Consider the following 56,014-nt stretch of genomic DNA (forward strand, 5'->3'; position numbering starts at 1 on the left):
GGCCTCGGCCAGGTGCCCGTAGCGGGGTGCCCCCCCCACCCCGGGGGGGGGGCGCCGGGCCGCGCCGTGTGCGGGACACCCCTGCGGGGCACCGGGGAAGGGGCACCCGGCGGTTCGGGGCGCCCGGCCGGGTGCGGCACAATGGAAGGCTGCAAGCCGAATTACTCCCGACGACGCCGGAGCGATCTCACGTGGCGGAATACATCTACACGATGCGCAAGGTGCGCAAGGCGCACGGAGACAAGGTCATCCTTGACGACGTGACGCTCAGCTTCCTCCCCGGAGCGAAGATCGGCGTCGTGGGCCCCAACGGTGCCGGTAAGTCCACGGTGCTCAAGATGATGGCCGGCCTGGAGCAGCCCTCCAACGGCGACGCCTTCCTCTCGCCCGGCTTCACCGTCGGCATGCTCCTCCAGGAGCCGCCGCTCGACGAGTCCAAGACGGTTCTGGAGAACGTCCAGGACGGCGTCAAGGAGATCAAGGGCAAGCTCGACCGCTTCAACGAGATCGCCGAGCTGATGGCGACCGACTACTCGGACGCGCTGCTCGACGAGATGGGCAAGCTCCAGGAGGAGCTGGACCACGCCGAGGCCTGGGACCTGGACGCCCAGCTGGAGCAGGCCATGGACGCCCTGGGCTGCCCGCCCGGCGACTGGCCGGTCACCAAGCTCTCCGGTGGCGAGAAGCGCCGCGTGGCGCTCTGCAAGCTGCTGCTGGAGGCCCCCGACCTGCTGCTGCTCGACGAGCCCACCAACCACCTGGACGCCGAGTCGGTGAACTGGCTGGAGCAGCACCTGGAGAAGTACAAGGGCACCGTCGTCGCCGTCACCCACGACCGGTACTTCCTGGACAACGTCGCCCAGTGGATCCTGGAGCTCGACCGCGGCCGCGCCTACCCGTACGAGGGCAACTACTCCACCTACCTGGAGACCAAGCAGTCCCGTCTCAAGGTCGAGGGCCAGAAGGACGCCAAGCGCGCCAAGCGGCTCAAGGAAGAGCTGGAGTGGGTCCGCTCCAACGCCAAGGGCCGCCAGGCCAAGTCCAAGGCGCGTCTGGCCCGCTACGAGGAGATGGCCGCCGAGGCCGACAAGATGCGGAAGCTGGACTTCGAGGAGATCCAGATTCCGCCGGGCCCGCGCCTGGGCAGCGTCGTCATCGAGGTCGAGAACCTCAACAAGGCCTTCGGCGAGAAGATCCTGATCGACGACCTCAGCTTCACCCTGCCGCGCAACGGCATCGTCGGCATCATCGGCCCGAACGGCGCCGGCAAGACCACCCTGTTCAAGATGCTCCAGGACCTGGAGACCCCGGACAGCGGCACGGTCAAGGTCGGCGAGACCGTCAAGATCAGCTACGTCGACCAGACCCGCTCCAACATCGACCCGAAGAAGACCCTCTGGGAGGTCGTCTCCGACGGTCTGGACTGGATCAACGTCGGCCAGGTCGAGATGCCGTCCCGCGCCTACGTCTCGGCGTTCGGCTTCAAGGGCCCGGACCAGCAGAAGCCGGCCGGCGTGCTCTCCGGCGGTGAGCGCAACCGCCTGAACCTGGCGCTCACCCTGAAGCAGGGCGGCAACCTGCTGCTCCTCGACGAGCCCACCAACGACCTCGACGTCGAGACCCTCTCCTCGCTGGAGAACGCGCTGCTGGAGTTCCCCGGCTGCGCCGTGGTCATCTCGCACGACCGCTGGTTCCTGGACCGGGTCGCCACCCACATCCTCGCCTACGAGGGCGACAGCAAGTGGTTCTGGTTCGAGGGCAACTTCGAGTCGTACGAGAAGAACAAGGTCGAGCGGCTGGGCGCGGACGCGGCCCGTCCGCACCGGGCCACCTACAAGAAGCTCACCCGCGGCTGACACCCAGTCGTGACGACGGCCCGGCAGGCCGCCCGCCCCGTGGGGGCCGGCCTGCCGGGCCGCGGCCCGACCGGCACGCACCGCCGGCGGGCACCGGACGTCGAGGAGAACCCGTGGCACGCCACATCTACGCCTGCCCGCTGCGCTGGTCCGACATGGACGCCTTCGGGCACGTCAACAACGTGGTCTTCCTGCGCTACCTGGAGGAGGCCCGGATCGACTTCATGTTCACCCAGGCCGCCGAGGCCGGCGCGGGCGAGTTCGCGGGCGGCTCGGTGGTGGCCCGCCACGAGATCGACTACAAGCGCCCGCTGGTGCACCGGCCCGAGCCGGTCACCGTCGAGACCTGGGTGACCAGGATCGGCGGTGCCTCGCTCACCGTCTCGTACGAGATCAAGGACACCGCCGCGGACGGCACCGAGACCGTCTACGTCCGGGCGTCCACCGTGGTGGTGCCCTACGACCTCGCCGAGGGCCGGCCACGCCGGATCAGCGCGGTGGAGCGGGAGTTCCTCACGCGCTTCATGGACGAGGAGCCGGCCGTCGCGGTCTGACCGCGCCCGTCCCCGTCCCCGCCCCCGTACGCCCGATGCCCGGATGTGAGCCGAAGCGTTGAACAGCACCGCCGCCCTTCCCCTCGCCGACCCCGGGGAGGCCGCCGACCTGGCCGCCTTCCTGGTCCGCCTGCTGCGCTTCGACAAGGCGGCGGCGGTCCGGCTGCAGGGCGTGCCGCGGCCGGACGGAGGCGTGCTGGCCGTCTTCGGGCGGCTGCCGCTGGGCGGTTCGGGCGCGCTGGCGGTGCGCACCGCGCGCCTGGCCCGCCTCGACGGTCCGCTCGACCTGACCGTCTCCGCCGGGCAGCTGCTGGACGGCGTGGACACGGGGGCGGACACCGTCGCGCTGCCCGCCCCGGTCACCGGCCCGGCCTGGGCCGGGCTGCTGCCGCCGCGCACCGGCTGGCGGCCGGTGGGCACCCCGCCCGCCGCCCAGGTGCGCCACGAAGTGGCGGAGGCGGTGCGGGAGTTCCGCGAGCGCAGCGAGGCCGTCCCGGCGCACCACCGGACCCGTGCGGTGCTCGACGCGCTGGCCGACGAGATCTGGTCCCGTCCGGTGGCCGTGCTGCCGGAGATGCCGCTGCGGGCCGCCCACGCGGCCCAGGTGATCGGCTTCCTGGCCCCGCAGGCCCCGCTGACCGTGCACCGGGCCGGCGGCTGGCTGCGGCTGTCGGCCCCGGCCGGGTCGGTCGCGGTCCGGACGGCGGCCGCCCCCGGCGCGGGGCTCGGTCTCAGCCCGATCGGGTAGCTCCCGCGGGCTGCGGGCAACGCCCCGGTCAGCCCTCGGTGTTGATCATCGAGGCGGCGGCGTAGGTGAGGTACTCCCAGAGCTGGCGCTCGGCGTCCTGCGGCAGGCCCAGTTCGTCGAGCGCCACCCGCATGTGCTTCAGCCAGGCGTCGTGCGCCGCCCGGTCCACCTTGAACGGCACGTGCCGCATCCGCAGCCGCGGGTGGCCGCGCTGCTCGCTGTAGGTGCGCGGGCCGCCCCAGTACTGCATCAGGAAGAGCGCGAACCGCTCCTCGGCCGGCCCGAGGTCCTCCTCCGGGTACATCGGCCGGAGCAACTCGTCCTCCGCGACGCCCTGGTAGAACCGGTGGACCAGTCGCCGGAAGGTCGGTTCGCCGCCGACCTGCTCGAAGAAGGTCTCCTCGCTGGGCGTGCCACGCCGGATCTCGTTCACCCGACCATGGTCGCAGACGGCGGCGGGGCCGTACACCGGGACCTATGGACCAGGTCCGTGGGCGTACGACCCCGAGCGGGCACCGGGTGCTCAGTCCTCCCAGCGGAACAGCTTCCAGGAGATGCCGGTCAGCACGGCCGCGAAGAGCAGCAGCACGCCCATCGCAGGCAGCGCGTCCATCACCCCGCCGCCCCGGGAGAGCACCGACTGGGCCGCGGTGACCAGGTGCCTCAGCGGCAGGGCCTCGGAGATCGCCTTGAGCCAGCCCGGCATGTCGTCGGTCGGGAAGAACGAGCCGGACAGGAAGGACATCGGCAGCACGATGATCTGCGAGAGGCCGTTGGCGGCCTCCTCGGTCTTGGCGATCGAGCCGACCAGCAGGCCGATCGACATGAACGCGATGGTCGCGCAGACCACCAGCGGGACCACCAGCCACCAGTCGCCGGTGAGCTTCAGCCCGAAGAACGGCAGGGTGGCGAGGACCAGGAAGATCGTGGTCTGGGCGAGCGCGGTCAGCACCGAGACGGTGACCCGGGAGGCGATGATCGCCCCGGCGCTCACCGGGGCGAGCCGCAGCCGCCGCAGCACCTTCTTCTGCCGCCAGCCGACCAGGGTCAGCGCGGCGCTGAACACCGCGCCGGTGGCCACCGCCCAGCCGAGCAGGCCGGGGGTGAGGAACTGGATCGGCTTGAGCGAGCCGTCCTCGACCCGGCTGCTCTCCAGGGTGAAGGTGGGCGCCTTGCCGCTGGCGGCCTGGTTGGCCTGCTGGACCACGGAGTTGACGATGCCCTGGACGGTGCCGGCGCGGACCTGGTCGGCGGCGCTGTAGCGGACGACCACGGTGCCGCCCGGGCCCTCCTTGATCATGGCGTCCAGGTCGCCCTTGCGGACCTTCTCCAGGGCGGCGGCCTCGTCGTCGCCCCGGGTGATGGTCAGCACCTCCTCCAGGCCGGTCCGGGCCTCGCCCTGGACCGAGTCCAGCAGCCGCACCGCGCCGACCTGCTCGACCTTGGCGTGCTGCGTGGTGGCCCCCTTGAGCAGGGTGCCGAACAGCATCAGGAACATCAGCGGGAAGAGCAGCACGAAGAACAGCGCGCTGCGGTCGCGGACGAACGCGACCAGCATCACCCGGGAGAGGCTGACGAAGGCGGAGACCCGCTCGCGTTCGACGGGGGCCGGGGGCGTGCCGCCCGGCGCGGGGGCGGCCGCGGGCGCGGCCGTGGTGGGCTCGGCGCTCATGCGCGGTACTCCCGTCCGGTGAGCTGGAGGAAGACGTCCTCCAGGGTGGCGCCGCGGACCTCCAGGCCGCGCAGTGCGCCCCGCTCGGCGAGCACGGAGAGCACCGGTGCGGGCAGGCGGGTGGAGAGCGACAGCGAGACGCCGTCGTCCTCCAGCGAGCTGATCTCCGCCCCGGCGGCGGTGAACAGTTCGCGCGCGGCGTCGAGGGCCAGCAGGCCGGACTCCACGCTGATCCGGACGGTGTCGTCGATCTCGCGGACCAGCGCGGCGGGCGCCCCGGTCCGCAGGATCCGGCCGCGGTCCATCACCGAGACGCGGTCGCAGAGCACCTCGGCCTCGTCCAGGTAGTGGGTGGTGAGCACGACGGTGCGGCCCTCGGCGTTGATGTCGCGCAGCAGGTCCCAGAGGTTGCGGCGGGCCTGCGGGTCGAGGCCGGTGGTGGGCTCGTCCAGGAAGACCAGCTCCGGGCCGTGGACCAGGGCGCAGGCGATCGACAGGCGCTGGGCCTGGCCGCCGGACATCTTGTCGGTCATCACCCCCGCCGACTCGGCCAGGCCGACCCGTTCCAGCATCGCGTCGGCCCGCTTGGGCCCGACGCCGTAGAAGGAGCCGAAGGTGCGGATGGTCTCCCGCGCCGTGAGCTTGTTGAAGAAGGCGGAGGCCTGGAACTGGACGCCGATGCGCGGCAGCAGTTTCGGGTTGCGCGGCCAGGGCGCCAGGCCCAGCAGCTCGATCCGGCCCTCGTCGGGCCTGCGGATCCCCTCCAGGATCTCCAGCGTGGTGGTCTTCCCGGCACCGTTCGGTCCGAGGAGTCCGTAGAATTCGCCGGCCTCGACGGTGAGTGACACCCCGTCGACGGCCTGCACGTCCCCGTACCGCTGACGGATTCCGTCGGCGGATATTGCAGCAGTCATAACGACTGAGACTAGGGGTGGCAGGCCGTCACGGGGAGGCGCCGAAGCATCATTTGATGATCAGTTTTACAACGGTGTCGAACGGCGGGCCCGATCCGGGGTCAGGCGCGGTGGACGGTGATCGTGGTCCAGGCGCCGATGTGGATCCGGTCGCCGTCGTTCAGCGGGATCGCGGTGTGCGGGGCGACCGGCTCCCCGCCGCCGTTCATCGTGGTGCCGTTGGTGGAGTCCTGGTCGACCAGCACCCAGCCGCCGTCCGGTTGCTCCGCCAGCAGGGCGTGCTGGTGCGAGGCGCCCGGGTCCTCCGGCGCGACCGAGAGGTCGATCTCCGGCACCGTGCCGCGGTGCTGGCTGCGCCGGCCGATCCGCAGCTGGCCGCGCCCGGTCAGCGGGATCCGCCGCTCGGGGCAGTACGGCGGGAAGAACAGGCCGGCCGCCTCCGGGCCGCTGCGGGCCATCATGTCGGTGAAGTAGTCGCGGTCGGCCGCGATCACCGCGAACCAGGTGGTCCGCACCGGCTCGGCGGGCGGGCCCTGCGGGGGCGCCGGCGGGGCCAGGTGGAACGAGGTGCCGAACTCGTCGCCGCGCCGGGCCGGGCCGGGCTGGGCGTAGACCGGTCCGGAGTCCTCGCGCGGCTGCGGCGCCCCGTAGGGCCCGTCGGGCCGCGGGTCCGGGTGGCCGGGGGCCGGCTGCTCCACCGGGGCAGGCGCCGGCTGGGCGTGGGGCGGCTGGGCGTGGACCGGCGGCGGGTAGCCGTAGCCGGCCGGCGCGGCGGGCTGCGGCGGCAGCGGCGGCAGCGGCGGGGCCTCACCGGGGTGGTGGCCGAGGGGCGGGCCCGGGTGCGGGCCCTGGTGCGGCGCGGGGTACGGGGCGGCCGGAGCCTCCGGCGCACCGCCGTACGCCGCCGGGATGTTCAGCGGGGCGGGCGCGGGCGGCGGCACGGGGGCGGCCTGGAACGGCTGCGGGGCGCGCTGCGGCGCCGAGAGGTCGTAGTCGTACCCGCACTCCTCGCAGAACCGCCCGGTCTGCGGGCTGCGGCAGATCGGGCAGACCGCCAGGCCCTCGGTGAGGTCGGGGAAGCCCTGCGGGGACGGCGGCGGGGGCGGGGGCACCGACCCCGGGGGCGGCGGGACGGCCCCGGGCTGCGGCAGCGCGCCCGGAGGGAGCGTGGGGTCGTACGGCGCGCCGGGAGCGCCGGGTGCGCCGTACGCCCCCGGGTTCCCGGGCGCGCCGGGGAACCCGCCGGGCGGTGGCGGCAGCGGCTGCGGCGGTGTCATCGGAAATCCGCAGAAGTCGCACCAGTCCTCGGCCTGCGACTCATGGCCCCTCGGGCAGATCGGCATCAGGTCCCCCCTCAATTCCAGCGCGGCCGGGGCTGGGCCCGGCCGGTTCGCGGCCCGGTCGGCGCTTCGGCGGTCACTTCTTCACACGGACGGTCTTGGTCGACCGGGTCTCGACGATCATCGAGTCGGCCTCGCTCACGTTCTTACGGAACCGAACGGTACCCTCCTTCGGGTCCACCACGTCCACCACCTTCTGCAGCAGCCGGAAGGTGCCCTCGTTCCCGGTGGCGTGGGCGATCCGCACCGCGGCCCCGAGCCTGGCGGTGGCCCGGTGGACGTCCCCGGCGCGGTGCGCCTCCATGCCCTCCCGGACGGCCGCGGCGAGCTCCGCCTGGCCGGTGTAGTGGGCGACCTGCGGGCTGATCCGGGTGGACGAGGCCAGGTCGTCCGTCCAGACCGCCTTGACCAGGCCCTGCGACAGCACCTCGGGCGTCCCCCCGGCGACCGACGGCGGCAGGACCAGGCTCACCCGGGCGGCCAGCATCTCGTTGCCGACGGCCGCGGACGGGACCTCCACGCAGACGTGGTAGTCGCGGCTCTCGTCGCCCCACGAGCCGGTCGGGTAGTCGCCGGCCCGCGGCCCGGCCTCGGAGCGGCGGTCGGTGAGGTCCTCCAGCGCGGGGGCGACCTGCTTGACGAACCTGACCACGGCGTTGGCCGGCGTCCAGATCCGCAGCGCGACGTCGGCGACCTGCTTGCTCATCGCGCCGGCCATCATCGAGCGGAAGTCCTCGGCCAGGCCGGACGGCTCGGGGACGATGTCGACGGTGCCGAGCAGCGCGGAGGATATCCGGCGCAGTTCGTCGACCCGCCAGTCGGTGCCCACGCCGCGGCAGTCGGCCGTGAAGTGGCCGGAGACCCGTTCGATCGCCTGCTCCAGCTCGGCGGCCGTCTGGTGTTCGTTGTTGCCGTCGGTCAGCAGGATCGCGTGCCGGATCGGGATGTCGCGACGGGTGAGGAAGAGCTGGTCGGCCTTGGTGAGCCAGGTGCCCATGGAGGTGCCGCCGGCCGCGGTGAGCCGGCGCAGCGACTCCTTGGCCCGGGCGCGGGTCTCCGCCGAGGCGACCGCGAGGGTGCCGTCGCCGGGGAAGACCTCGCGGGCCTCGTGGGTGCCGGCGACCACGGCGAAGGCGACGCCGTCGCGGACGGTGTCGATGGCCGCGGCGGTGGCCTCGCGGGCGCCGCGCAGCTTGCTCGACGGGTAGTCCATCGAGCCGGAGCAGTCCACCAGGATCACCACGGCGGCGGACTGCCCACCGCTTCCCGGGGTGGCGTCGGCGACGCCGAGCGGCCGGCCGCCGGAGGTGCCGCCGCCGGTCGCGGTCACGGTGACGATGGCGTTCACCTCGCGGGCGCCGTCCGCGAGGTACTCGTTCTGGAAGATCTCCACGTCGAACCTGGGCAGGTTCGGCTTCGCCAGTGTTGCCATGGGCCGGTGGCTCCCGTCAGGTGGTCGGTTGGTGCGGGGGGCGGCGGTGCTCGGAGGTCGGGTGGCCGCCCCCGGGTGCGGGCGCGGCGCGGACGTGCTGGGGCGGGGCGTCGTGCTGGGCGGGGTGTGCTGGGCGGGTGTGCTGGGCGGAGCGGGGTGGGGCCCGCGCCCGGGAGGGCACGGGCCCCGACGGGGCGGACCGGTCAGCGGGCCGGGGCCACGGTCGGGCGCGGCGGGACGGCGGGCGGCGGCGGGATCGCGGGCAGCGGCGGGTGCGGGGGCAGTGGGGCGGCGGGCGAGCCGATCACCGGGATGTCCGGCAGGGTCGGGTCGTACTCCTCGTCGTCCGCCGGGCCGGCCGCGGTGACCAGCGGCAGGTCGAGCGCGGTCGCCGTCCGCGCGTCCTCGCCCGGGTCGGCCCCCGCCGGGGGCGGGTCGATCGGCAGCACGGCGACGGTGATGTTGTCGTGGCCGCCGGCCGCGACGGCGAACTTCACCAGGGCCTGCGCGGCGGCCAGCGGCTCGGTCCGGGCGTCCGGCCGGACGTAGTACGCCAGGTCGGTGGCGGCCTCGGCGTAGTTCCACAGCCCGTCGGTGCAGACCAGCAGCACCCCGGGGACGTGCGGGGTGAAGTCGAGGGTGTGCGGCACGACCTCCTCGGCGTCCGCGCCCAGCCAGCCGGTGATGGCGTGGGCGCGCGGGTCCGCGTACGCCTCGGCCTCGCCCATCAGCCCGGCCTCGACCATCCGGGCGGCCCAGGAGTCGTCCTGGGTGAGCCGGAACGGCTCGGCGGCGACCCGGTCGTCGGGGATCCAGTAGGCGCGGGTGTCGCCGACCCAGCCGATGGTGATCCGCCCGCCGGCCGCGATGGCGCTGACGTAGGTGCAGGCGGGCGCGTTGACGTCGGGCCGGCTCGGCCGGGTGCCGTCGGTGGCGAGCGCGGCCACCGCGTCGGCCGCGTCGGCGACGGCCCGGCGCATCGCGCTGTTCGGTTCGGCGCCCGCCTCCAGCGAGCTGAGCAGCGACTCGGAGGCGGCGTCGACGGCGGTCTCGGAGGCCTGGTCGGGTCGGTCGGAGGAGGAGACGCCGTCGCAGACCACGGCCACCACGACCGGCTCGCCGCCGGGCAGCGAGGTGGCGGCGACGGTGAAGGAGTCCTCGTTGCGGTGGTGCCGCAGGCCGCGGTCGCTGACCCCGGCGACGCCGGCCAGCGCCTTCTCCATGTGGTCGCGGGGGCGCGGCTGGGCGCCGCCGCAGCCCTCGCAGTAGCCGTCGGCGGTCACCTGGCGCAGGCCGCAGTGCACGCACGCGGTCGCGCTCGGCGAGCCCTGGCCGCCCTGGGCGGGCACCGCGGGGGTGTTCGGCAGGGTCGGCGGATGGTCCTCACCGTCGGCGGCCGTCCGGGCGGCGGACCAGCCGGGCGGCATCGCGCCGGGGGCGGGCCGGCCGTCCCGGCTCGCCCCGCAGGAGCCGCAGAAGACGTCCTCCGGGTCCATCGGCTCGGCACAGCTCTGGCACACGGTCTGCTGCGGCATCTGTTACACCCACGTCCTGGGACGGGCCCGGTTGGCCCGCTCCACCATCTCGATCCTGGTATCGGCCCGGTCGGCCAACCGGGCGAGCACCCGGTAGGACTGCTCCAGGGCGAACCGCAGTTCCCGTTCCACCGCGGGCCGTCCCAGCACGCTGACCTCGCCGGTCGTCCGGCCGGGGCCGGTTCCGCCGGGGGAGCCGGCGGTCACCCAGCCGAGCGCCGCGCCGAGCACCTCGACGGCGAGTTCCTCGCGGCGGCGGTCGTCCAGGCGCAGCGCGGTCAGCTGCTCGGAGCTCGCGCCGAGGTCGGCGCCGAGCGGGTCGGTGGCGGGCCGCTCGCGCAGCCGGGCCCGGACGGCGGCGATCCGGGCGGCGGTGTACTGGCTGGAGGTGGCCGGGACGGACTCCAGGACGGCGACCGCGCCGGACCGGTCGTCCCCGGCGAGCCGGACCCGGGCCAGCCCGAAGGCGGCGCTCAGGTAGCTCTGGTCGGTGCTCCACACCAGACGGTAGAACTCGGCCGCGTCGCCGCCGTCGCCGAGGAGCTCGGCGCAGACGGCGAGGGCCAGCTTGGGGGCGGCCTCGCCCGGGAAGGCGTCGTAGACGGCGTCGAAGGCCTCGGCGGCGGCGCGCAGGGTCCGTTCGCGCGGGTCCGCCCCGGCCTCGGCGCCGGTGCCCTCCGGAGCGGCGGCGGCCGGGTCCGCGGCGGCGACCAGCGAGGCGAGGCCGCGGTACCAGACCACCCGCCAGTCGTCCGGGTGGTCCTGCTCCAGTGCGGCCAGCGCCTCGGCGGACCGCCGCCCGCGCCCGAGTTCGAGCAGCGCGCGCAGCGCCCGCAGCCGGCGCTCGATCGAGTCGGTGGGGGCGCCGTCCAGCGCGGTCAGCGCCTCCTGCGGGTCGGTGGCCAGCAGGGTGGCGAGGAAGCCGGCGTTCGGGTCGGCCGGGTCGACCCGGGGGACGGGCAGCGCGAGGGCGGCGGCGGCCGGGTCGACGCCGGTCAGCCGCAGTTCGCCGGGCTGCGCCGTGGGTGCCACCAACTCGGTGTCGACGACGCGCAGTTCGGGTCCGAAGAGGGTGGAGGGCGCGGGCCTGGCGCGGCCGTCCTGGAGCGCCAGCACCTCGCGCAGCACGCCGGTGAGCTGGTCGGCCATCTCCTCGGCGGAGGCGAACCGGCGGGCCGGGTCGGGGTCGGTGGCGCGCACCAGCAGGCGGTAGTAGGACTCGTAGGCGGCGAAGGCCGGGACGGACTCCGGGCCGGGCAGGGTGTCCCGGTAGGTGGTGGAGTAGCCCTGGAAGTCGAAGCTGAGGACGGCGAGGGTGCGGGCCACCGTGTAGAGGTCGGAGGCGGGGGAGGGGCCGTCGGTGGCGATCTCCGGCGCCTGGTAGCCGATGGTGCCGTAGATCGGGCCGTCGTCGTCGAAGCGGCGGACGGCGCCCATGTCGATGATCTTGAGGGTGTCGCCGCTCTGGATCACGTTGTCGATCTTGAAGTCGCAGTAGACCAGGCCGCGCTGGTGCAGGTAGCCCAGCGCGGGCAGCGCCTCCAGCGCGTACGCGATCGCCTGCTCGACCGGCAGCGGGTCGCGCCGGCCCTCCGGGGTGCGGCGCCCGTTGGCGATGTCCTTGAGCGACTTGCCGCCGACGTACTCCATCACGATGTAGCCGTCGGTGGCCCCGGTGCGCAGGTCCGGGTGCTCGGCGAAGTTGATGATGCGCACGATGCCCGGGTGGTCCACCTCGGCCAGGAAGCGCCGCTCGGCGACGGCCACCGCGAGCGCGTCCTCGTCACCGGTGTCCAGCAGGCCCTTGAGCACCACCCACTTGTCGTTGACCCGCCGGTCCACCGCCAGGTAGATCCAGCCGAGCCCGCCGTGCGCCAGGCAGCCCACCACCTCGTACTGCCCGCCGACCAGGTCGCCCCGGCGCAGCTTGGGGGTGAACGAGTACGGGGTGCCGCACTTGGTGCAGAAGCCCTCCGGGCGGCCAGACCTGCCGTTGCGCTCCCGGCCCACCGGGGCGTCGCACTTGGAGCAGTACCGCTTGCGCTCCGGCACCTCGGGGTTCTCCAGCACCGCCTGCGCCGGGTCGGCGGCCGGGACGGTCGGCACCGTCACCAGGCCGGCGCCGAGGCGGTGCCGGTTGGCGGTGGCGCTGCCGCGGCTGCTGCGCACCGAGACCGAGCGGCCGCTGCCGGTGCGGGTCGAGCGGTGCGAGCGGGAGCGGCCGGACAGCGAGCGGGAGGAGGCACTGCGGGCCGAGGCGCGGGCCGAGCCGGTGTCCGGGTCGAACGCGATCTCCACGGTGGAGGTGTGCGCCCGGGAGCCGCTCGTCGCGGAGCGCGGGGCCGGCACCCCGGGCGGGGTGAGGCCGCACTCGTCGCAGTAGCCGTCGGTGTCGATCGTCCCGGCGCACTCGCGCGGGCAGGGATCGCCCGCGCCCGCCGGGGCGGACGCCGCCGGCCCGGTGCCGCTCGCTCCGGTGCCGCCGGCCGAGGTGGCGGTCCGCACGGAGGAGGTGCCGCCCTCCGGCGCGAGCCCGCACTCGTCGCAGTAGCCGTCCGCGTCGATCGTCCCGCCGCCGCCGCACTCCGGCCGCACGCACGTCTCGCCCATCACCCTCGGCCCCCCTGTACCCGTCCGTCGACAGCCTGTCCGTCGGCCGGCTCCCCGCCGGCCCACGCCCCGCCCCGCTCCGGCCCGCCCGCCGCGCCCGCCGCGTTCGACGCGTCCGCCGGGCCCGTTCCGGACCCGTCGTCCGGCCCGCCCGGTGCCGGGCGCAGCGCCTGCTGGAAGCGGGCCACCGCGCCCGCCGCCGCCCGCAGGTCGCACGGCGCGCTCCACAGCAGCCAGCGCGCCTTCTCGTACCGCTCCACCACTTCCGGGTCCTCGGCCACCCGCAGCCGGGCCGCCATCGCCTTGTACGCGTCCAGCCGCCCGCGCAGCTCGGCCCGGACGGCCAGCGGCTGGGTCACCTCGGTCAGCGACTGCCGGGCCCGGGCCAGCTCCTTGGCGGCCGCGTCCTCCAGCGCGTCGAGCAGCGGCGCCAGCCGGTACCACTGCCCGCTCTGCCGCAACTCCAGCGCCACCACGATCCGTTCGCGCAGCGCCGAGGCCGGTCCCGGGACGGCCGGCACCTCGGTGGCGGCGATCTTCGCCAGCACCTCGCCGCGCGCCCGGCGGGCCTCGGCCAGCGTGGCGTCGGCCCGCTGGAGCAGGTCCCCGACGCCCTGCAGGCGCTCCTCGGCGTCGTCGCGCAGCCGCAGCAGGTTCTCCAGCTCCAGCCGGACGCCGTCCAGCGCCCGCCCGGCCAGGTCGAAGCGCTCGGTGTCCACCACCCCGGACGGCGTGGCCAGCGCGCCGCCGTCCGGGACCGTGCCGCGCTGCGCGGGGACGCGGGCGGGCCGCCAGAGCGCCAGCGGGTCGGTGCGCACCTCGGTCCGCAGGCCGCCCAGGTCGGCGTCCAGCGCCTCCAGGTCGTCGCCGAGCGGATGGGTGCCGGCCCGCACGCCGAGCGAGGCCGCCAGGGTCTGCACCCGGCGCAGTTCGGCGATCAGCAGGTCGATCCGGGCGGGCAGCGCCGTCCAGACCGTGTCGGCCGCCGAGACCACCTCCAGGACGGTCGCGTACCAGGCGTTCATCCGGTCCATCAGCCCGTCCAGGCTGATCCGCTCGACCAGCCGGGCGGGCGCGCCGAGCCGCTGCGGGCCGTCCGGCGCGCCGCCGGGCACGGTGACCGCGTCGCCGGTCAGCAGCTCGCTCAGCTCGGCGAGTTCCGGGCCGCCCGGCCGGGCCTTGCGGGCCCGCACCGCGCGGGCCGAGGCGAGGGCCTCGGAGTAGCGGTCGAACAGCGCCCAGAGCAGCGGCAGGCCCTGCCCGGCGACGGCCCAGCGCTCCTGGGTCCGCCCGGTCAGATCGGCGCCGTCGAGCAGGCGCAGGCCCGGGTGGTCCTGGAGCGAGAGCAGCGCCGATTCGACCGCGTCGCGCTCCGCGCCGAGGCGCGCCAGCGCGCGGTCCGCCTCCTCCCGGCTCAGGGCCGGGCCGGCCGAAGCCGCCATCGCGCTCTCCCCTCCTCCACCTGTTCCGCTCCCGTCACCTGCTCCGTTCCGCGCCCCCGGGGACCGCTCCCGGCCCCGGCGGCCGCCGGACCGACCCTAACGCGTGCCTCCGCCGCCCCCGCCCGTCCGGTCGTCACCGCGGTGTCGGCCAGTGCCGGTCGGCGTCGTCCAGCAGGTACGGCTTGAGCCAGCCGTCGTACGCGGCGCGCCAGGCGCCCCGGGCGTAGTAGTCGTTGATCACCTGGTTCACCCGGGCCGCCAGGTCGGTGCTGTCCTTCAGCATCCCGACGCCCATCACGCCCGGCCGCACGTCGCCGTCCAGCACCTTGACGGTCTGGTCCTGGGCCGCCTGTCCGGCCGCCAGGCCGTCGTCGGTCATCGTCGCGTCGACCTTGCCCAGCTGCATCAGCACCAGGCAGTCCAGGTTGTTCTCGACGGGGACGATCGCCTTGAGCGGACGGGTCTTCAGCTCCTCCAGGGCGGAGGAGCCGGTCGCCGCGCACGCGGTGGTGCCGTTCAGCGCCTCGTCGAGGCTCTTGGCCGGGGAGGTCCTGGGCACCAGGACCCGCTGGCTGGTGGTGAAGTAGGGCCGGGAGAAGCCGATCTCCGCCAGCCGCTCGCAGGTGATCGACATGGTGCGGACGATGATGTCGACCCGGCCCTCCTTGATGTACTTCAGCCGGTCGGCGGTCGGCACCGCCTTGAACACCACCTTGTCCGGGTCGCCCATGATCGCGGTGCCGATCGCCCGCGCCAGGTCGATGTCGAAGCCCTCCAGCTGACCGGTGTTGGGGTTGCGCGAGCCCCACCGGTAGCTGTTCAGGTCGATGCCGACGACCAGGCTGCGGCGGGCCTTGATGGCCTTGACGGCCGCGCCGTCCTCGGTGCTCGGCGGGACGCTCTTGTAGAGGTCGCAGGGCTCCGCCTGGCCGGATCGGCCCGCCTGGTCCTGCTGGTCCTGCTGGTCCCGCTGGTCCCGCTGGGCGGCCAGCGGCACCTGCGCCCCGGCCGCGCCGCCGTCGCGCGGTCCGCCCCCGCCGAGCGCCAGTGCGCCGGAGGCCAGCAGCGCCAGCGCGGCCGCCGTCCGGGCCGCCCGCAGCGCGGTGCCGCGGCCCCGTCCCCGGTCCGTGATCGTGCCCATCTCGTCCGTCCCCCCTCTACCGGTACTCGGCCAGTCGCCGGCCGAGGCCGCCCAGCGCCGCGGCCGCTGCCGCCAGGCCCAGGGCCGCGACCCCCGCGGCGGCGGTGCGCAGGTCCTCGTCGACGCCCAGCGCCGAGTCCCGGAACCGGCCCTCCTCCAGCACCGCGGCCTGGGCCAGTTCCCGGTCGGCGGCGATGAACGAGGCGTCGGCCGTCCGCGGCGCGTCCGCCTCCTTGGCCGTCACGGTGGCGTCCAGCGCGGCCTGGTAGTCCCCCTGGTTCTCCAGCGCGGTCGCCGCGGTGTGCCGGTCGGTCCACTGCTGGTAGTCGCGCAGCGCCAGTTCGACCGTGGCCCGGGCGTCCGCGGGGGCCATCGCCTCGGCCTGCGCGAGGGTGCCGGCGACGGCGGCACCGGCCTCGGCGGGGCGGGTGTACAGCCGGCCGGTGGTCTCCGACCAGAGCTTCGAGTAGGTGGAGCTTGAGCCGCGCGACACGTAGTGCAGGTTCTCCGCCAGCCGGGCGGTCAACACGTCCACCCGGGCCGCGTTGAGCGCCCGCAGCGGTGCGCCCCCCTCGCGTTCGCCGCGCCCGAGCGCCGAGTCGGCGCCGGTCGCGCTCACGGTCAGCCAGAGCACCGCCGCCAGGACGGACGCGGAGGCGGCCAGCAGGCCGATGTTGAAGACCCGGTTGGTCCGCCGGAACAGCGCCAGCTGCACCCAGGCCAGGGCCAGCAGCGCCACCACCCCCAGCGCGTACCCGGCCCACGGGGTGGCCCGGGCGTCCGCGATGTCGTCGGCCAGCACCTCGTTCTGGGCGGCCGACAGCCGGGCGGCGGCCGGCAGCAGCTCGGTGCGCATCTGCTGGGACGCGTACCGCTGGTAGGCGCCGCCGAGCGGGAAGCCCTGCCGGTTGTTGGCCCGGGCGGTCTCCACCAGCCCCGCGTACACCGGCACCTTCTGGTTCAGCGTGGAGAGCAGTTCCTGGAGGCCCGAGGAGGTGGTGGCGCGCGAGGCGGCCTCGGAGATCAGCTGGGAGGCGGTCCTGAGGTCCTGCTCGTAGCGCTCCCGGACCGCGCGCGGTTCGGCGCCCGCCAGCAGGAAGCCGGACGCCGCGGTGGCGTCCGCGTCGGCCAGCGAGCGGTTGATGTCGGCGGCGGCCTGGCTGAGCGGCTGGCTGGAGCCGACCACCCGCTCGGCCGCCGCGGCCCGGGAGTTCAGCTGCACGGCGGTCAGGGCGCCGAACGCGAGGGTCAGCACCGCGAGCAGCGTCCCGGCCAGCCGCAGCCGTCCCGGCGCCGTCCGGGTCGCCCGTGCCAGCCGGGTGGCCGGCCCGGGCCGCCGGACCTCCGGTTCCGTGCCGCCGGACCGCGGCGCGGGCGGTTCCGGCCTCTCGATACGCACCGGTGTCGCCACCAGCCTCCCCCTCCCCTGTGGCCCGCCCTCCGTCTCCGGGGCCCGGCCGTTGCCAGCAGTATGGCCGTCACTTCCGGCGGCCACACCCGAGTTGCGCGGATCTTGAACTGTGCGTCCCCACCGTGCTCCGTGACTCCCGGCCCCCGCTCCGGGCCGCCCCCGGGGCGTGGGGCGGGCGGCGAACGGGTCGACGCGGCACGCACCCTACGCGGTTCCCGGAGGTTCCGGAGGGTTGGGGTCCGTTTCCGTCGGGCGCACACCCCGGCCTTGGGGCGGTTCGTGGGCCGGTGCGACGGCCGGGCCGTCCGTACGATGGCGGCATGCGTCTTCTGGGAACGATTTCCGCCGACCGACCGCTGCTCGTCGTCGCCGTCCGGGAGGAGGCCGCCCACCTCGGCGACCACCTGCCGGTCCTGCTCACCGGCATCGGCAAGGTCAACGCCGCCGCCGCTCTGGCCACCGTCCTCGCCGAGGGCCCGCACCCCTCCGAGATCGTCAACCTCGGGACCGCAGGCGCCCTGCGCCCGGGTTGGGAGGGCACCCACACCGTCACCCAGGTGATCCAGCACGACCTCGACACCCCGACCCTCTACGCCCTGACCGGCCGCACCTACGGCGCCCCGCTGGTCGTCGGCAAGGGCGACGGGCCGGTGCTGGCCACCGGCGACCTCTTCGTCTCCGACCCGGCCGCCCGCGACCGCCTCGCCGAGCACGCCGACCTCGTCGACATGGAGGGCTACGCCGTCGCCACCGTCGCCCACCGGGCCGGCCTGTCGGTCCGGCTGGTCAAGCACGTCAGCGACGAGGCGGGCGACGGCGCCGGCCACACCTGGCGGGAGACCGTCGACGGCTGCGCCCGCCACCTCGCCGACTGGCTGCACTCCCAGGGCTGGTGAACCGGAGGGCGGACGCCGGACGGGGCCGGTGGCGGTCCTTCCGCCACCGGCCCCGTCCGCCGGGAGCCCGGGATTCCCGGGCTGCGCCTACCGGGCCGCCCGATCAGGCCTGCCAGTACTGGTCCTTGTAGTAGCCGCAGTCGTACTGCATCGCGACCGCTCCCTCGGTGTTGCCCTGGACCACCAGGCACTGGGTGGTGCCCGCCTTCTGGTACCAGACCGAGCCGTTGCCGCCCGGCACCGGGATGGCCGACCACTGCTGGTCCGCCAGCCCGGTGCAGGTGTACACGAAGGCCTGGGCGCCCGGGTTGTTCGTCTGGACGGTCAGACAGCCGTTGCTGCCGAAGAACTTGTTGCGGATCTCGCCCGTCGTGTTCGCCGCGGGGACGGACCAGCTCTGGTCGTCGTAGTTGCCGCACTGGGTCAGTGTGGCGAGGGAGCCCCGGCTGCCGTTGGCCAGCACCACCAGGCAGCGGGGCGCCGAGACCCAGGTGGCCAGGCCGTAGTGGCCGGGAGGGTTGATCACGCTGTCGCCGCTCGCGGCGGCGGGCGACACGGGGAGCAGGGTGGCCGCGACGGCGGCAATGGGCGTCAGGACGCCGAGAAGCTTCTTCGTCATGGAACGGGTCCGTCTCTTTCCGTCGGGTGTGTCCGTTGGGCGGATGCTTCGTACGGAGAGCGCGGCCACGTCCTCGGGCCGGAACGCTAGCAGCGGGATCGTCGGCGGGATACCCGGGCTTTTGCATGATTGTTCATCAATTTGTGGTCGATACAGGTTTATCGGAGGCGACTGAATTCGGCCGAACCCGAGCGGACCTGGCCGGAGGCCGGGGGCGGGTCCTACGCTGGCGGGCGTGACCGATGACACCGCCGACACCGCGCGCGGGCGTACCGATCTGCGTCCGCCGGGGATCAACGCCGACGAGCACAGCACGCTGCTCTCCTTCCTCGACTACCTGCGCACCTGCGTGATCGCCAAGACCGAGGGGCTCTCCGACGAGGACGCCCGGCGGCCCGGCGTCGCCTCCGGGACCAGCCTGCTCTGGCTGGTGCGCCACCTCACCGCCGTCGAACTCAACTGGTTCCTCTGGGCCTACCGGGGCGACGACGTCGAGCTGTGGGACGACGACGCGCCCTCTCCGGGCGACGAGACGGTGGCGGAGTCGGTCGCCGCGTACCGGGCGGCGATCGCCCGCGCCAACGCGGTGATCGCCTCGGCGGCCGACCGCATCGACCGCCCCGGAGCGCGCTCGCTGCGCCCCAACGCCGAGGCGCCGTCGATGCGTTGGCTGCTGGTGCACATGATCGAGGAGACCGGCCGGCACGCCGGTCACGCCGACATCCTCCGTGAGCGGCTGGACGGTTCGGTCGGCCGCTGACGGGGGTGGGTGGGCGCGCGGCTGACGGACAGTGGAATACTCCCCCGCGCAGTTCCCGGCGCCGCTCCGGCGGCGCCGGGTTTTTTCACACAGGGGGAACAGAAGGTCATGTCATCGTCTGACAGAAATGTTGGCCGCCGTCGCGGCGTGCGCACCGCCCGGACGGCCCTGGGGGCCTCGGCGCTCGCGCTGACGCTGCTCACCACCGCCGCCTGCGGGCCCGACAACAGCTCGGCCGACTCCGCCGCGACCGCGGCGCCGGGCGCCGGTGCGGCGCCGAACCTCGGACTGCCGGCCAACCTCGACGATCTGAAGAAGTGGAAGTTCGAGGACTGGGAGAAGTGGGCGAAGGACTACGCCCTCCCGGCCGCCGCCAAGGGCTTCTGGACGCTGGACAAGCTGCTCAAGGCCAAGCCCGACGAGCCCCTCGCGCCGCCGGCGCCGCCCGCGGCCCCGCCCGCCCAGCCGTCGGCGCAGCCGGGCGGGCCGACCCAGCCCGGTGCACCGTCCGCGCCGGCATCCGCCCCGAGCGGCAAGCCGCCGGTGGGCCAGCCGACGCAGCCGGGCCACCCGACGCCGCCGCCCGCGCCGCCGAAGCCGTCCGGCACGCAGCAGCCGGCCTCGCAGGCCCCGGCGCAGCCGCCCGCGCAGCCGGCGCAGCCCGCCCAGCCGTCGCAGGCCCCGGCGCAGCCGTCGGCCCAGCCCACCCAGCCGCCGGCCCAGCCCGCCGACAACGGCAACGACCCGCTGCCCAGGACCGTCAACGCCCAGCCGCTGCCGCACCCGTACACCAAGCCGGGCGTGCACGGGAAGGTGTTCGCCGACAAGCCGGGCAGCGGCGCCGACGCCGCCGCCGGGCTCAACCACTACCAGTGCTCCGCCACCGTGGTCGCCGACCCGGCCCACCCCGGCAAGAGCAACCTGGTGTGGACCGCGGGCCACTGCGTCCACCAGGGCAAGGGCGGCACGTACTACAGCAACATCTCCTTCATCCCGGCGTTCAACAGCACCGGCGCGCTGAGCGGCGGCAAGCAGGCCGAGGAGGCCCAGTACGCGCCGTTCGGCGTCTGGAACGCCACCCAGGCGGTGACCTCCCCGCAGTGGAAGGCCGAGGGCGGCGACGGCGGCTCCCCGGCCACCCACTACGACTTCGCGGTCATCCGCGTGCAGCCCGCCGACGGCGGCAAGTCGCTGGAGGAGGCGGTCGGCGGCGCGGTGCCGGTCTGGTTCAACGCCCCGCGCGACCAGCTGGGCATCACCGAGTACGGCTACCCGGCGGCCCCGCCGTTCGACGGCATGGAGCTCAACCGCTGCGAGAGCGGCAGGCCGACCCGGCTGTCGTACGATCCGGCCCGCCCGCCGATGCTCGCCATCGGCTGCACCATGACCGGCGGTTCCAGCGGCGGCGGCTGGCTGGCGGTGAAGGACGGCAAGCCGGCGCTGGTCAGCAACGTCTCGGTCGGCAAGCACACCGGCGACCCGAAGTTCCAGGCCGGTCCGTACCTGGACGACGTCGCGGCCGGCGCGTACGACTTCATCTCCAAGAAGGGCTGAGGCCCGGCCGCCCCCGCGCACCTGGCCGGTGCGCGGGGGCGGCCGTCGTCCCGGCGCGGCGGCCCCGCTCAGTCCGCGAACGCCGCGAGGTCGAGCGCGGCCAGCCGGTCCGGGTCGCTGAGCACGTCGATCGCCGTGATCACGCCGTCCACCACGGTGAACGCCATGATCGACACCGGTCGGCCGTTGGCGCCGATCACCACCACGCCCGCCGCGCCGTTGATCAGCGCCGGGCGCGCGTACGGCGACAGGCCGCGGAACATGACCGCCTGCCCCGCGACCGTCCGGGCGCCCCGGAGCAGCACCGGACGCCGCTCCCGGCCGGCGTCGCCGTCGGCCCGCAGCACGACCTCCGGGTCGAGGACGACGAGCAGCGCGTCGAGGTCCCCGGTGCGGGTGGCGGCGAAGAACGCGTCGACGGCCACCCGCTGGCGCGCGAGGTCCCGGTCCGGCGCGGGCGCCCGGCCCTGCACCTTGCGGCGGGCCCGGCTGGCCAGCTGGCGGGTCGCGGCCGCCGTCTTCTCGATCAGCGGGGCGATCTCCTCGAAGGGCACGGCGAACATGTCGTGCAGCACGAAGGAGACCCGCTCGGCGGGGGAGAGCGACTCCAGCACCACCATCAGCGCCAGCCCGACCGAGTCGGCGAGCAGCACCTCCTGCTCCGGGTCCGGCGCGTCCGCCCGCCCGATCAGCGGGTCCGGTATCCGCGGCGGCGGCTCCTCGCCGCCCGCCTCGGTCCGCGACTCGAAGGACTCCTCACGGCGCTGCGCGCGCGAGCGCAGCTGGGTGAGGCAGAGCCGCCCGATCACCGTGGTCAGCCAGCCGCCCAGGTTCTCCACCTCGGCGGTGTCGGTGCGGTCGTAGCGCAGCCAGGTGTCCTGGACGGCGTCCTCCGCCTCGGCGAGCGAGCCGAGCATCCGGTAGGCGACGGCCCGCAGGTGCGGCCGGTGCGCCTCGAACAGGTCCGCGGATCCGGCGGCCGGATCTTTCTCTTCCACCCGTGTCACATTCCTTCGTCGCCGTCAGTCAAAGCTCCGGAACCACGAAACCTAGCGGCTCCACCGGAGGCCCGGCCTCCGGCCGGCGAAGGAGAGACGATCATGACGAACCCGAACCCGAACCCGAACCCGAACGCGAGCGGCGCCCCCGTCCTGGTGACCGGCGGCACCGGCACCCTCGGCCGGCACGTGGTGCCGCTGCTGCGGCGCGCGGCGGGCCGGGAGGTCCGGGTGCTCACCCGCAAGCCCCGCCCGGCCGCCGACGGCGTCGCGTACGCGGCCGGCGACCTGCTGACCGGGGAGGGCGTGGACGCGGCCCTGGCCGGTGTCGAGGTGGTCCTGCACCTGGCGGGAGACGCCAAGCACGACGAGGCCACCACCCGCACCCTGGTCGACGCCGCCCGCCGGGCCGGGGTGCGGCACCTCGTCTACATCTCGGTGATCGCCGCCGACCTGGTGCCGCTGGGCTACTTCCGGGCCAAGCACGCCGCCGAGCGGATCGTCGCCGGCTCGGGCATCCCCTTCACCACGCTGCGCGCCGCCCAGTTCCACGACCTGACGCTCAAGACGGCCGCCGCGATGGCCAAGCTGCCCGTCGTCCCGGTGATCGACGGGATCCGCTGGGAGCCGGTGGACGCCCGGGACGTCGCCGAGCGCCTGGTCCGACTGGCCCTGGACGCCCCCGCCGGAGCGGTCACGGACCTCGCCGGCCCGGCCGTGCGCTCGCTCGGCGACCTGACCCGCGACTACCTGGCGGCCGCCGGCAGGCGCCGCCCGGCGCTGCCGCTGCGCGTCCCCGGCAAGGTGGGCCGCTGCTACCGGGAGGGCGTCAACCTGGCCGCGCCCGGGGCCGACCGGGGCGCCCGCAGCTGGGAGGCCTTTCTCGCCGAGGCCTTCCCGGCGGGTGCGGCCGCGGTCGGCCCCGGCCGGGTCAGGACCAGCTGACGGCGGCCGGCTCGCCGGTCTTCGCCGCCGTGGCCACGGCCTCGGCGGTCACCACCTTGGCGAACCGCATCGCGTGCAGCACCGTCGCCGTGGCGCGGGCGAGTTCGGCGGCGGGGACGGTCACGCCGTCCGGGCCGGTCAGGTCGAAGGCGTGCATGGCGTCGATCGGGAAGACCGCGTCGTAGCCGAGGTTGCCCGCCATCCGGGCCGTGGTCTCGTTGCACACGTTGGTGATGATCCCGGTGATCACCACCTGCCGGGCACCCCGCTCCTGGAGCCAGGCGTGCAGGTCCGGGGTGCCGTAGAAGGCGCTGTTCACGGTCTTGGTGATGTGCAGGTCGGGCGTGATCGCCGCGACGAAGTCCTTCAGCTCGTAGCCGGGGGTGCCGGTCGCGAGCGGGCCGGAGGGGGAGGCGTGCTGCACGGTCACCACCGGCCGTCCGGTGGCCTGCCACACGTCGATCAGTTCGCCGATCCGCTGCTCGGCACCGGGGTTGTCGCGTCCGCCCCAGAACGCGGTGTCCTCGAAGCCCTTCTGGACGTCGATGACGACCAGGACGGCGTCGGAGTCGATGGTGAGCGGGGCGTCGAGGGCGCTGGTGTTCGTCATGCGTCCATCCTGCGGCGGGCCCGGGCCGCCCCGTGAGCGGCAGTGGAGCCACCCATCGATACGATCCCGCCACTACCATCCTGCCCATGCGGACGGTGGGATGCGTGATCTTCGACGGTGTCCGGGCCTTCGACTACGCCGTGATCGGCGAGGTCTGGGCCAACCGGGAGAGCCGCCCCGGCCTGCCCGCGTTCGATCTGCGGATCTGCGGACCGGCCGGCGCCCGGGTCCGGTTCGGCGGCGGGCTGGAGCGCGTCCCGGACTTCGGGCTGGACGCGCTGGCCGACTGCGACCTGGTCGTCGTGCCCGGCACGGAGCGGCCCGACGAGCCCGGGGACCCCGCCGTCCTCGCCGCGCTGCGCACCGCCCACGAGCGGGGCGTCACCCTCGCCTCGCTCTGCGCGGGCGCCTTCCTGCTCGCCGGGGCCGGCCTCCTGGACGGCCGCACCGCCACCACCCACTGGGCCTTCACCGACCTCCTGGCCCGCCGGTTCCCGGCGGTGGACGTCCGCCCCGAGGTGCTGTTCACCGGCGAGGACCGGCTCTGGACCTCGGCCGGGGTGGCGGCCGGCATCGACCTCTGCCTGCACCTGGTCCGCGCCGCCCACGGCGAGCGGGCGGCCGCCGCCATCGCCCGCGCCATGGTCACCGCACCGTTCCGCTCCGGCGGCCAGGCCCAGTTCATCCCCTCCCCGGTCCCGCGGCCCACCGACACCGACGATCCGCTCGCCCGCGTCCGCACCGAGGTCCTCGCCGCCCTGGACACCCCCTGGACCGTCCGCCGGATGGCCGCCCTCGCGGTGATGTCCGAACGCACCTTCGCCCGCCGCTTCACCGCCGGCACCGGCACCACCCCGCTGCGCTGGCTCCTCGACCAGCGGATCCTCACCGCGCAGCGCCTCCTGGAGGACACCGACCTCCCGGTCGACGCGGTCGCCACCCGCTGCGGCTTCTCCTCCGCCGTCTCCCTCCGCCCGCCCTTCACCGCCCGCCTCGGCATCCCTCCCCGCGAGTACCGCCGCGCCTTCCGCGGCCGGGAGCCGGTGGCGTCCGGACGGGAGTCCGACCAAGCGCCGTAGGGGGCTGTCCGGCGTGGCGGGCGATCGCCCCGGACGCCGCGCAGGGGGTCGTGCCGCGGGGGCGGGACGGGGGTGGGCGTGCCGGGCACCCCGCCCCGGCCCGATACCCTTGGGTTTCATGACCTCGGTATCCCGTCCCCTCCGCGTCCGTTTCGCTCCGAGCCCCACCGGCATGTTCCACGTCGGCGGTGCCCGCTCGGCGCTGTACAACTGGGCGACGGCACGACAGCAGGGCGGTGTCTTCGTCCTGCGGATCGAGGACACCGACGCGGCCCGCAACAAGCCCGAGTGGACCGACGGCATCATCAGCGCCCTCGCCGCGATCGGCATCCACGAGGGCGACCCGGGCTTCGAGGGCCCGTACTTCCAGTCCGCCAACGCCGACAGCCACCGCGCCGCCGCCGAGAAGCTGTACGCGGCCGGCCGCGCCTACTACTGCGACTGCACCCGCGAGCAGGCCGCCGAGCGCTCCGGCTCCGCCCAGACCGGCTACGACGGCTTCTGCCGCGAGCGGGGCCTGGAGTACGCCGAGGGCCGCGCGCTGCGCTTCCGCACCCCGGACGAGGGCACCACCGTCGTGGTGGACCTCATCCGCGGCGAGCCGGCCTTCCCGAACTCCGCGATCGAGGACTTCGTGATCGCCCGCGGCGACGGCAGCCCGGTGTTCCTGCTGGCCAACGTGGTCGACGACCTGGAGCAGGGCGTCACCGAGGTCATCCGCGGCGAGGAGCACCTGTCGAACACCCCGAAGCAGCAGCTGCTGTGGGAGGCGCTCGGCGCCACCCCGCCGGTCTGGGCGCACCTGCCGGTGATCGTCAACGAGAAGCGGCAGAAGCTGTCCAAGCGCCGCGACAAGGTGGCGCTGGAGGACTACCTGGCCGAGGGCTACCTGCCCGAGGCGATGGTGAACTACCTGATGCTGCTGGGCTGGGGCCCGAAGGACGACGTCGAGATCCGCCCGTACGCCGAGCTGGAGCAGCTGTTCCGGATCTCGGAGGTGAACGCCGCCTCGGCCTTCTTCGACGTGCAGAAGCTGCGCTCGTTCAACGGCGAGTACATCCGCGCGCTGTCGGTCGAGGAGTTCATCGCCGCGACCGCGCCGTACCTGGCCGCCGACCGGGCGCCGTGGCCGGCCGAGTCCTTCGACGCCGCGGCCTACGCCGAGCTGGCGCCGCTCGCGCAGTCCCGGATCGCGGTGCTGGGCGAGATCGTCGAGCAGGTCGACTTCCTGTTCCTGGCCGAGCCGGTCCAGGACGAGGCGTCCTGGGCGAAGGCGATGAAGAACAAGGACGTCGCGCTGGCCCTGCTGCGCACCGCCCGCGAGAAGCTCGCCGCCGTGGAGGCCTTCGAGGCCGCCGCACTGAAGGAGGAGCTGGAGGCCGTGGCAGCCGAGCACGGGCTGAAGCTGGGCAAGGCGCAGGCGCCGATCCGGGTCGCGGTCACCGGCCGCACGGTGGGTCTGCCGCTGTTCGAGTCGCTGGAGGTGCTGGGCCGCGAGCGGACCCTGGCCCGTCTGGACGCGGCGGCGGAGCGCCTGGCCGCCGCCTGACGGCAGCGCTTCCCCGAGGGCCGCACCCCGCGTCGGCGAGGTGCGGCCCTCGGGCGTTCCGGGCGCGGGCCGACGGTGCGGCACGCCCCGCCACCCCTGCCGGGCCGGAAATTGACCCATGATTCCGAGGGGGAAATGCACCTCGGGAAGGGTCGATCGAGTCCCTAGAGTGATCATCACAAGGTCGCGGCAGGGGAAGCCGGGACCACCCGAGACCGGGGAGACCACCGTGAACGCCGCACCGCTGAAGCCGCTGCTGACCCGCGCCGCCACCGCCGAGACCACCAGTGACCCGAGCAGCGTGATGACCCTGCTCGCCGACTGCGGAACCGGCGGCAGCCCGATCACCAGCTACCGCTCCACCTTCGCCAAGGGCGCGGTCGGTGCTCCGGCCCACTTCCACACCCGGGCCTCCGAGCTGTTCTTCGTGATCGGCGGCTCGCTCCAGGTCCTGCTGGACGACGAGGTCGAACTGCTCGGCGCCGGCGACCTCCTGCTCGTCCCTCCGCACACCCCGCACGCCTTCGCCGCCGCCCCCGGCTCCGAGGCCGACGTCCTGTTCGTCTTCACCCCGGGCATGCCGCGCTTCGACTACCTGCGCCTGCTCGGCCGGGTGATGCGGGGCGAGGCGAGCCCGCAGGAGATCAAGGACTCCTCCGAGCTGTACGACAACCACTACGTGGACAGCCCGAAGTGGCGCGCCACCCTGGAGGCGGCCGCCGGTGCCTGAGCACGGGACGGCGGCCGCGCGGAGAGTCGGCCGGGCCGGCTTCCTGCGCAGCCGAGGTCACCTGACGAACACGGAGGAGCCGAACTCCTGGGTCGTGCCGCCGCCGGGGGGAACGACCGCGATCACGCTGCCGGTGCAGTTCGGACCGCTGTAGACGAGGGCGGTCCCGTCGGTCTCGTTGAACACGATGAGCGGAACGATCGACGAGTTGTAACAGCCGCTCGGGTCGGTGATGACGGTGCTGGGCGCGATGACGAGCTTCCCGGTGGCGGCGAGGGCCGTGCCCGGCAGGGTCAGGGCCATCGCCCCGGCGGCGGCCAGTGCGCCGAGGACGGTCGTGAGGCGTCGCATGGTGACTCCTAAGGGGTGGGTGTCAGGGGCTTCGGTGCCCCGAACACAACTTCTCCGCCGGTGGGAGCGGCCGCAATCCGCGCGCGCCGAGCGGGCGATGCGGATACCCGCGAATGGGTGCGCCGCCCAGGGGGCCCGCGGCTATCGGCTGTGGAGGTGGCTGTCCGGGAAGTCGGCCGGCTCGCGCATCACCAGGGCGGAGAGCACGGGCCAGTAGGCCGTCAGCCCGGTCACCACGACGCAGCCGGTGTCGTGGGGGAGCCGGGGGAGGCGGGCGGTGAAGCAGTCCAGGTGGTGATGGACGTGCACGGGGATCAGCAGCGAGTCCAGGCGGATGTCCCGGCCGAGGTGGGGCGGGTCGGCGGTGAGACCGTCCGTGCGGCGCTCGCTGTTGGCCAGGAAGTTCCACAACGCGGTTACCGGGTCGATGAGTTGCCTGGACGTGGACACCGCGGCCACCGGCTCGTTGTCCGGCAGGTGATAGGTGAGCTCGACCTGGAGGAGGCCCTCGTCGGAACCGTGTCGCCCCATCGCGAGAGGCCAGTCGGCGGGCGCGTCGCGCAGGACGGCCACCGGCTCGCCGAACGCCAGCGCCGTCTCCCGGTCCGTGGGCATGCGGAAGTCCTTCGGGGGCCTACCTCGCAACAACGGTGCCTCCACGTGTAGTTGGTCGATCGAGCCTAACGGCCGTCGGGCGGCGTGAAGGCGGCCCGGATGATGCGCTCGCCGACCGGATTCATGCCCGCGCCCTTGGCGTCGAGCGCGTTCACCGAGTGGACGAGGGTGCGGGACAGGTCCCGGGTCGCCGTGATGAGCGTGCTGTAGCCGGGCCGGGATCCGGTCTTGAGTCAGACGACCTGTCCGACGCCCGGGTCGTTGTGGCGCTGCAGCCCGGCGTGACTCCAAGGACCCCTCCGGGCAGGTCCTCCTCTTCCCCTCCACCTCCTGGCAGTCCTTCCTCATCTCCCTCCGGGACGGCTCCCTCCCCGTTGGTCAGGACCACCCCTGGTGATGGGCTACTATTTACCCATCACCCAGTTGCGCGGGTGGCGGAATAGGCAGACGCGCTGGATTCAGGTTCCAGTGCCCGAAAGGGCGTGGGGGTTCAACTCCCCCCTCGCGCACACAGGGAACGGCCGGTCGATCTTCGGATCGACCGGCCGTTCTGTTTCTCAGCGGCAGAGGGCCGTGTCCACGACGCTCTCCAGGTGCTTCGTGGTGGCCCCGTCCACGGGGATGCTCGTCACCGTGATGTTGGCGGCGCGGCCGTCCTCGGTCACCCCGCCCCGGGTCTCGTAGCCGGGGATGTCGCCGCCGTGGCCCCAGTAGGCGCCGCCGCACGACAGGGGCCTGCTGATGATGCCCAGCCCGTAGCCGGCGCCGCTGTCGCCGATGGGCACGGTGGTGCGCATCTGGGCGAGCTGCGCCGCCGGGAGGAGGCGGCCGGCCAGGAGCTCGGAGAAGAACCGGTTGAGGTCGGCGTTGGTGGAGATCATCTGGCCCGCCGCCCAGGCCGCGGACGGGTCGAGTTCCGTGATGTCGCGCAGGGGCTCGCTCGCCGACTCCCGGGTGTACCCCTTCGGGTGGGGCTCCCGGATGCTCCGGTCGCCGGCGGCGGGGAAGGAGGTGTGCCGCAGCCCGAGGGGCTGGAGGATCCGCCGCCCGATCTCCTCGGCGAGGGGGCGGCCGGTGACCTTCTGGATGATCAGGCCGACCAGCACGTAGTTGGTGCTGCTGTACGCGAACTTCGCCCCGGGGTCGAAGTCGGCCTTGTGCCGGAAGGCGACGTCCAGGATGTCGCGCGGTTCGAAGTACCGGTTGCGGATGTCCGCCTCGCTGATGTCGCCCTCGTACTCGGGCAGTCCGCTGGTGTGCTGGAGGAGCTGGCGGACGGTGATGCCGCGTCCGTCGATCCCCTCCCCGCGCACGAGGCCCGGCAGGTAGGTCTCGACCGGCTCGTCGAGACCGATCCTCCCCTCGCCCACCAGCTGCAACGCGACCACCGCGGTGAACGTCTTGGTGTTGCTGCCGATCCGGACCTGGCCGTCCCCGGGCACCTTCGCGCCGGTGGCCAGGTCGCCGACCCCCGCCGTGTAGGTGCGGGTGCGGCCGGTACGGTCCTTGACGCTCGCCAGCGCGGCGGGCAGGCCGTCGTCACGCACCAGCGCGTCAAGACCCCGCTGGACGGTGTCGGGCCGGGCGGCGGCGGATGCGGCGGGCGACGCGAGGACGCCCGCCGTCATGGCGGCGACAGCCATCGCAACTGCGGCCGACCGGGAACGAAGCCTGGGCTTCGACTGCTCACGCATGGGTCAACTCCTGAGGAATCGCTGGGAGAAGTGGTAGCGACACGATCATGGGATCCGAGGCCCGCGGGGCGCATCGCGGAATAGCGGGAAGCGTGGATCCCTCGATCGGGGGAGGCCGCCGCCGGGCCGCCCGCCCATACTGGCGATCATGATCAGGGGAATCCGGCCGCTGCTGAGCGGCTCCACGTACACGGGTGTGCTGTTCGCCTTCGGCGGCGCGTTGGCGAGCCTTCCGCTGCTGCCGTTCGCCGTGCTGCCGGCGCTGCTGTGGGGTTCCGCTCCGTACGCGGTGCAGGCGGGGCTGACCCTGCTGGCCTGGGCACTGCTGATCGGTCTGGTCGGTCTGACCCGCACCACCCGGCGGGTGCTGATCGTCTCCGCCCGCCGCCTGCTGAGGGTGCCGCTGGCGGATCCGGCGGCCGGCCGGCGGTCCGCCGCGGACCGGCTGCGGACTCCGCTCTGGTTGCTGCTGCACGCGGGACTGGGGTGGTCGGGAGCGCTGCTGGCCGGTCTGCTGCTGCTCCTGGGCCTGTCGCTGCCGGGGAGTTGGCTCGGCGGCAGCGCCCGGCTGAACCTGTTCGACCGGTCGGTGGATCTCGCGGACAGCTGGTGGAGCTGGCCGGTGGGAGTCGGCTGCGTGCTGCTGGCGGCGGTGGTGTGCGCGCTGGTGACGGGCGCGCTGCGGTGGTCGGCGCCCCGGTTGCTGGGACCGTCGGCGGCCGAGCGGCTGGCGCTGGCGGCCGAACGGGAGCTGCTGCTGGCCGAACGCAACCGGCTGGCCCAGGAGTTGCACGACTCGATCGGACACACCCTGACGGCGGCCACCATCCAGGCCGCGGTGGCGGGCGAGGTGCTCTCCGCCGACCCGGCGGCGGCGCGGGCCGCCATGCGCAGCATCGAGGAGTCGGCCCGGGCCGCGCTGGAGGACCTGGACTACGTGCTGGGTGTGCTGCGCGAGGAGCAGGCGGGGACGGCGCCGGTCCGCACCCTGGCCGACCTGCCCGAACTGCTGGAGCGGCTGCGGCATGCGGGCGCGGTGGTGGAGCCGGTCGTTTCGGGCGAGTTGGCGCAGGTGCAGGGGACGGTTTCCCGGGCCGCGTACCGGATCCTCCAGGAGGGGCTGACCAACGCCCTGCGGCACGGGGCGGGCGGTCCGATCGAGGTCGGGGTGGTGGCGTCGCCGGACGCGCTGGAGCTCAGGGTGGTCAATCGGACGGCGGTCGGGCCGGTCATGAGTGCCTTCCCGACGTCCGGGCACGGCCTGCCCGGGCTGGCCGAACGGGTGCGGTTGCTGCACGGCGAGTTCGAGGCCGGCCCGGACGGGCCGCAGCACTGGCGGCTGGCGGTCCGACTGCCGGTCCGGGCGGCGGTGTGACTCCCGCCGCCGCCGTCGAGCTGCTGATCGCGGACGACGACGAGGTGACCCGCAGCGGTCTGCGCACGCTGCTCGCGGCGCAGCCGGGGATCACCGTGGTCGGGGAGGCCGCCGACGGCGTCGAGGCGGTCGAGCGGGCGCGGCTGCTGCGGCCGGACGTGGTCCTGATGGACGTGCGGATGCCGCGCCTCAATGGGATCGAGGCCACCCGGCAGCTGCTGGCCGACCGGTCTGCCGAACCGCCGAAGGTCGTGGTGATCACCACCTTCGAGAACGACGGCTACGTCACCGCCGCACTCGGCGCCGGAGCGAGCGGCTTCGTGCTCAAGCGGCTCCCGGTCCGGCAGATCGCGGAGGCGGTGCGGGTGGTGGCCGCGGGGGAGGCGATCCTCTTCCCGGCGGCGCTGCGCCGGATGGTCGCCGCCCGCCCGCTGGACTCCGCCGAGGCGCTGCCGAGGGCGGCGCTGACGGGGCGGGAGGAGGAGGTGCTGCGGCTGATGGCCACCGGCCTGTCCAACCCGGAGATCGCGCAGTCGCTGGTGGTGAGCCTGGAGACGGTGAAGACGCACGTCGGCAACGTGCTGACCAAGCTCGGCGCGCAGAACCGGACCCACGCCGTGGTGATCGCCTACGAGTCCGGCCTGGTGGTGCCGGGGTTCGCGGGCTGACCGCGCGGAGAGCGGCCGGCCGGTCCCCGGACCGACCGACCGCTCTCCGCCTCCCGGCGGGGCGGCTCAGCCGAGCGGCAGCTGCAGCAGGGCCTCCTCGCGGCTCAGCGAGCCGACGGTGGTCCTGGTGGTGCTGCCCTCGGTGCCGACGAAGGAGTAGAGCCGGTCGCGACTGTTGACGACCAGGGCGAGGCGGTGGCCGTCGCGCAGGTCGTAGGCGGCGGGCTGGAGCGTCCAGTCGACGGTCCGCTCCGTGCCGGCGCTCAGACCGGTGACGGTCTTGGGCTCGTGGGTGATGATCCGGGCGGAGCCGTCCGGATCGAGGTCGAAGAGGTAGGCGACCAGGGACGCGGCGTCGCCCTGGTCGGTGCCCACGGCGAGCCGGAGCCGGGCGGCGCCGCGGATGCGGCGCCCGCCCGCCAGCGGCTCGGTCGTCCAGACCAGCAGTCGGTCGCGCTCGAAGCCGGCCGGGTCGTAGGCCTTGGGGTTGCCGAACCACTCGGCCTGCCCGGTCTCCATGATGTCGTCCATCGCGGTGGCGCCGGTCTCGGTCCCGGCGGTGAACGGGCGGCTCCAGCCAGCGGACGGCTTGTCGGACAGGGTGCCGTCGCCGTTGCCGTTGCCGCCGCCCAGGAACCACGCCTCGGTGTCGAAGGTGGCCCCGGACCAGGAGTCGAGCGGTTCGCGCCGGGCCGCCTTGGTGATCCGCCGGCCGCCGCCGATGGCCGGGGCGGTCTCGTAGGTGAACATGACCTGGCTGTTGACCACCGGCCAGGTCGGCACCTCGGTGGGTTTGCCGAGCAGGTGGTGGTCGAGCCAGGTGAAGGCCTCCAGGGTCGGTGTCAGCGCGCCGACGAAGGGCGCGCCGCCCGGGAAGCCGGTGAAGCCGAGGCCTTCGGGGGCGCCGTGGTCGCCGATCCACAGGTTCAGGTGCTTGGGGACGGTGAGCTGCTCGAAGGTGGCGATCGCCTCGCCGGCCGGGAACAGGCTCTCGTGCCAGGTGTTCGAGTAGAAGGTCGGGATGTTCCGGTCGTTGGTGCGGCCGACGAAGGTCTCGGGGGAACGCCGGGTGCCCCAGGCCACCACCTCCTCCATCTCCTCCCCCTTCAGGAAGTTCTGGAGGATGCGCCAGGTCTCCTCGTCGAACCTCTCGTGCTCCCTGCCCTCCTCGGCCCCGGTGAACCTGATCAGCAGCTCGACGGCCTTCAGGTGCCGGGTGCCGTTGTCGTAGAGGCTGGTGGCGAGGTTGCCCCAGGTGCTCAGCGCGACCACGGCGGCGACCCGGTCCTGGGGGTCGTGCGCGGCGACCAGCTGGCTGATCCCGGAGCCGTAGGACAGGCCCAGGAAGCCGACCTTGTTCGGCGAGAACAGCCCCTCCGCGTGGTCGATCACCAGCGAGCCGTCCGCCCGGTCGACCGGTCCGGCGACGTCGATGAGCCCGTTGGAGCTGTAGAGCTCGCCCGGCGCACCGAACCCCCGGGGGGTGTAGGCGAGCACGTGGTAGCCGCGTGCGGCCAGGGAGAGGTAGCCGACCAGGAACGGCAGCCAGCCGTAGGGGTTCCAGCCGGCGGGCACGATGACGACCGGGCGCGGCTCCGAGGTCTTCTGCCGGATCGCGAAAGCGGAGAGGCTGATCTCCTCCGTCACGGGAATGCGTGGGAAGGTGACCCCGGCCTCCCGCAGGATCTGCTCCACCAGCTTCCGCAGCTCCTCGGGGAGCGTGGCGGCCGGGGCCGTGCCCTGGAGGGCCGCGAGCAGCGCCCGGGTGAGGGCGAGCACCGCCGGGTTGATGTCGAGGCTCGCACCGCGCCAGACGCCGTTCGCGGCGATGTCGGCGAGTGTCGCGTCGGTGATCGCCGCGACCGGCTCTCCACCCTCGGCAGTCATATGAACTCCCCTTCCCTGGAAGGTCGGTGCGCCCGATGGGGCGCCGTCCAGGCGGATCATCGACCCGAGCGGGAAGGCGGAAACCGAGGGGCGGTCAGCTACACCCGAACGAGTGAGGGGAGGCGGGCGGCCCCTGACGCCCGCCCCGCAGCCCGTCCAGCACCAGGTCCGCCAGGCGCTCCGGCAGGTCCGGTTGGGCGACCGGGCGGTGGCCGAGCAGGGCGCGGGTCTGGAGCGGGGAGCAGAGCAGTTCCAGCGCCAGGGCCGTGTCGGTGCCCGCCGGGAGCTCGCCGCGTTCGACGGCCCGGGTGACGACGGCGCCGGCCTGGTCGAGGCGGGACTGCCAGAACGCCTGCCAGGCCTCGGCGAGGCCGGGGTCGTCCGAGCTCAGCGCGGCCGCCCGGGCGACCGCGCGGCCGGCCGGGGTGGCGAGGTACTCGGCCAGCGTGCGGGCGAAGGCGGCCAGGTCGGTGCGGACGGCTCCGGTGTCCGGGACGGGGATGCCCTCGGTGCTGCCGGCCAGCATGGCGTCCAGCACGAGCTTCTCCCGGCTGCCCCAACGCCGGTACACCGTCGTCTCGTTGACCCCGGCGCGGGCCGCGACCCCGGCGACGGTGAGCCGGGTGATGCCCTCCTCGGCCAGCAGGTCCATGGTGGCCGCCAGCACGGCCTGGCGGACGCGTGCGGCCCGGCCGCCCGGGCGGCGGCGGATCGGCTCCGCTTCTTCCTCGGTCATGTGTCGATCACCTCGGCCGCCACTTTAACGCAGTAGCACTTGCGTTTGCGTGCTGTCCGGGCGCATGGTTGCTAAAGCAAGAGTCCAGGCTTTAAGAACACCAGGAGGCACCACCATGTCCTTCACCTGGCCCCAGGACCCCCGGGACCTGTTCGTCGAGCGCTACCCGCAGATGACCCTCGGCCTTCCCGTCGACGAGGTGGACGCGGTCCGCGCCGCCGTCACCGAGATGTGGCCCGACCGGCCCGGCGGCTGGGTGCACGAGTGGTCCGCCCTCGCCGCCCGGCACGCCGCGGCGGGGCGCCACCGCCTGGCCGCGCAGGCGTACGGCTGGGCCAAGTTCCCCTCGCTCGCCGACGAGCCGAAGCGCACCGCGCTGGCCCGCCAGGTCGAGCAGTACGTACTCGCCGTGCCCGGCTTCCCGGTGGAGTTCGAGCGCCGCACCCTGACCGTCCCGTACCGCGGCGGTGAGGCCGTCCTGCCGGTCCACCTGATGGCCGCCCCCGGCCTGCCCGCCGACGCCCCGGTGGTGCTGGCCAGCGGCGGGGTGGACTCCTGGAAGACCGACCTGCACGGCATGTGGCAGCAGCTCGCGCTCGCCCTGCCGGCCCGGCTGCTGCTGTTCGACCTCGCCGGCACCGGCGAGACCTCCCACCTGCCGATGACCCCGGACGGTGGCGCCGAGGTGGTCGAGGGCCTGATCGCCTTCGCCCGCGCGCTCGGCAACGGGAAGGTCGGCCACTTCGGCATCTCGATGGGCGGCTACTACTCCGCCCGGACCGGACTGACCGGGGCGGTGGACGCCTCGGTGGTGCTCGGCGGCCCGGTGGAGCGGTCGTTCGCCGCCGGCCGCGGCTTCGCCTTCGGCATGGACGGCATCGTCGGCAACGCCCTGGGCTTCGACGCCATGCCGAGCGGGGCAGAGCTGGCGCGGGCCTTCGCCTCCTTCGACCTGCGGCCACTGCTGGACCGGGACCTCAACGGGCCGATGCTGGTGGTCAACGGCACCGAGGACGTGCACGTCCCGCTGGAGGACACCACGGTGTTCGAGGGCCGCCGGGACACCCGGGTCGTCCTGATCCCGGACACCGGCCACTGCGCCATCTCCCGCTTCGACGAGGCGACGGCCGTGATCGTCCCCTGGCTGGAGGACGCCCTGACCGGCTGACCCGGCCGGGGGCGGTCCCGCTCCTCAGACCCGCAGGAGCACCGCTCCCGCCACGGCGACGGCCGCGAGGACGGCGACCGCCAGCACGTGGAGGATCACGTCCCACTTCTCCGAGCGCTCCCCGGCCGAGCGGTCCAGCGTGAACTCGGCCGGGTCGGCGGCGGTGCAGTGGACGGTGACGTCACGGCCGTACGCGCCGGCCGGGTCCGGGAGGCCCGCCGTGCAGTGGGCCGTGACGGCGGTGCCCGCGCGGGTGGTGAACGAGAGGACCGGGGTGATCGTGGTCCTGACGTGGCCGTCGTCCTGGTCGACGCTGACGTCCCGCAGGACGGCGACGACCCGGCCCGGCACGGCCTCCATGGCGGCCAGCCTGGCGAGGCGGCCGTTCCTGTCCCGTACCGCCCGGGGCAGTTGGACGGCGCCGAGGACCGCCGCCGGTCCGCCGGAGCCGATCAGCGCCCACGGCCATCCCCGGTCGACCGCGGTCAGGGCCACCAGCCCGGCGTACACCAGGAAGACCGCGCAGCCGGCCCGGCCCAGCCCGCGCGTGCGCGGCTCGGGGGCGTTGGAGAACCGGTAGGCGTGCGGTCGGCCCCGCGGGTGGCTGACCCCGATCTCCCGGCCCTCCCACGCGGCGGTGATCAGCTCGCCGCGCTCGCCGTCGTTCGTCACGGTGACGTCCTGACCGGAGGCCGGGTCGCGGTAGGAGACCACCACCGATATGCCGCCGGCCCGGGACCCGCCGTGCCGGGGCGGCCGCACCTGCTCGATCCGCCCCGTGAGCCGGACCGTCCGCTGCGCCGCGGTCACGCCGGCCAGCGACATGCCGAACCAGACCAGCGCCGCCACGCCCCACACCGCACACCACAGCACCAGTGAGCCGTGCCAACCCATGTGCCCTCCTCCACCCGGTGGCCGACAGCCGGTCCGGTCAACCGCCGTTGCGCCGCAGCACCTTGCCCTGCCCGTCCGCCTCCAGGACCCCCGTGCCGCGCTCGCCGGTGACGGTGATCCTGAGCGTGGGGGAACCGGTGAGGCCGTCGGCGGTCAGCTGCCAGCTCCGCGGGGAGTCGACGCCCAGGGTGGTCCTGGCCTCCTCGACCAGCGCGGCGACGCGGTCGAAGGGCAGCGTACGCGGGTCGAATCCGGCGGCGCCCGTGCCGGCCGGGGAGTAGACGACCGTCAGCAGGCGGTCCTGCACGACCACGGTGAGCGCCTGGCGGTGGTCGGCACCCTGCGTCAACGACTCGACGGACCTGCGCAGTTCGCCCTGGTCGAGCATGGACCGGCCAGGACCGAGGGCGACCGTTCCGTTCGCCGACGTCACCGTGGTCGTGGTCGACGAGAAGGTGGACGAGAAGCTCGACGAGGAGGTGACGGACGTCTTCGGGGCGGCGCCGTCCGCGTCGGGGCCGAACAGGTCGGCGCGGAACAGCAGGAGGACGGCGCCGGTGCCGAGCAGCAGGCCGAGCAGGGTGAGGAGCCCGCCGGCGCAGCCGCGCAGGGGGTCCTCCTTCATGGCCGGTCCCGGCGCGGATTCCAGGACGGCGCGGGCCGCCCGCTCCTGCCACACCGGTGTCGGCCGTTTGACGATCCGCACCTTCCACGGCCGGTCCGGTGGGTACTCGACGACCACGATCCCGCGAGGCCGGTAGTCGGGAAGCTCGACCAGGTTGACGGCCTGCCGGAACTCGACGCGGTACGCGGGTGCGTCGTCCGGCGCGACGGTCAGTTCGAACCGCACCGGGACGTCGCTGTCCTCGCCCCCGAGGGCCTGCAGATTCTCGATCACCGCCACCGCCGTGCACGGCGCGACGGCCCGTTCGCGGGCCCGGCGCGGCAGGGTACCGAGGTAGTAGAGCAGGCCGAAGACCGTGGGCAGGACCAGGCCGAGGACGATCAGCGGGGTCTTCGCGGTGGCGCACCCGCCGATGAAGGCGGTCAGTGACGCCCCGACCACCCCGCCCGTCAGGAGGCCCAGGGCGAGGCCGCCGGGCGTGCCTCGCGTGGGTGGAACGCCCGCGTTGATCGCCATACGGCTGATTGTGCACGTCGTGGGTGACGGCCGACAGCCCTGCGGGCGACCTTCGTGCCCACGGCGGACGGCCGGCCGATCCGGGGATCGGCCGGCCGTCCGGCACGGGGCGGCTACCCGGTCACTGGGTGACCGTGCGGAACTGCCAGTGGAGCCTGGCGGTCGCGGCTCCGGGGAGGGTGACGGTGACCGTGTTGACCAGGGTGCTGCGGGTCAGGTCGAGGTGTTCGTAGGGGCTGGAGAAGTTGGACAGCAGCGTCCCGTTCGGGCCGTCGTTGGTCCTGCACCACAGGTAGCCGTTGTCGTTGGGGCGGTAGGCGCCCATGGTGACGGGGGCGCCGTTCTCCGGGGTCCCGGGGTGGGCCGCCGTGGAGTTGACGTACTGCCGGCCGTAGACGAGGTAGGAGCAGTTGTCGTCGCCGTCCGGTCCTGCGGAGATGGTGCTGAACCGCTGGTTGCTCCCGTGCGTGTCCGCCGCCAGGAAGACCGGGTAGGGCGCGGTCTCCAGGTCGTCGACCGAGAGGGTCGGGGCCGACCCCCCGGCGTCCGTCGCGACGATCTCGGTGAGCCTGGTGCTCTCCTGGGGGTCCTGGAGGAACCAGCGCTGGGCGGCCGAGCCGTTCTGGTCGAGGCCCACGACGCCGAGGCCCGGGCCGAGGTCCGTGAGGAACTGGCGGGTGACGTAGTTCTGCAGGGTCCAGGTGCCGTCTCCCTGGGGGACCGGCTGCCAGAGCTGGTCGAGCGCCGGGTTCGGCCACAGCACCGTCCGCGCGTCGCGGGCTCCGCCCTCCTGGCCGAGGTAGCGGCCGGCGAAGGGCACGTTGGCGTGGAAGAGGCGGTAGAAGCCGGGGTACTCCGGGTCGGGCGACAGGCTGAACGCCTGCCCCTGGATGGCGGCCGGGTTGATCGGCTGGTCGCTGACCGCGTGGGTGCTGCTGCCGGGGGCGGCCACGTTGGTGGTGGCGGCGTTGCGCAGCACGGCGGGGCTCGGCACCGGCACCGTCACCGACTGGGACCGCGGCGGGTTCGGCAGGTTGCCGACCTCCATCACGACGGGGTAGTGGTCCGACAGCAGCACGCCGCCGGCCCGGTTGATGCCGAGGACGGTGGGATTCGCGTTGCCGACCGGAACGGCCGCGTAGTCGAGGACGCGGTCAGGGGTGTTCGAGCCCAGACGCCGGAGGGTCGGGTGCGTCGGCAGCGCCGGGGAGTGCACCGTGAACTCGCCGGCGACCGCGGTGGCCAGCGACCTGTCCGCCTCGTTCGGATCGGCCGGGGGCAGCGGCGCACGGTTGTAGTCGCCGAGGGCGATCCAGGGCAGCGCGGTCCCGTTGGGGCCCGCGGTGGCCATCCGCGTCCGGATGTTGCGCAGCAGGTCGGGGTCGTCGCCTCCGCTCCCCGAGAGGCCGTGCACCGTGAAGTACACGACGCCGTCGACGTTGACGCCGAGCGCGGGCCGACCGGTGGAGCCGCTGTGCAACCCCGCCGGGATGACGTACACGTTCTGGGGCGCGACCTGGTAGCGGGTCATGATGGCCAGGTTGACCCGGCCCGTCGAGCTGTTGGCATTGGTGTCCGTGTGCAGCCAGTACAGGTAGCCCTGCGGCCTGGCGGCCGTCCCCCCGTACCGGTACTCGCGGACCGGCGGCGCGTAGGTGGTCCAGTCGAAGAACACCTCGGGGTTCTGCGGGATGTCCTGCGAGAACGTGGCGCCGTTGGGCGGGGCGCCGGCCTCCTGGAGGGCGATGACGTCGGCCCGGTTCTGCCGCGCCAGCTGGTTCACGCCCAGCGTGTACTTGCTGTCGTAGGCGGCGGCGTCCTCGCCCGTTCCGCCGGCGGTGCCCGCGCCCTGCATGTTCCAGGTGGCGATCGTGCGGCGGTTGTTCGTGCGGGGGTCGAGCTCGCCGCCGGTGTCCCGCAGGAACAGCGACGGCCGCTTGCCGACGTCGGTCGGGACGACGCCCTGGCCGCTGTAGTCGAGGGTCTCCCGGCCGCCCCAGTCGGGGATGGCCTGGCCGCCCTGGCCGAGCGGCTGGAACCGGCTCGGCGCGCCGTTGGCGGAGCCGAACTGGAAGGCGGTGCCGCTCTGGGTGCCGTACGGCGCGTACGGCAGGTACGCGCCGCCCGGGGTGGTCTGCTTGACCATGGTGTTGTTGTGGAAGACGTTCTGCGGGCCCGAGGAGCCGGACCACTTGACCGCCTTGGGGCCGGCCGCCCACCAGACCGGGTACCACGTCCCCTCGTCGATCTCGCCGCCCTCGCCGCCGCAGTTGGTCTCGCAGCTGCCCGAGCGGTGCTCGTACGGGACCCGCAGGGTGTTCTGCTCGAACAGGTTGTTGTGCTCCCACCCGCCGTGCAGGTTGAGGTCGGAGTCGAGGTCGTTGCGGAAGGCGACGTTGCCGCTGGCCGACCACTGGAAGGTGAAGTGGCGCAGGTTGCGGCTGAGGTTGTAGGCGTACAGCGAGTCCCAGACCCGGCTGCCGCGCAGGTAGCCGTTGCCGCCCTTGCCCTTGTTCCAGGCGCCGTCGAAGCTGTTGCGCTCGATCTGGAGGTTGCGGGCGTCCTCGGTGACGACCGGGTGCGAGCCGGTCATCTCGGCCTTCAGCCCGCGCGCCCAGTCGTTGGCCGCCCACTTGAAGACGATGCCGTGCATCGCGTACTCGGGCGCCATGTTGCCGTAGTTGTGCACGGCCTGGGCGGGGGTCAGGTTGTAGGTGCCGCCGCCGAGCTTGGGCAGGCCGTTCATGTCCTGGGTGAAGGCGAAGTCCTCGAAGCCGACGCCCTGGACCACCTTCAGCGGGGTGACCTTGCTGGCGTAGGGCTTGTCGCCGAGCGCCGGGGAGCCGTCCGAGGTGGAGTCGACCGGCAGGTCCCACTCCAGCGGGCGGTCCAGGGTGACCGTCTTCGCGGCGCCGTCGACCGCGGTGAGCCGGAACATCTGCTGCCGCATGTGGAGGTTGTCCATCTGGCTGCGGTCGGAGACGCCCTGCTGCTCGTAGAACTTGACGCTGTTGGCCGCGCCGACCCAGACGTAGCCGCCCGGGGAGAACTTCTTCATGTCGGCCTTGGCGTCCAGCTGCACCACGTCCTGGCCCTGCCGGCCCGCCCAGCCGGGGTCGGCCGCCTTGGCGGCGACCTTGATTCCGGAGGCCCAGTGCTGGTTGACGCTGCCCTCGAAGATGTCCTTGCGGTTGGCGGGGGCCGCCGCCCAGTCGTCCTGGTAGCGCTCGGCGATGTCCCGGGTCTGGACGCGGAACAGGCCGCGGCCCGGCCAGATCCAGCCGCCGGTGCCGACGTCGCTGCCGCTGCCGGCCTTCATGCTGTCCTGGTCCCAGCGGCCGTTGACCAGGGTGTCGTAGCGGGTGTCGGCGTCGGGGCGGAACACCAGGCGGGTGCCGCCGTCGCCGGAGCCCTGTCCGCGCAGGACGAGGTAGTCGGCGTCGACGTAGATCTGCCGGGTGACGTCGATCCGGCCGGCGGGCAGCGAGACGAGCGAGAGCCGGTCGAAGTTGGCGTTCGGCGAGCAGTTCGCCTTGACGTCGTCGATCGCCCGCTGCAGGCCGGTGGTGTCGTCGGCGCCGTCGTTCGCGCGCACGCCGTACTTGGCGGCGAGCACGTCCGGGGTGAGGCGGCAGCCGGGGTCGTCGGTCAGCCGGCCGTCGCCGGGCAGCGCCTGGCCGCCGCGGAAGCCCACGCGCGACCAGTCGGGCATGCCGGGGGGCGGGCCGGTGCGGTTGGCGTAGGTCAGGTCGGGGCCCTCCGCGCCGGGGCCGGCCGTCACGGCGGCGGCCGGGGCCGGCGGGGTGTCGGCGGCGTCCGCCGCGGAGACGAGCGACGGAAGGGTGGCGGAGAGCAGGAGGCCGGACAGCAGCACGGCTGCCGGGCGTAGGCGTTTCATGGGACCTCGTGGCGTGTTGTGGTGTGCCGTGGTGTGTCGCGGCGGTGCTCCCGGGCCGGGGACGGGACACCGGGAGGGCGCAGGGGAACGCCCCGGCCCCGTGCGGGGCCGGGGCCGGGGGCGTCGGAGCGGAGCCGGCCGCTACGGGCAGTAGAAGCGCACGGCCGACAGCCGGTCGTTGTCGTAGTACTCGTTGGTGTTGGAGCCGTAGTCGCCCTTGGCGCCCCAGCTCCAGGTCGGGGTGAAGTCGATCTGCGAGGGGTGCAGCTCGCCGTAGGGGTCGTCCCAGAACTCGACCTGGCACTGGGAGTTGTTCAGCCAGGAGGACACCTGGTCGTTGGCGAGGGTGCCGTTCAGGAAGTGGACCTTGGTCAGGCGCACGATCTCGGTGTTGCCGCCGGCCGCCGGCGGGACGACGATCGCCTTCGAACCCGCGCCGCCGCCGTCCTGGTAGAGGCAGAGCGCCCAGGCCGGGCAGCCGTCGTACGGGGGGTTCGCGGCGGACGCCGGCGCCGCGGTGAGGAACAGGACCGCCCCGGCGAGCGCACCCGCGATGGCGGTCGCCGACTTGAAGGACTTCAGGGCCACGGTGGAGCTCGCTTTCCGGGTGGGGACAGTGCTCGTGCGCGGCGGGCCCGGGACCGGGTCCGCCGCAGACGAGACTGCCCGCGCGGGGAGGGCGGCGACATCAGTCAAATGACTGCGGCCGCCGAGGCCCTGACGGTCGGTGCGCCGCGCCGGGGGACGGCCCAGAAACATGGGATGTCGCGGTACCGGCCGTCGGCGGGAGGATTCGGCAGGTGCGCCGACGACGGCGCTCCCGCCCCGGGACACCCCGATGACTTCCGAAGGAGAGCCCTCCATGCGCATCCGCCGACTGGCCGGCGCGGTTGCCGCCGCCGCCGTGGTGACCCCGCTGCTGGCCCTGACCGCCGCCACCCAGGCGACCGCGGACCAGGGCGGCACGCCGCTGCCCCCGCCGTACTCCGGCGTCATCTCGCGCACGCAGTACGAGCAGTGCGAGGCGGCGTGGAACGTCAACTACTGGTCGGGCGGCGTGGCCTTCGCGACCACCCAGTGGAACGTCTGCATGAGCACCCCGGTCTGACCGGACTCCGGCGGACTCCCGCGGGCAGCCCCGAACGGATCGGGGGCGGGGCTGCCCGCGGCCCGGCGCGGGCCGGACCCGCGGCCGCCCGGCGCCGGGTGTCCTTCCGGGCAGGAAGTCGACCCGGAAGGACACAACCCCGTTGCCGCGCATCGAAACTGCCGGGCCGTCAGGCAGGATGCGACCCCGGTGCCGGATTGGTCCAGACCACATGCCTTCTGCTGCGGTAGGACCCCAACTCCGCGCCCCGGCACGTCCCGTGGAGCGGTTCCTCGCTCCGGCGGGCAGGACGGTGGGGGGAGCGGTGGATGGCAGTGGCGGAGGCGTGGCGCCGGATCGGTCGCCGGGCCGGGCGGCACGGGCTGGTGCTGGCGGCCGCGGCCGTGAGCGTGCTGGTGGCCACGGCGGTGCTGGCCGCGCTGGCCGGGCTGGCCCAGTCGGCCGCCGCCGCCGGGGTGCGCCAGCGGCTCGCCGCCGACTCCGGAAGGTCGGTGGAGGTGACCGCGCGCTGGCGGGCCGAGGGCCTGCCGGCCGCCGACCGGGCCGTGCACGCCGCGCTGGTCAAGGCGATGGGCGGCATTCCGTTCCGCACCGAGAACGCCCTGCGCGCCACCGGCACGTTGGATCTGCCGCTGCCGCCCGGCGGCCGCCGGTGGGCCACCGACACCGCGCTCACCGTCCTCCCGGTCGCGCTGCCGGACACCGGACGCTACGGCGAACTGCGGAGCGGCAGTTGGCCGGACGCGTCCGGGGCGTCGACCGCGCCGGACGCGTCGGCGACGGCCCCCGCCACCGGCGGCGGACTGCGCGTCGCCCTCCCCGAGGACGCCGCCGACCGGCTCGGCCTGGACACCGGCGGCGGCGTGGTCATCGGATCCCCCGGCACCGGCGAGCCGCTCGCGCTCACCGTGACCGGTGTCTACCGGCCGGGCCCGGACGCCGCCGCGCTCTGGGCGGGCCTCGGCGGCGGTGTCGGCGAGGGATCCGCCCTGATGCTGGTCGACGGCCGGCAGCTGACGGCGCTCCCCGCGTACCGCGACCGCACGACGGCCCTCTGGCTGGCCCTGCCCGACCCCGCCCGGTCGAGCCCGGCCGAACTCGCCGCGCTGCGGAACCGGGTCGCCGCCTTCGCCCGCTCGGACCCCGCCCGCTCGGTCTACCGCGGCGCCGGGCCCGCGCTGACCGACACCGAAGTGCACAGCCAACTGCCCGCCGCCGTCGACCGCCAGGTGCTGCCCGCCCTGACGGCCAGGTCCCAGACGGCCGTGCCGATCGCCCTGCTCGCCCTGCTCGCCGCCGTGGTCCTCGTGCTGACGGCCCGCCGGCTGGCCGACGCGGTCGCCGCCGAACAGGCGCTCCGGCGCACCCGCGGTGCCGGAACGCCGTGGCTGCTGGCGACGGCGGCGGGCGAGTGGGCGGTGGCCGCGGTACCGGCGGCGGTCTGCGGACTGCTGCTGGCCGAGCCGCTGCTCGCCGTCCTGCTGCGCACCGTCGGGGCGCACGGCCTGGCCGCGGACGACGGCCGGACGGTCGGGTGGGCCGCCGCGTTCGCGCTCCTGGTGCACGGCGCGGCCCTGCTGCTGCCGCTCGCCCGGCAGGCGTTGGACCCGGGCGCCCTGCGCGCGCTGCGCGGCCGCAGCCCGCGCCGACTGGCCCTGCAGCGGGCCGGCGCGGACCTGGCGCTGCTCACCGTGGCCGTGCTGGGCTTCCTCCAACTGCGCCGCTACGGGGGCGTGGTGGTGACGGACACCGGAGCCGGGTTCGGCTCCCGGGTCGACGCGACGCTGGTCCTCGCGCCGATGGCGATGGCGGTGGCGGGCGCGGTCCTGCTGCTGAGGGTGCTGCCGGCGGCCGGGCGGCTGCTGGAGCGGGCGGCCGGCCGGGCCCGCGGCCTGGTCCTGCCGCTGGGCGCCTGGCGGCTGAGCCGCGACACCGGTCGCCAGGCGGTGCCGGTGCTGGCCACGCTGCTGGCGGTGGCCTGCAGCAGTCTGGCCGCCGGGGTGCTGGGCGCGCTGCCGGACAGCGACCGCGACCGGGCGGCCCACGCGGTCGGCGCCGATCTGCGGCTGTCCGGGGTGCCCGGCGCCCAGCTGCGGCAACGCGGCGAACTGTCCGCGCTGCCGGGCGTGACGGGCCTCACCCCGGTGGCCGAGCAGTCCGTGTTCGTGGGCAGCACCCTGGTGCAGGCCATCGGCCTCGACAGCACGGCCGCCGCCGCCGCGAACCTGCCGACGCTGCGCGGGGACCAGGCCGACCGCCCGCTCCCGGAGCTGCTCGCCCCGCTGGCCGACACGCCCGGACAGGGGATCGCACTGCCGGGCGGGTCGAGCGCCCTGGAGGTGACCGTCCAGGCGGCCGCCGACCTGCCGGTCCCGGAGCCCGGCCTCGGCCTGCGGCTGTGGATCCACGACGCCGGGGGCCTGACCGAGCAGGTGGCGCTCGCCCTACCGGCCGACGGACGCCCGCACACGCTGACCGTCCCGCTAACCGGCGGTGACCGGCTGACGATCGGCCGGCTCGGCGTGCACTTCCCCGGCACACTGGGCCGGCGGATCAGCCTCGACCTGCGCGTGCCGCGGATCACCGCCGTGGCCGACGGCCGGCGGACCGACCTCGCGCTGCCGCCCGGGCAGAGCTGGGCCCGCTCCGGCCCGGCCGTCGATCCCGCCGCGCTCGACTGCCCCGGCACCGCGCGCGGGCCCGAACAGGAGACCTCCGGCCGGGCCGACGCCTGCACCTGGCAGAGCGACGGATCCGACCTGCTGCGCACGGTGATGCGCTCCAACGAGCCGCCGCACCCGCTGAGCCCGGCCGGCGAGGACGCCGTCCTCGCGGTGCTGCCCGGCACCGGCACCGGCACTGCCACCGGCACCCTCCCGCCCCTCGTCCTGCCGGCGCTCGCCGACCGCGCGCTGCTCGACACCGTTCACGCCCGGGTCGGTGACACCGTCCGACTCGACTGGGAGCGCGACGGGCACAGCGCCCAGAAGGTCCGGATCACCGGGGTGATCGACGCCCTGCCGGGCTACGGCAGACGCAACGGCCACCTGGTGCTGGACCTGCGGGCACTCGCCGCCAGCCGCGCGGCCATGGGCGGACCCCCGCCCGTCGCCGCCCGCTGGTGGCTGGCCAGCGACGACCCGGCGGCCACCTGGACCGCCGTCGAGGGCCGCGGCGGGTTCGGCCGGCCGGAGAGCGCCCTGCGGGCCGCCGCCGCCCTCGCCGACGACCCGTTCCGGGTCGGCCTGCGCTGCGCCTGGCTGCTCGTCCTGGTCACCGCCCCGCTGTTCGCGGTCACCGCCCTCACCCTGCACACGGTGAGCTCGGTCCGGGCCCGCCAACGGGAGTTCGCGGTGCTGCGCGCGCTGGGCGTGCGGCGCGGCGAACTGACCGCGCTGCTGCGCGCCGAGCAGGTGGCGGTGACCGCGCCGCCGGTCCTGCTGGGCGGGCTGCTGGGCGTGCTGCTGGCCTCCCTGCTGCTCGCGTTCACCGTGCTGGACGACACCGCCGGTCCGGTCTTCCCGGCCCTGGTCGCGGGCCCGGGGCGCCCCGCCGCCCTGCTCACCGCGGTGGCCTCCGGGATGCTGCTCGCCCTCGCCGTACTGGTCCTCACCCGGCTGCTGGCCCGGGTCGACCTGGTCCGGGCCCTGCGCGCGGGGGAGGACGGATGAACCCGGCGGCCGCCACGGCCGGCACACCCGCCGCCGGACCCTTCGACGGGGGGAGCCCCTCATGCCGACCCTGCGCCTGATCCGGCGCGAGGCGCGGATCGCCTGGCCGGTGGCGGCCGTGCTCGCGCTGCTCGCCGTCCTGCTCACGGCGATCCCGCTGAGCTGGCCGCCGCGGTTCGACCGGCTGGCGGCCGACACCTTCGCCGACCGGGTCGACCGGGCCCAGCTGGAGCGGCCGCTGGTCCTCGCCGCGACCACCGCCGTCCCGCGGCCGTGGCTGCCGCCCGCTCGGCCGGGCACGCTGGACCGGGACCTGGACCGGATCGGCGAGGGGCTGCGCGCCGCCGCCGGCCCGCGGACGGCCGCCGCGTTCGGCAGACCGCGGGCCGCCGTCACCACCGCCGCCGGGTCCCCCTCGGGGCCCGGCGCCCCCACCGCCGCCGGGTCCCCCTCGGGGCCCGGCGCCCCCACCGCCACCGACCTGCCGCAGAAGCTGGGCCTGGTCCACGCGCAGCCCGCCGCCGGGGACACCCCGGTCGAGTACGTCGAGGGCCGGGCCCCGGCGCAGCCCGAGGAGCCCGCCGGGGGCCGGGGCGGGTCCTCGGACCCGATCGAGGTCGCGGTCTCCGAGGCCACCCGGGACCGCCTGGGGATGACCCTGGGCCGGGAGTTCGACCTGATCGGGGGCGGGATGTCCAGCGCGGTGGTCCCGGTCGGGGTGTTCCGCACCGACCACGGCGCGGACCGGCTCTGGCGGCGCAACCCGATGCTGGTCGTGCCCGTCGTCCTGACGGAGCGGGTCGGCAGGGTGCTCTACGGCGAGATGCTGACCAGCGCCGGGGGCATGGAGCTGGCGGCGAACCGCGGCGCCGGCCTCACGGCGGACTGGGAGCTGCCGGTGGCCCTCGACCGCTCGGGGCCGACCGCCACCCCGGCGGGCCTGGCCGGCCTGCGCTCCGACCTCGCCGCTCTGCGCTCGGCACCGCTGGAGCGGCTGTGCGGGGACGCGGACTGCCGGCTGGCCGGCCGGCCGGTGGAGATGATCGACGTCACCGAGCAGCTCGGGCGGGAGGCGGAGGCCTTCGCCGGCCAACGGCGGCGCACCGAGCAGCTCCAGGGCTTCGCGCTCGCCGGACTGCTCGCCGTGGTGGTGGCCACCGCCGTGGCCGCCGCCCGGCTCGGCAACCACCGACGGGCCGGCGCCTTCGCGCTCCAGCTCACCCGCGGCGCGGGCCTGCCGGGGATCGCCGGCCGGCTGCTGGCGGAGGCCGCGGTCGCGGTCGGCGCCGGCGCGGCGGCGGGCTGGGCGGTCGGCCGCGCCCTCGCGCCGAAGGGTGCCGCCCTCGGCTCCCCGGTACCGGTCCTGGTCGCCGCCGTGCTGGTCTGGTGCGCCCCGGCCGCGGCGCTGCTCGCCTCGGCCGGGCGGGCCGGGCCCGTGCCGCGCTCGCGCCGGCTCGTCCTGGAGGCCCTGGTCGTACTGCTGGCCGTCGGCGGGCTGGTCGCACTGCGCACCCGGGGCGCCTACGCGGGTTCCGGAATCGACCCCCAACTCGCCCTCGCCCCGGTCCTCCTGGCGCTGGTCGTGGTGGGGGCGCTGGTCCGGCTGCTGCCCCCGCTGCTGCGCGGGGCCACGCGCTGGGCGCGCCGCTCGCGCGGCCTGGTCCCGCTGGTGGCGCTCGCCCGGGCCGGCACCCGGAGCGGCGCGGCCGCGCTCGCCCTGCTGGTCCTGGTGCTCGCCATGGGCTACGGGGTCTACGGCGGGCTGGTTCCGCGCACCCTCGGGGACGGCCAGGCGCAGCTCGCCGACTGGCGCACCGGCGGGGCGGTCGCCGCCCTGGTCGGGCCGAAGGCGCGGTTCGCCGGGGACCTGCCGCCGACACCCACCGCGCCGCACCGGGTGACCGTCACCGGAGCGACCGGGGACCTCGTCTCGCAGGACGACGGCACCGGCTACGAGGGCGTCCGGCTCGTGGGGCTGGACGCCGCCGCCCTGGGCGCCGCGCAGCCGTCCTCCCCGTTGGCCCGCGCGCTGTCCGCCGGCAGCGGACTCGACGCGCGGGTCAGGCCGGTCGGGGACGACAACGCGGTGCCCGTGCTCACCGCGCTCGCCGACCCCGAGCTCGCCGCCCGGTTCCCCGACGGCGGCTTCGAGCTCTCCGCGCTGGGCATGGACCGCGCACTGGTCCGCGTGGTCGGAGCCCTGCCCGAGCAGGCCCTGCACGACCCGGTGCTCGGACCGGTGCTCGGCGCCGCACGGCGGTCGGGCCCGCTGCTGGTGTTCACCGGTCCGTCCGCCGAGCGGCTGCCCGCGCAGAACCGGATGTCGTCCGCCGTCCTGTTCTACCCGGCCGCCGGCGGGCCGCCGTCGGACCCGGGCGCCCTGCGGAGCGCCCTCGCCCCGCAGCTGTCGCCCGGCGGGAACGCCGGGCCGCCGGCCGAGTTCCGCGACCGGGCCGCGGAGCTCCACGCGCTGCGCACCGACGGGCTGGCCCGCTCGGCGCACCTCGCCTTCCGGGTCACCACCGTGCTCGGCCTGCTGCTCGGGCTCGGCGCGTTCGCGCTGGACCTGCTGCTGAGCGCCACCGAGCGCGCCCGGACCACCTCCTACCTGCGCACCCTCGGGATCGGCGGCCGCGCGGTGCTCGGGCTGCAACTGCTCCAGCTGGTCCCGCTGGTGCTGTCGGCGGCGGTCGGCGGCACCGCGCTCGGGCTGCTGCTGCCCGCCGCGCTCGGCCCCGGGATGCGGCTGGGGGCGATCACCGGCGGACCGTTCGAACCCGCCGTCCACATCGACTGGACGATCACGGCGGCGCTCGGTGCCGCGCTGGCCGTGCTGATGACGGCGGCCGCCGTCCTGGAGGCGGCGATCGCCCGCCGCCGCGGACTGGGCGCCGTGCTGCGACTGGGGGAGGCCCTGTGACCGTCCGACCGACCGGCCCATGGTGGTGTGCGAGAGCCTGGTGCGGATCTTCCGCACCGGCACCCGCGCCCGCGACGGGGTCGAGGTGCAGGCCCTGCAGGGGCTCGACCTGACCGTCCGGGAGGGCGAACTGCTCGCCCTGGTGGGCGCGTCCGGCTCCGGAAAGTCCACCCTGCTCGCCATCCTGGCCGGCCTGGACACCCCCAGCGCCGGAACCGCCAGGGTGGCCGGCACCGACCTGGGCACGCTCAAGGGGCGCGCGCGGACCGTCTACCGGCGCCGCACCGTCGGCACGATCCAGCAGCAGACCGCGGCCAATCTGCTGCCCTATCTGACGGCCCGCGAGAACGTGCAGCTGCCGATGGGCTACGCCGGGGTTCCGCGCCGGCGGCGGGCCGAGCGGGCGAGCGGGCTCCTCGGCCTCATGGGCATCGCCGAGGCCGCCGACCGCACCCCCGCGATGCTCTCCGGCGGCGAGCAGCAGCGGGTGGCGATCGCGGTCGCGCTGGCCAACGAACCGCGGCTGCTGCTCGCCGACGAGCCCACCGGGGAGCTGGACACCGCGACCTCGGAGGAGATCTTCGACGCCCTGCACACCGCCAACACGGAGCTGGGCACCACCGTGCTGATCGTCACCCACGACGCCCTGGTGGCCGACCAGGTCAGCCGTACGGTGCGGATCCGTGACGGCCGGACCTCGGCCGAGGTGCTGCGCCGTCCGCGCGTTGCCGGGGCGGGCGGCTTGGGCGGCTTGGGCGGCGCGGGCGGCTTGGGTGGCTTGGGCGGCGTTGACGCCGTTGACGGTGAGCAGGAGTACGCCGTGCTGGACCGGGTCGGCCGGCTCCAACTGCCGCGCGAGTTCACCGAGTCGCTGGGCCTGGCGGACCGGGTGCGGCTGGTCCTGGAGGCCGACCACATCGAGGTGTGGCCGGACCGGGACCAGCCGCGGCCGGACGGCGTGGGGGAGTGAGCGGGGGCTGACGGGGGACTGAGCGGCGCCGCGGGCCCGACGACACCGGTGGCTCAGGTGGCCCGGTGGCTCAGGCCCCGGTGGCTCAGGCCCCGGTGGCGCGGGCCCCGGTGGCGCGGGCGGAGGTCAGCTCGCGGTGGGCGGCGACCAGTCGGTCGATGTCCTCGGGCGTCACGCTGTCGACGAACGCCGGGATGCGGCCGATCGGCAGGCTCCCGCCCATGGCGGCGGTGAGCGGGTCGTCGGCGGGCATGCCGACGGAGTCCGCCATCGCCTGCATCGCCGCGCCGATGATCCGCGCCCCGGCCGGGTCGGCCAGCCACTCGCCGAGGGTGGACTCCGCGGTGAGCGCCGGGAAGTGGCCGTCGCCGGGGCAGCCGACCACGGTGCGCAGCCGCAGGTCCCGTGAGGAGGCGCCGATCCGCAGCTCGAACTCGCCGCCCTCGATCCGCCACCGGTGGTCGCGCACCGACCAGTGGGCGAAGGCCCGTTCGTCGAGCGCGATGGTCAGCCGGGCGCTCTCGCCGGGCTCCAGGCGGACCTTGGCGAAGCCCTTCAGCTCGTGCTCGGGGCGGCGCAGCCGCGGCGCGCGCTCGTGCACGTAGAGCTGGGCGACCTCGGCGCCGGCCCGGGAGCCGGTGTTGGTGACCGTGAACGAGACGTCGTAGCGGTTGTCCCCGGTGGGCGCCACCTCCAGGCCGTCGTAGCCGAAGGTGGTGTAGCTCAGGCCGTGGCCGAACGGGTGGGCGACCGGCAGTTCGAGGGTGTCGTAGTACCGGTAGCCGACGTACAGGCCCTCGCCGTAGTGGACCTTGCCGTCCGCGCCGGGGAAGTGCAGGTGGCTGGGGGTGTCCTCCAGTCGCAGCGGGATCGTCTCGGCGAGTCGGCCGGACGGGTTGTCGAGGCCGAACAGCAGCCGGGCCAGCGCCGAGCCGCCGGCCTGGCCGAGCAGCCAGCCCTCCAGGACCGCCCCGACCCGGTCCTGCCACGGGGTGAGCCGTACCGGCGCTCCGTTGGAGAGGACCACGGCGACCTCCGCGCCGGCCGCTCCGGCGGCGGCGGTGACGGCGTCGAGCAGGGCGAGCTGGTCGGCGGGCAGGTCGATGTCGGTGCGGTCGTAGCCCTCGGACTCGTGGCTCTCGGGCAGGCCGAGGAAGAGCACGACGTGCCGGGCGGTGCGCACGGCCTCGACGGCCTCGACGGCCTCGGCGACGAGGGCCGGGTCGGCCGCGCCGTCGAGGGTGAAGCCGGGGGCGAACCGGATCCGCTCCGGGTCGGTGACGGTCGCGCGGATCGCGTCGAGGGCGGTGTCCAGCCGGGTGGGCACGACGTGCGAGCTGCCGCCGCCCTGGAACCGCGGGGTGCGGGCGAACTCGCCGATGACGGCCAGGGTTTCGGCCCCGCCGCCGGGAGCGCCGAGCCGCCGCACTCGGCGGTGCTGCGGCACAACGCGTCCACCCCGGGGCTGGTCAAGCTCTTCGTCGACCTCGCGGCGGCGGCGGCCGAGCCCGACCACCCCGCGCACGACTTCTTCGAGCAGCGCTACGAACGCCTGCGCATCCGGCTCGCGGAGCGCATCGAGCACGGCGTCGCCGACCCGGCCGCCGTGGACGCGGCCTGGCTCGCCCGGATCTTCATCGCCGCCGCCGACGGCCTCCAGCTCCAGTGGCTGCTCAACCCGGACATCGACATGGCCGCCGACGTCGAGCGCCTCGGCGAGGTCCTGATCGGTGCGGGCTGGGCCACCGACTCCGCGCCGCGGCGCCCGGCGCCGGACGCTCCCGAGGGGGAGGGCCCGGCGCCGTCACCGTGAGGGCGGTCCCGCCCCGGTGGATGAGGTGCGACGGATCAGCCCCCGGCGCGGCGGATCAGGCGGACCAGCCCCCGGTGCGGCGGGCCCGCTTGAGGGCGTGGTGGACCGCCCAGGCGTCGGCGACCGGGCCGAGGTGGGCGAGCTTGTCGGGGTTGAGGACGGAGCGGACGGTCTGCACCCGGCCGTCCACGACGTCCAGCACCAGGGTGTTCAGCACCCGTCCGGCGGGATCGCGGAAGACGGCGCCCGGCTGGCCGTTGACCTCGTGCGGCTCGAAGGTCACGTCGATCCGGGCCATCAGCGGGACGACGGCCGCCAGCAGGCGGGCCACGTTCGCGGCGCCGGAGACCGCCCGGGCCAGCTGCGGGGTCTTGCCGCCGCCGTCGCCGACCATCGTGACGTCGGCGGCCAGCAGCTCCTGGAGGCCGGCGACGTCGCCCTCGCTCAGGGCGTCGAAGAAGCGGGCGGCGAGCTCGTCCCGCTCCTTGCGCTCGGCCTCGAACCGCGGCCGCCCGTCCCGCATGTGCCGGCGCGCCCGCACCACCAGTTGGCGGCAGGCCGCCTCGGAGCGGCCCACCGCGGCGGCGACCTCGTCGTAGCCGAAGCCGAACACCTCGCGCAGCACGAACACCGCCCGCTCCAGCGGGCTGAGCCGCTCCAGCAGCAGCAGCGCCGCCATCGACACCGAGTCCGCCAGCTCGGCCGCCCGGGCCGGGTCCGCGTAGGGGTCGGCGAGCAGCGGCTCGGGGAGCCACGGCCCCACGTACTCCTCGCGGCGGACCCGGGCCAGGCGCAGCACGTCGATCGCGATCCTGGTCACCGTGGTGGACAGGAACGCCTTGACGGACACCGGCCGGGTCGGCGAGGCGTCGTAGCGCAGCCAGGCCTCCTGGACGGCGTCCTCGGCTTCGCCCACGCTGCCCAGGATGCGGTAGGCGATCGAGAACAGCAGCGGCCGCAACTCCTCGAACTCCTCGACCTTGCTCACGCCGGCTTCCTTCCCTTCGAACGGTCCTGGTCGGTGATCGGTGCGTGGCCGATCAGTGGAGCGAGCCTGCCACGTAGGCTCCGGCGGGCTGCCGGGTGATGACGTTCGCCCGGTTGGCCAGGTTCATGAAGGAGATCAGCATCACCAGCGCGACCAGCTGCTCCTCGTCGTAGTGCGCGGCGGCCCGCGCCCACACCTCGTCGCCGACGCCGCCGGCCCCGTCGGCGATCCGGGTGCCCTCCTCGGCGAGCGCCAGCGCGGCGCGCTCGGCCTCGGTGTAGACGGTGGCCTCCCGCCAGGCCGCGACCAGGTTGAGGCGCGGCGCGCTCTCGCCGGCCGCGGCCGCCTCCTTGGTGTGCATGTCGACGCAGGCGGCGCAGCCGTTGATCTGGCTCACCCGCAGGGACACCAGCTCGCGGGTGGCGGCCGGGAGCGGCAGGGCGGTGAGCTCCCGGCCCAGGGCCATCAGGTTCCTGATCATCGTGCCGCCGGTGCGGGTGGCGAAGAAGTCGAGTCGTGCGTCCATGGCGGGTCCTCCGTCGTGGTGATCGGTGCTGTCACCCCTGGGACGGGACGGGCCGCCGTTCTGTGACATGCGCGGGCGGGGCGTGCTCCGGGGCGGGGTTCCGCCCGGGCCGTTCGGCAGGCCTGTCCGGTCTGCTGGGCCTGACCGGTCCGGCCGTTCCGGTCGGCCCGTTTTGCAAAACCTTTGCCGAACTCCGTTGACAGGGAAGGAGCGTGGCGTGTTGAGTCGTCGCCGCCCAGTACGGGTGCACCCTGCGGACTCCCTGTGCCGTCCACCGTTCCCACGATCGTGCGGCCCCCACCGCACAAGGGGTGATCTCGTCCATGCGTCACAGATTCTCGACCCGCTTGACCTTCGGCGCCGCGACCGCGGCCGTCCTGGGGCTGCTGGTCCCGCTCGCCCCCGCCGCGGCGGCGGCCGACCTCGACGGGGCGGCCGACTCCTCCCGGCACGGCGGCGCCTCGTACAAGCGGGTCGGCTACTTCATCCAATGGGGCATCTACGGCCGCAACTTCCACGTCAAGGACCTGGAGACCAGCGGCACGGCCGGCAAGCTGAGCCACATCAACTACGCCTTCGGCAACGTCGGTCCGGCCGGCACCTGCCAGATGGGCGGGCCCGGCTCCGACCCGTACGCCGACTACACCCGCCCGGTCGGCGCGGCGGAGTCGGTGGACGGCGTCGCCGACACCGCCGGGCAGGCGCTGGTCGGCAACTTCAACCAGCTGCGCAAGCTCAAGGCCGCGCACCCCGGCCTCAAGGTGATGATCTCGCTGGGCGGTTGGAGCGGCTCGGCGTACTTCTCGGACGCCGTGCGCACCGACGCCGGGCGCAAGGCGCTGGTCGCCTCCTGCGTGGACCTCTACCTCAAGGGCAACCTGCCCGCGAACGACGGCCGGGGCGGCGCGGGCGCGGCGGCCGGGCTCTTTGACGGCATCGACCTCGACTGGGAGTGGCCGGGCTCCGACGGCGCCCCCGGCAACGTGATCCGCCCCGAGGACAAGCAGAACTTCACCAAGCTCGTCCGCGAGTTCCGCACCCAGGTCGACGCGTACGGCCGCACGCTCAAGGGCCGCAAGCACTTCGAGCTCAGCGCGTACGTGCCGACCGCCCCCGCGAAGATCGACGCGGGCTTCGAAGTCTCGAAGATCATGCGGGACTTCGACTTCGTGAACCTCCAGGGCTACGACTTCCACGTCTCCGGGGAGAAGACCACCGCCCAGCAGTCCGCGCTGTACGCGAGGAACGACTTCAGCGTCGACCAGACCGTCAACGCCTGGCTGCGGCGCGGCGCCCCGGCGCGCAAGCTGGTCACCGGCATGCCGTTCTACGGCCAGGGCTGGACCGGTGTCACGGGCGGGGGCGACGGTCTCGGGCAGCCCGCCGCCGGTCCCGCCCCGGCGACCTGGGTGGCCGGCATCGAGGACTACAAGGCGCTGAAGAAGCTCGCCGACTCCGGCACGTACAAGCTGTACCGCGGGCCGCGCAACGGCAGCGCCTGGCTGTTCGACGGCAGCACGCTGTGGACGTACGACGACGCGACGGTGCTGCGCACCAAGGCGGAGTACGTGCGCCGCGAGGGCCTCGGCGGGGCGATGATCTGGTCGCTGGACGGGGACACCCCGGACGGCGAGCTGATCACGGCGATCGACCGCGGGCTGAGCCGGCGCTGACGCACTGAGGGGCGCGCCGCCGGGGCGGCTCCGTCCGGCGGCGCGCCCGGGCCGGTCCTGCGGTCCGGATCAGACCCTGAACTCGGCCACGTAGCGCCGTGGTTCGCGGCGCAGGTCGCGTTCCCAGCGGTCGGCGCACTGCTCGGCGAAGGTCCGCCGGGTGTGCAGCACCTCGTCCAGCGGGTCGAGGAGGTCCAGCACCTGCGGCGGCTCCCGTCCGGCGTCCACCCGGGCCCGCAGGCCGGCCCGGGCGAGCCGGACCAGCTCGGCGGCGAGTTCGAGGACGCGCTCGCCGCCGAGCATCGTCCGCAGGCCCTCGGCCGGCAGCGCGGCGGCCGCCGACCGGTGCTGGTCGGCCGTGAAGCCGCGGAGCAACTCCCAGGCCGCGGTGCGGGATTCGGGGTGGTAGCCGAGTCCGGTCCAGAGCGCCGGCAGGGCGGCGAGGTGCCGGTACGGCGGCCCGTCCGCGGAGCGCAGCTCCAGCGTTCCGCGCACCCGCACCGCCGTCCAGAGCTGCGACAGGTGGGCGAGCCAGTCCTCGTAGCGCGGCGGCGAGCCGTCCTCGAAGCCCTCGCGCAGCAGCGCGCCGAACGGGCGCTCCGGGGCGAGCCGGTAGTCGCCGTCCGGGTGCCGCCGGTAGACCATCGGCCGGTCCAGTGCCCAGTCGACGACGTCCCCGATCCCCACGCCGGAGCGCAGGGCGGGCGGCATGACGCCGCAGCGGTCCGGGTCCATCCGCAGCCAGTCCTGCGAGCGGTTGGACAGCAGGCCGTTCGCGCGTCCGCCGATGATCGGGGAGTTGACGAACAGCGCGGCCACCGGGGTGGACGCGGCCATCAGCATCCGCAGCTTCTCGGTGAAGTCCCGCTCGTCCAGGAAGTCCAGGTGCACCTGGGTGGACAGCGACAGCGCCATCACCCGGCGCGCCCCGGAGGCGGGCGGGCCGACCCGGGCGAAGTGCTCGCGCATGACGGCGCCGCGCACCATCGGCACCCAGGCCATCGCCTCCACCCGGTCGAACGGCAGCAGCGCGCCGGGCAGCAGCGCGAGGCCGAACCGGTCGACCAGTCCGGCCAGTTGCTCCAGTCTGGCGCGCGCCTCCGCCACCGCGCGGGCCAGCCCGTCGACCGGCACCGAGGAGTACTCCAGCTGTCCGCCGTGTTCGAGGGTGATCCGCACACCGTCCGGCAGGTGGACGCCGGTCATGCGGCCCGTGTCGAACTGCGGCTCGCCGCCCCACTCGGCGAGGACGGTGCGCAGGATCGCCGCCATGCCGCCCGCGCCCTCGTACGGGGCGGCGAGGCCGGTGCCGGGGTCGACCACGCCGCTCTCGACCTCCAGGCCGATCCGCTCCACGCCGTCCGCGGGCGGGGCGAAGGGGGCGCGCAGATCGGCGCGGGTCAGTGGTGCCGGGTGCGGCGTCACCGTCCGTGCGCCGGGCGCTGCCGGGGCGGGGCTCAGCACGGCTCGGGGGAAGGCGAAGCTCTCGTCGGACATCCGCTCCTCGCTGGTGTCGATGCCCC

45 protein-coding genes, 1 tRNA gene and 1 pseudogene (1 of these 47 cut by a window edge) are annotated in these 56,014 nt (G+C 74.7%); 21 read left to right on the plus strand and 26 right to left on the minus strand.

Annotation, left to right across the window (positions count from 1 at the left end):
* The first annotated feature begins 191 nt into the window (after window positions 1-191).
* The 3 genes from ettA (at window position 192) to ACFVFS_RS14975 (ending at window position 3,158) form a co-directional block, all read left to right on the plus strand.
* A complete protein-coding gene (ettA, locus tag ACFVFS_RS14965) occupies window positions 192-1,856 on the plus strand; it encodes an energy-dependent translational throttle protein EttA (protein WP_380624043.1) in 1,665 nt (554 codons plus the stop codon).
* Window positions 1,857-1,969: 113 nt separating this feature from the next.
* Window positions 1,970-2,410, plus strand: a complete 441-nt coding sequence (locus ACFVFS_RS14970; RefSeq protein WP_380624046.1) for an acyl-CoA thioesterase — start codon at window positions 1,970-1,972, stop codon at window positions 2,408-2,410.
* A 58-nt stretch (window positions 2,411-2,468) separates the two neighbouring features.
* A complete protein-coding gene (locus tag ACFVFS_RS14975; RefSeq protein WP_380624048.1) occupies window positions 2,469-3,158 on the plus strand; it encodes a hypothetical protein in 690 nt (229 codons plus the stop codon).
* 28 nt (window positions 3,159-3,186) lie between these two features.
* On the opposite strand, the gene ACFVFS_RS14980 is transcribed toward ACFVFS_RS14975, so the two are convergent.
* The 10 genes from ACFVFS_RS14980 to ACFVFS_RS15025 all read right to left on the minus strand — a co-directional run bounded on the left by ACFVFS_RS14980 (window position 3,187) and on the right by ACFVFS_RS15025 (window position 16,643).
* Complete coding sequence (locus ACFVFS_RS14980; RefSeq protein ID WP_380624050.1) at window positions 3,187-3,591, minus strand: globin; 405 nt, start codon at window positions 3,589-3,591, stop codon at window positions 3,187-3,189.
* 90 nt (window positions 3,592-3,681) lie between these two features.
* Entirely contained in the window at window positions 3,682-4,830 is a 1,149-nt protein-coding gene (locus ACFVFS_RS14985; RefSeq protein ID WP_380624053.1) for an ABC transporter permease, read from the minus strand.
* Window positions 4,827-5,744: an ABC transporter ATP-binding protein gene (locus ACFVFS_RS14990; protein ID WP_380624055.1), complete on the minus strand. Its 918-nt coding sequence runs from the start codon at window positions 5,742-5,744 to the stop codon at window positions 4,827-4,829. Before ACFVFS_RS14990 ends, ACFVFS_RS14985 begins: the two co-directional genes overlap by 4 nt.
* Window positions 5,745-5,845: 101 nt before the next feature.
* A complete protein-coding gene (locus tag ACFVFS_RS14995) occupies window positions 5,846-7,021 on the minus strand; it encodes an FHA domain-containing protein (protein WP_380624058.1) in 1,176 nt (391 codons plus the stop codon).
* Window positions 7,022-7,160: 139 nt separating this feature from the next.
* On the minus strand, window positions 7,161-8,516 hold the full coding sequence (locus tag ACFVFS_RS15000; protein WP_380624060.1) for a VWA domain-containing protein: 1,356 nt from the start codon (window positions 8,514-8,516) through the stop codon (window positions 7,161-7,163).
* 203 nt (window positions 8,517-8,719) lie between these two features.
* Window positions 8,720-10,051 (minus strand): PP2C family protein-serine/threonine phosphatase, encoded by a 1,332-nt coding sequence (locus tag ACFVFS_RS15005; protein ID WP_380624062.1) that lies wholly within the window; start codon window positions 10,049-10,051, stop codon window positions 8,720-8,722.
* Window positions 10,052-10,054: 3 nt separating this feature from the next.
* Window positions 10,055-12,661 (minus strand): tetratricopeptide repeat protein, encoded by a 2,607-nt coding sequence (locus tag ACFVFS_RS15010; protein WP_380624064.1) that lies wholly within the window; start codon window positions 12,659-12,661, stop codon window positions 10,055-10,057.
* Window positions 12,661-14,103 (minus strand): hypothetical protein, encoded by a 1,443-nt coding sequence (locus tag ACFVFS_RS15015; RefSeq protein WP_380624066.1) that lies wholly within the window; start codon window positions 14,101-14,103, stop codon window positions 12,661-12,663. The genes ACFVFS_RS15010 and ACFVFS_RS15015 overlap by 1 nt, the downstream gene beginning before the upstream one ends.
* Window positions 14,104-14,236: 133 nt before the next feature.
* The gene (locus tag ACFVFS_RS15020) at window positions 14,237-15,244 is read right to left on the minus strand and encodes a glutamate ABC transporter substrate-binding protein (RefSeq protein ID WP_380624067.1); all 1,008 of its coding nucleotides are present in this window, start codon (window positions 15,242-15,244) and stop codon (window positions 14,237-14,239) included.
* Between the two features lie 16 nt (window positions 15,245-15,260).
* On the minus strand, window positions 15,261-16,643 hold the full coding sequence (locus ACFVFS_RS15025) for a hypothetical protein (RefSeq protein WP_380624069.1): 1,383 nt from the start codon (window positions 16,641-16,643) through the stop codon (window positions 15,261-15,263).
* 332 nt (window positions 16,644-16,975) lie between these two features.
* Between ACFVFS_RS15025 and ACFVFS_RS15030 the strand changes: the two genes are divergently transcribed.
* Window positions 16,976-17,551, plus strand: a complete 576-nt coding sequence (locus ACFVFS_RS15030; protein WP_380624071.1) for a nucleosidase — start codon at window positions 16,976-16,978, stop codon at window positions 17,549-17,551.
* Window positions 17,552-17,654: 103 nt separating this feature from the next.
* Here the strand turns inward: ACFVFS_RS15030 and ACFVFS_RS15035 are convergent, their stop codons facing one another.
* Window positions 17,655-18,170: an RICIN domain-containing protein gene (locus tag ACFVFS_RS15035; protein ID WP_380624073.1), complete on the minus strand. Its 516-nt coding sequence runs from the start codon at window positions 18,168-18,170 to the stop codon at window positions 17,655-17,657.
* A 235-nt stretch (window positions 18,171-18,405) separates the two neighbouring features.
* Between ACFVFS_RS15035 and ACFVFS_RS15040 the strand changes: the two genes are divergently transcribed.
* Both ACFVFS_RS15040 and ACFVFS_RS15045 read left to right on the plus strand, forming a co-directional pair.
* The gene (locus ACFVFS_RS15040) at window positions 18,406-18,930 is read left to right on the plus strand and encodes a DinB family protein (RefSeq protein WP_380624075.1); all 525 of its coding nucleotides are present in this window, start codon (window positions 18,406-18,408) and stop codon (window positions 18,928-18,930) included.
* Between the two features lie 147 nt (window positions 18,931-19,077).
* Window positions 19,078-20,484, plus strand: a complete 1,407-nt coding sequence (locus tag ACFVFS_RS15045) for a trypsin-like serine peptidase (protein WP_380624078.1) — start codon at window positions 19,078-19,080, stop codon at window positions 20,482-20,484.
* A 68-nt stretch (window positions 20,485-20,552) separates the two neighbouring features.
* Here the strand turns inward: ACFVFS_RS15045 and ACFVFS_RS15050 are convergent, their stop codons facing one another.
* Window positions 20,553-21,482, minus strand: a complete 930-nt coding sequence (locus ACFVFS_RS15050; protein ID WP_380624080.1) for a sigma-70 family RNA polymerase sigma factor — start codon at window positions 21,480-21,482, stop codon at window positions 20,553-20,555.
* 102 nt (window positions 21,483-21,584) lie between these two features.
* On the opposite strand from ACFVFS_RS15050, the gene ACFVFS_RS15055 reads away from it, so the two are divergent.
* Window positions 21,585-22,427, plus strand: coding sequence for an SDR family oxidoreductase (locus tag ACFVFS_RS15055; RefSeq protein ID WP_380624082.1), 843 nt, complete (start codon window positions 21,585-21,587; stop codon window positions 22,425-22,427).
* Here the strand turns inward: ACFVFS_RS15055 and ACFVFS_RS15060 are convergent.
* On the minus strand, window positions 22,414-23,037 hold the full coding sequence (locus ACFVFS_RS15060; RefSeq protein WP_380624084.1) for a cysteine hydrolase family protein: 624 nt from the start codon (window positions 23,035-23,037) through the stop codon (window positions 22,414-22,416). The two genes, ACFVFS_RS15055 and ACFVFS_RS15060, sit on opposite strands and share 14 nt — an antisense overlap.
* Before the next feature lie 86 nt (window positions 23,038-23,123).
* On the opposite strand from ACFVFS_RS15060, the gene ACFVFS_RS15065 reads away from it, so the two are divergent.
* The 3 genes from ACFVFS_RS15065 to ACFVFS_RS15075 all read left to right on the plus strand — a co-directional run bounded on the left by ACFVFS_RS15065 (window position 23,124) and on the right by ACFVFS_RS15075 (window position 26,395).
* Window positions 23,124-24,116 carry a GlxA family transcriptional regulator gene (locus tag ACFVFS_RS15065; protein WP_380624086.1) on the plus strand — a complete coding sequence of 331 codons (993 nt, stop codon included), beginning with the start codon at window positions 23,124-23,126 and terminating at the stop codon, window positions 24,114-24,116.
* A 172-nt stretch (window positions 24,117-24,288) separates the two neighbouring features.
* Entirely contained in the window at window positions 24,289-25,665 is a 1,377-nt protein-coding gene (gltX, locus tag ACFVFS_RS15070; RefSeq protein ID WP_376096730.1) for a glutamate--tRNA ligase, read from the plus strand.
* Between the two features lie 229 nt (window positions 25,666-25,894).
* Window positions 25,895-26,395, plus strand: coding sequence for a cupin domain-containing protein (locus ACFVFS_RS15075; RefSeq protein ID WP_380624088.1), 501 nt, complete (start codon window positions 25,895-25,897; stop codon window positions 26,393-26,395).
* Window positions 26,396-26,452: 57 nt separating this feature from the next.
* On the opposite strand, the gene ACFVFS_RS15080 is transcribed toward ACFVFS_RS15075, so the two are convergent.
* Complete coding sequence (locus tag ACFVFS_RS15080; protein WP_380624090.1) at window positions 26,453-26,746, minus strand: hypothetical protein; 294 nt, start codon at window positions 26,744-26,746, stop codon at window positions 26,453-26,455.
* A gap of 141 nt (window positions 26,747-26,887) precedes the next feature.
* On the minus strand, window positions 26,888-27,361 hold the full coding sequence (locus tag ACFVFS_RS15085; protein WP_380624092.1) for a hypothetical protein: 474 nt from the start codon (window positions 27,359-27,361) through the stop codon (window positions 26,888-26,890).
* Between the two features lie 283 nt (window positions 27,362-27,644).
* Between ACFVFS_RS15085 and ACFVFS_RS15090 the strand changes: the two are divergent.
* Window positions 27,645-27,758, plus strand: a pseudogene (locus ACFVFS_RS15090) (DUF397 domain-containing protein); the annotation flags it as partial.
* A gap of 28 nt (window positions 27,759-27,786) precedes the next feature.
* Window positions 27,787-27,870: transfer RNA gene (locus tag ACFVFS_RS15095), tRNA-Leu, on the plus strand.
* Between the two features lie 48 nt (window positions 27,871-27,918).
* Here ACFVFS_RS15095 and ACFVFS_RS15100 read toward each other — a convergent pair.
* Complete coding sequence (locus tag ACFVFS_RS15100; RefSeq protein ID WP_380624095.1) at window positions 27,919-29,055, minus strand: serine hydrolase domain-containing protein; 1,137 nt, start codon at window positions 29,053-29,055, stop codon at window positions 27,919-27,921.
* Between the two features lie 148 nt (window positions 29,056-29,203).
* Here ACFVFS_RS15100 and ACFVFS_RS15105 point away from each other — a divergent pair, with 148 nt between their 5' ends.
* Both ACFVFS_RS15105 and ACFVFS_RS15110 read left to right on the plus strand, forming a co-directional pair.
* Window positions 29,204-30,430: a sensor histidine kinase gene (locus ACFVFS_RS15105; protein ID WP_380624097.1), complete on the plus strand. Its 1,227-nt coding sequence runs from the start codon at window positions 29,204-29,206 to the stop codon at window positions 30,428-30,430.
* Window positions 30,427-31,098, plus strand: coding sequence for a response regulator (locus ACFVFS_RS15110; protein ID WP_380624099.1), 672 nt, complete (start codon window positions 30,427-30,429; stop codon window positions 31,096-31,098). Before ACFVFS_RS15105 ends, ACFVFS_RS15110 begins: the two co-directional genes overlap by 4 nt.
* Before the next feature lie 66 nt (window positions 31,099-31,164).
* Here ACFVFS_RS15110 and ACFVFS_RS15115 read toward each other — a convergent pair whose 3' ends face one another.
* Window positions 31,165-32,985 carry a CocE/NonD family hydrolase gene (locus tag ACFVFS_RS15115; protein ID WP_380624101.1) on the minus strand — a complete coding sequence of 607 codons (1,821 nt, stop codon included), beginning with the start codon at window positions 32,983-32,985 and terminating at the stop codon, window positions 31,165-31,167.
* A gap of 94 nt (window positions 32,986-33,079) precedes the next feature.
* Window positions 33,080-33,721, minus strand: a complete 642-nt coding sequence (locus tag ACFVFS_RS15120; RefSeq protein ID WP_380624102.1) for a TetR/AcrR family transcriptional regulator — start codon at window positions 33,719-33,721, stop codon at window positions 33,080-33,082.
* Window positions 33,722-33,836: 115 nt separating this feature from the next.
* Between ACFVFS_RS15120 and ACFVFS_RS15125 the strand changes: the two genes are divergently transcribed.
* Window positions 33,837-34,889 carry an alpha/beta fold hydrolase gene (locus ACFVFS_RS15125; protein ID WP_380624104.1) on the plus strand — a complete coding sequence of 351 codons (1,053 nt, stop codon included), beginning with the start codon at window positions 33,837-33,839 and terminating at the stop codon, window positions 34,887-34,889.
* A 24-nt stretch (window positions 34,890-34,913) separates the two neighbouring features.
* On the opposite strand, the gene ACFVFS_RS15130 is transcribed toward ACFVFS_RS15125, so the two are convergent.
* The 4 genes from ACFVFS_RS15130 to ACFVFS_RS15145 all read right to left on the minus strand — a co-directional run bounded on the left by ACFVFS_RS15130 (window position 34,914) and on the right by ACFVFS_RS15145 (window position 41,410).
* Window positions 34,914-35,783, minus strand: a complete 870-nt coding sequence (locus ACFVFS_RS15130) for a DUF3592 domain-containing protein (RefSeq protein ID WP_380624106.1) — start codon at window positions 35,781-35,783, stop codon at window positions 34,914-34,916.
* 37 nt (window positions 35,784-35,820) lie between these two features.
* Window positions 35,821-36,924, minus strand: a complete 1,104-nt coding sequence (locus tag ACFVFS_RS15135) for a hypothetical protein (RefSeq protein WP_380624108.1) — start codon at window positions 36,922-36,924, stop codon at window positions 35,821-35,823.
* Window positions 36,925-37,045: 121 nt separating this feature from the next.
* Window positions 37,046-40,822 carry an endonuclease/exonuclease/phosphatase family protein gene (locus ACFVFS_RS15140; protein ID WP_380624110.1) on the minus strand — a complete coding sequence of 1,259 codons (3,777 nt, stop codon included), beginning with the start codon at window positions 40,820-40,822 and terminating at the stop codon, window positions 37,046-37,048.
* A gap of 141 nt (window positions 40,823-40,963) precedes the next feature.
* Window positions 40,964-41,410 (minus strand): peptidase inhibitor family I36 protein, encoded by a 447-nt coding sequence (locus tag ACFVFS_RS15145; RefSeq protein WP_380624112.1) that lies wholly within the window; start codon window positions 41,408-41,410, stop codon window positions 40,964-40,966.
* Window positions 41,411-41,684: 274 nt separating this feature from the next.
* Here ACFVFS_RS15145 and ACFVFS_RS15150 point away from each other — a divergent pair, with 274 nt between their 5' ends.
* The 4 genes from ACFVFS_RS15150 to ACFVFS_RS15165 all read left to right on the plus strand — a co-directional run bounded on the left by ACFVFS_RS15150 (window position 41,685) and on the right by ACFVFS_RS15165 (window position 49,491).
* The gene (locus ACFVFS_RS15150; protein ID WP_380624114.1) at window positions 41,685-41,930 is read left to right on the plus strand and encodes a hypothetical protein; all 246 of its coding nucleotides are present in this window, start codon (window positions 41,685-41,687) and stop codon (window positions 41,928-41,930) included.
* Window positions 41,931-42,238: 308 nt separating this feature from the next.
* Window positions 42,239-45,601 (plus strand): FtsX-like permease family protein, encoded by a 3,363-nt coding sequence (locus ACFVFS_RS15155; RefSeq protein WP_380624116.1) that lies wholly within the window; start codon window positions 42,239-42,241, stop codon window positions 45,599-45,601.
* Between the two features lie 61 nt (window positions 45,602-45,662).
* Window positions 45,663-48,521 (plus strand): hypothetical protein, encoded by a 2,859-nt coding sequence (locus tag ACFVFS_RS15160; protein WP_380624118.1) that lies wholly within the window; start codon window positions 45,663-45,665, stop codon window positions 48,519-48,521.
* A gap of 19 nt (window positions 48,522-48,540) precedes the next feature.
* Entirely contained in the window at window positions 48,541-49,491 is a 951-nt protein-coding gene (locus ACFVFS_RS15165; RefSeq protein ID WP_380624120.1) for an ABC transporter ATP-binding protein, read from the plus strand.
* An 85-nt stretch (window positions 49,492-49,576) separates the two neighbouring features.
* On the opposite strand, the gene ACFVFS_RS15170 is transcribed toward ACFVFS_RS15165, so the two are convergent.
* The gene (locus ACFVFS_RS15170) at window positions 49,577-50,938 is read right to left on the minus strand and encodes a glycoside hydrolase family 3 C-terminal domain-containing protein (RefSeq protein WP_380624122.1); all 1,362 of its coding nucleotides are present in this window, start codon (window positions 50,936-50,938) and stop codon (window positions 49,577-49,579) included.
* On the opposite strand from ACFVFS_RS15170, the gene ACFVFS_RS15175 reads away from it, so the two are divergent.
* Window positions 50,822-51,304 carry a TetR family transcriptional regulator C-terminal domain-containing protein gene (locus tag ACFVFS_RS15175; RefSeq protein ID WP_380624124.1) on the plus strand — a complete coding sequence of 161 codons (483 nt, stop codon included), beginning with the start codon at window positions 50,822-50,824 and terminating at the stop codon, window positions 51,302-51,304. The two genes, ACFVFS_RS15170 and ACFVFS_RS15175, sit on opposite strands and share 117 nt — an antisense overlap.
* 55 nt (window positions 51,305-51,359) lie before the next feature.
* Here ACFVFS_RS15175 and ACFVFS_RS15180 read toward each other — a convergent pair whose 3' ends face one another.
* Window positions 51,360-52,292, minus strand: a complete 933-nt coding sequence (locus ACFVFS_RS15180; protein WP_380624126.1) for an RNA polymerase sigma-70 factor — start codon at window positions 52,290-52,292, stop codon at window positions 51,360-51,362.
* Between the two features lie 52 nt (window positions 52,293-52,344).
* Window positions 52,345-52,818 (minus strand): carboxymuconolactone decarboxylase family protein, encoded by a 474-nt coding sequence (locus ACFVFS_RS15185; protein ID WP_380624128.1) that lies wholly within the window; start codon window positions 52,816-52,818, stop codon window positions 52,345-52,347.
* Window positions 52,819-53,141: 323 nt separating this feature from the next.
* On the opposite strand from ACFVFS_RS15185, the gene ACFVFS_RS15190 reads away from it, so the two are divergent.
* A complete protein-coding gene (locus ACFVFS_RS15190; protein WP_380624129.1) occupies window positions 53,142-54,491 on the plus strand; it encodes a glycoside hydrolase family 18 protein in 1,350 nt (449 codons plus the stop codon).
* A gap of 69 nt (window positions 54,492-54,560) precedes the next feature.
* Here the strand turns inward: ACFVFS_RS15190 and ACFVFS_RS15195 are convergent, their stop codons facing one another.
* Window positions 54,561-56,014, minus strand: partial view of a glutamate-cysteine ligase family protein gene (locus ACFVFS_RS15195; RefSeq protein WP_380624131.1) — the 3' portion only. Its footprint extends 31 nt past the window's final position; only the last 1,454 of its 1,485 coding nucleotides appear in the window; the start codon falls outside the window, past its right edge — the gene reads right to left on this strand; the stop codon is at window positions 54,561-54,563.

The sequence above is a fragment of the Kitasatospora sp. NPDC057692 genome (genome assembly GCF_042799475.1).
Lineage (GTDB): Bacteria > Actinomycetota > Actinomycetes > Streptomycetales > Streptomycetaceae > Kitasatospora.

What these genes read in the sequence shown, in the direction of transcription:
- ACFVFS_RS14985 (WP_380624053.1), bottom strand. Translation starts at nt 4,830, where the DNA reads ATGAGCGCCGAGCCCACCACGGCCGCGCCCGCGGCCGCCCCCGCGCCG.
- ACFVFS_RS14990 (WP_380624055.1), bottom strand. Translation starts at nt 5,744, where the DNA reads ATGACTGCTGCAATATCCGCCGACGGAATCCGTCAGCGGTACGGGGAC.
- ACFVFS_RS14995 (WP_380624058.1), bottom strand. Translation starts at nt 7,021, where the DNA reads ATGACACCGCCGCAGCCGCTGCCGCCACCGCCCGGCGGGTTCCCCGGC.
- ACFVFS_RS15000 (WP_380624060.1), bottom strand. Translation starts at nt 8,516, where the DNA reads ATGGCAACACTGGCGAAGCCGAACCTGCCCAGGTTCGACGTGGAGATC.
- ACFVFS_RS15005 (WP_380624062.1), bottom strand. Translation starts at nt 10,051, where the DNA reads ATGCCGCAGCAGACCGTGTGCCAGAGCTGTGCCGAGCCGATGGACCCG.
- ACFVFS_RS15010 (WP_380624064.1), bottom strand. Translation starts at nt 12,661, where the DNA reads ATGGGCGAGACGTGCGTGCGGCCGGAGTGCGGCGGCGGCGGGACGATC.
- ACFVFS_RS15015 (WP_380624066.1), bottom strand. Translation starts at nt 14,103, where the DNA reads ATGGCGGCTTCGGCCGGCCCGGCCCTGAGCCGGGAGGAGGCGGACCGC.
- ACFVFS_RS15020 (WP_380624067.1), bottom strand. Translation starts at nt 15,244, where the DNA reads ATGGGCACGATCACGGACCGGGGACGGGGCCGCGGCACCGCGCTGCGG.
- ACFVFS_RS15030 (WP_380624071.1), top strand. Translation starts at nt 16,976, where the DNA reads ATGCGTCTTCTGGGAACGATTTCCGCCGACCGACCGCTGCTCGTCGTC.
- ACFVFS_RS15035 (WP_380624073.1), bottom strand. Translation starts at nt 18,170, where the DNA reads ATGACGAAGAAGCTTCTCGGCGTCCTGACGCCCATTGCCGCCGTCGCG.
- ACFVFS_RS15055 (WP_380624082.1), top strand. Translation starts at nt 21,585, where the DNA reads ATGACGAACCCGAACCCGAACCCGAACCCGAACGCGAGCGGCGCCCCC.
- ACFVFS_RS15060 (WP_380624084.1), bottom strand. Translation starts at nt 23,037, where the DNA reads ATGACGAACACCAGCGCCCTCGACGCCCCGCTCACCATCGACTCCGAC.
- ACFVFS_RS15065 (WP_380624086.1), top strand. Translation starts at nt 23,124, where the DNA reads ATGCGGACGGTGGGATGCGTGATCTTCGACGGTGTCCGGGCCTTCGAC.
- gltX (WP_376096730.1), top strand. Translation starts at nt 24,289, where the DNA reads ATGTTCCACGTCGGCGGTGCCCGCTCGGCGCTGTACAACTGGGCGACG.
- ACFVFS_RS15080 (WP_380624090.1), bottom strand. Translation starts at nt 26,746, where the DNA reads ATGCGACGCCTCACGACCGTCCTCGGCGCACTGGCCGCCGCCGGGGCG.
- ACFVFS_RS15085 (WP_380624092.1), bottom strand. Translation starts at nt 27,361, where the DNA reads ATGCCCACGGACCGGGAGACGGCGCTGGCGTTCGGCGAGCCGGTGGCC.
- ACFVFS_RS15100 (WP_380624095.1), bottom strand. Translation starts at nt 29,055, where the DNA reads ATGCGTGAGCAGTCGAAGCCCAGGCTTCGTTCCCGGTCGGCCGCAGTT.
- ACFVFS_RS15105 (WP_380624097.1), top strand. Translation starts at nt 29,204, where the DNA reads ATGATCAGGGGAATCCGGCCGCTGCTGAGCGGCTCCACGTACACGGGT.
- ACFVFS_RS15115 (WP_380624101.1), bottom strand. Translation starts at nt 32,985, where the DNA reads ATGACTGCCGAGGGTGGAGAGCCGGTCGCGGCGATCACCGACGCGACA.
- ACFVFS_RS15120 (WP_380624102.1), bottom strand. Translation starts at nt 33,721, where the DNA reads ATGACCGAGGAAGAAGCGGAGCCGATCCGCCGCCGCCCGGGCGGCCGG.
- ACFVFS_RS15125 (WP_380624104.1), top strand. Translation starts at nt 33,837, where the DNA reads ATGTCCTTCACCTGGCCCCAGGACCCCCGGGACCTGTTCGTCGAGCGC.
- ACFVFS_RS15130 (WP_380624106.1), bottom strand. Translation starts at nt 35,783, where the DNA reads ATGGGTTGGCACGGCTCACTGGTGCTGTGGTGTGCGGTGTGGGGCGTG.
- ACFVFS_RS15135 (WP_380624108.1), bottom strand. Translation starts at nt 36,924, where the DNA reads ATGGCGATCAACGCGGGCGTTCCACCCACGCGAGGCACGCCCGGCGGC.
- ACFVFS_RS15140 (WP_380624110.1), bottom strand. Translation starts at nt 40,822, where the DNA reads ATGAAACGCCTACGCCCGGCAGCCGTGCTGCTGTCCGGCCTCCTGCTC.
- ACFVFS_RS15150 (WP_380624114.1), top strand. Translation starts at nt 41,685, where the DNA reads ATGCGCATCCGCCGACTGGCCGGCGCGGTTGCCGCCGCCGCCGTGGTG.
- ACFVFS_RS15155 (WP_380624116.1), top strand. Translation starts at nt 42,239, where the DNA reads ATGGCAGTGGCGGAGGCGTGGCGCCGGATCGGTCGCCGGGCCGGGCGG.
- ACFVFS_RS15160 (WP_380624118.1), top strand. Translation starts at nt 45,663, where the DNA reads ATGCCGACCCTGCGCCTGATCCGGCGCGAGGCGCGGATCGCCTGGCCG.
- ACFVFS_RS15165 (WP_380624120.1), top strand. Translation starts at nt 48,541, where the DNA reads ATGGTGGTGTGCGAGAGCCTGGTGCGGATCTTCCGCACCGGCACCCGC.
- ACFVFS_RS15185 (WP_380624128.1), bottom strand. Translation starts at nt 52,818, where the DNA reads ATGGACGCACGACTCGACTTCTTCGCCACCCGCACCGGCGGCACGATG.
- ACFVFS_RS15190 (WP_380624129.1), top strand. Translation starts at nt 53,142, where the DNA reads ATGCGTCACAGATTCTCGACCCGCTTGACCTTCGGCGCCGCGACCGCG.